62 protein-coding genes, 1 tRNA gene and 1 riboswitch (2 of these 64 cut by a window edge) are annotated in these 57,671 nt (G+C 51.7%); of the genes, 48 read left to right on the top strand and 15 right to left on the bottom strand.

The window, feature by feature from the left end:
- The 38 genes from PUR_RS04610 to PUR_RS04795 all read left to right on the top strand — a co-directional run.
- A protein-coding gene (locus PUR_RS04610; protein ID WP_179034217.1) for a DUF2800 domain-containing protein crosses the window boundary here: on the top strand, positions 1-570 show its end. It extends 615 nt beyond the left edge of the window; 570 of the gene's 1,185 nt are visible here — the last part of the coding sequence; the start codon falls outside the window, past its left edge; its stop codon occupies positions 568-570.
- Positions 571-739: 169 nt separating this feature from the next.
- Positions 740-1,303, top strand: a complete 564-nt coding sequence (locus PUR_RS04615; protein WP_179034218.1) for a DUF2815 family protein — start codon at positions 740-742, stop codon at positions 1,301-1,303.
- 79 nt (positions 1,304-1,382) lie between these two features.
- Positions 1,383-1,760: a nucleoside triphosphate pyrophosphohydrolase family protein gene (locus PUR_RS04620; RefSeq protein WP_179034219.1), complete on the top strand. Its 378-nt coding sequence runs from the start codon at positions 1,383-1,385 to the stop codon at positions 1,758-1,760.
- Complete coding sequence (locus PUR_RS04625) at positions 1,757-3,700, top strand: DNA polymerase (RefSeq protein WP_179034220.1); 1,944 nt, start codon at positions 1,757-1,759, stop codon at positions 3,698-3,700. Before PUR_RS04620 ends, PUR_RS04625 begins: the two co-directional genes overlap by 4 nt.
- A 13-nt stretch (positions 3,701-3,713) precedes the next feature.
- A complete protein-coding gene (locus PUR_RS04630) occupies positions 3,714-4,316 on the top strand; it encodes a hypothetical protein (RefSeq protein ID WP_179034221.1) in 603 nt (200 codons plus the stop codon).
- Positions 4,317-4,442: 126 nt separating this feature from the next.
- The gene (locus PUR_RS04635) at positions 4,443-4,961 is read left to right on the top strand and encodes a hypothetical protein (protein ID WP_179034222.1); all 519 of its coding nucleotides are present in this window, start codon (positions 4,443-4,445) and stop codon (positions 4,959-4,961) included.
- A 3-nt stretch (positions 4,962-4,964) separates the two neighbouring features.
- Positions 4,965-6,335 (top strand): DEAD/DEAH box helicase, encoded by a 1,371-nt coding sequence (locus PUR_RS04640; RefSeq protein ID WP_179034223.1) that lies wholly within the window; start codon positions 4,965-4,967, stop codon positions 6,333-6,335.
- Complete coding sequence (locus PUR_RS04645) at positions 6,325-7,245, top strand: DNA-methyltransferase (protein WP_179034224.1); 921 nt, start codon at positions 6,325-6,327, stop codon at positions 7,243-7,245. The genes PUR_RS04640 and PUR_RS04645 overlap by 11 nt, the downstream gene beginning before the upstream one ends.
- A gap of 14 nt (positions 7,246-7,259) precedes the next feature.
- A complete protein-coding gene (locus tag PUR_RS04650) occupies positions 7,260-9,632 on the top strand; it encodes a virulence-associated E family protein (protein WP_179034225.1) in 2,373 nt (790 codons plus the stop codon).
- 259 nt (positions 9,633-9,891) lie between these two features.
- Positions 9,892-10,152 (top strand): VRR-NUC domain-containing protein, encoded by a 261-nt coding sequence (locus PUR_RS04655; RefSeq protein WP_179034226.1) that lies wholly within the window; start codon positions 9,892-9,894, stop codon positions 10,150-10,152.
- Positions 10,142-11,521: an SNF2-related protein gene (locus PUR_RS04660; RefSeq protein WP_179034227.1), complete on the top strand. Its 1,380-nt coding sequence runs from the start codon at positions 10,142-10,144 to the stop codon at positions 11,519-11,521. The genes PUR_RS04655 and PUR_RS04660 overlap by 11 nt, the downstream gene beginning before the upstream one ends.
- Positions 11,518-11,757, top strand: a complete 240-nt coding sequence (locus PUR_RS04665) for a DUF3310 domain-containing protein (RefSeq protein WP_179034228.1) — start codon at positions 11,518-11,520, stop codon at positions 11,755-11,757. Before PUR_RS04660 ends, PUR_RS04665 begins: the two co-directional genes overlap by 4 nt.
- Positions 11,735-12,187, top strand: coding sequence for a sigma-70 family RNA polymerase sigma factor (locus PUR_RS04670; RefSeq protein WP_179034229.1), 453 nt, complete (start codon positions 11,735-11,737; stop codon positions 12,185-12,187). The genes PUR_RS04665 and PUR_RS04670 overlap by 23 nt, the downstream gene beginning before the upstream one ends.
- Before the next feature lie 131 nt (positions 12,188-12,318).
- Positions 12,319-12,534: an Acb2/Tad1 domain-containing protein gene (locus tag PUR_RS04675; protein WP_232101716.1), complete on the top strand. Its 216-nt coding sequence runs from the start codon at positions 12,319-12,321 to the stop codon at positions 12,532-12,534.
- A gap of 73 nt (positions 12,535-12,607) precedes the next feature.
- A complete protein-coding gene (gene terS, locus PUR_RS04680) occupies positions 12,608-13,327 on the top strand; it encodes a phage terminase small subunit (protein WP_179034230.1) in 720 nt (239 codons plus the stop codon).
- A complete protein-coding gene (locus PUR_RS04685; protein WP_179034231.1) occupies positions 13,320-14,639 on the top strand; it encodes a phage terminase large subunit in 1,320 nt (439 codons plus the stop codon). Before terS ends, PUR_RS04685 begins: the two co-directional genes overlap by 8 nt.
- A gap of 21 nt (positions 14,640-14,660) precedes the next feature.
- Positions 14,661-16,130, top strand: a complete 1,470-nt coding sequence (locus PUR_RS04690; protein ID WP_232101717.1) for a capsid protein — start codon at positions 14,661-14,663, stop codon at positions 16,128-16,130.
- Positions 16,127-17,236, top strand: coding sequence for a phage minor capsid protein (locus tag PUR_RS04695; protein ID WP_179034233.1), 1,110 nt, complete (start codon positions 16,127-16,129; stop codon positions 17,234-17,236). Before PUR_RS04690 ends, PUR_RS04695 begins: the two co-directional genes overlap by 4 nt.
- 110 nt (positions 17,237-17,346) lie before the next feature.
- Positions 17,347-17,928: a phage scaffolding protein gene (locus PUR_RS04700; RefSeq protein WP_179034234.1), complete on the top strand. Its 582-nt coding sequence runs from the start codon at positions 17,347-17,349 to the stop codon at positions 17,926-17,928.
- Between the two features lie 13 nt (positions 17,929-17,941).
- On the top strand, positions 17,942-18,817 hold the full coding sequence (locus PUR_RS04705; protein ID WP_179034235.1) for a capsid protein: 876 nt from the start codon (positions 17,942-17,944) through the stop codon (positions 18,815-18,817).
- 39 nt (positions 18,818-18,856) lie between these two features.
- Complete coding sequence (locus tag PUR_RS04710) at positions 18,857-19,186, top strand: hypothetical protein (protein ID WP_179034236.1); 330 nt, start codon at positions 18,857-18,859, stop codon at positions 19,184-19,186.
- An 8-nt stretch (positions 19,187-19,194) separates the two neighbouring features.
- Positions 19,195-19,560 (top strand): head-tail connector protein, encoded by a 366-nt coding sequence (locus PUR_RS04715; RefSeq protein ID WP_179034237.1) that lies wholly within the window; start codon positions 19,195-19,197, stop codon positions 19,558-19,560.
- Entirely contained in the window at positions 19,560-19,886 is a 327-nt protein-coding gene (locus PUR_RS04720; RefSeq protein WP_179034238.1) for a hypothetical protein, read from the top strand. The genes PUR_RS04715 and PUR_RS04720 overlap by 1 nt, the downstream gene beginning before the upstream one ends.
- Positions 19,887-20,279 carry a hypothetical protein gene (locus PUR_RS04725; RefSeq protein WP_179034239.1) on the top strand — a complete coding sequence of 131 codons (393 nt, stop codon included), beginning with the start codon at positions 19,887-19,889 and terminating at the stop codon, positions 20,277-20,279.
- Entirely contained in the window at positions 20,276-20,665 is a 390-nt protein-coding gene (locus tag PUR_RS04730) for a minor capsid protein (protein ID WP_197970126.1), read from the top strand. Before PUR_RS04725 ends, PUR_RS04730 begins: the two co-directional genes overlap by 4 nt.
- Before the next feature lie 9 nt (positions 20,666-20,674).
- Positions 20,675-21,124 (top strand): phage tail tube protein, encoded by a 450-nt coding sequence (locus tag PUR_RS04735; protein WP_232101718.1) that lies wholly within the window; start codon positions 20,675-20,677, stop codon positions 21,122-21,124.
- A 13-nt stretch (positions 21,125-21,137) separates the two neighbouring features.
- A complete protein-coding gene (locus PUR_RS04740) occupies positions 21,138-21,455 on the top strand; it encodes a hypothetical protein (RefSeq protein ID WP_179034240.1) in 318 nt (105 codons plus the stop codon).
- The gene (locus PUR_RS04745) at positions 21,409-21,822 is read left to right on the top strand and encodes a Gp15 family bacteriophage protein (protein ID WP_179034241.1); all 414 of its coding nucleotides are present in this window, start codon (positions 21,409-21,411) and stop codon (positions 21,820-21,822) included. Before PUR_RS04740 ends, PUR_RS04745 begins: the two co-directional genes overlap by 47 nt.
- The gene (locus tag PUR_RS04750) at positions 21,795-24,644 is read left to right on the top strand and encodes a tape measure protein (protein ID WP_179034242.1); all 2,850 of its coding nucleotides are present in this window, start codon (positions 21,795-21,797) and stop codon (positions 24,642-24,644) included. The genes PUR_RS04745 and PUR_RS04750 overlap by 28 nt, the downstream gene beginning before the upstream one ends.
- A 12-nt stretch (positions 24,645-24,656) precedes the next feature.
- A complete protein-coding gene (locus PUR_RS04755; protein WP_179034243.1) occupies positions 24,657-25,016 on the top strand; it encodes a DUF6711 family protein in 360 nt (119 codons plus the stop codon).
- Position 25,017: 1 nt separating this feature from the next.
- Entirely contained in the window at positions 25,018-27,114 is a 2,097-nt protein-coding gene (locus tag PUR_RS04760; protein ID WP_179034244.1) for a hypothetical protein, read from the top strand.
- A gap of 72 nt (positions 27,115-27,186) precedes the next feature.
- A complete protein-coding gene (locus PUR_RS04765) occupies positions 27,187-27,726 on the top strand; it encodes a hypothetical protein (protein WP_179034245.1) in 540 nt (179 codons plus the stop codon).
- A 74-nt stretch (positions 27,727-27,800) separates the two neighbouring features.
- A complete protein-coding gene (locus tag PUR_RS04770) occupies positions 27,801-28,055 on the top strand; it encodes a hypothetical protein (RefSeq protein WP_179034246.1) in 255 nt (84 codons plus the stop codon).
- Positions 27,985-29,883, top strand: coding sequence for a glycoside hydrolase family protein (locus PUR_RS04775; RefSeq protein WP_232101719.1), 1,899 nt, complete (start codon positions 27,985-27,987; stop codon positions 29,881-29,883). The genes PUR_RS04770 and PUR_RS04775 overlap by 71 nt, the downstream gene beginning before the upstream one ends.
- A 152-nt stretch (positions 29,884-30,035) precedes the next feature.
- Positions 30,036-31,148: an acyltransferase family protein gene (locus PUR_RS04780; RefSeq protein ID WP_179034248.1), complete on the top strand. Its 1,113-nt coding sequence runs from the start codon at positions 30,036-30,038 to the stop codon at positions 31,146-31,148.
- Between the two features lie 139 nt (positions 31,149-31,287).
- Positions 31,288-31,809, top strand: coding sequence for a phage holin family protein (locus tag PUR_RS04785; protein WP_179034249.1), 522 nt, complete (start codon positions 31,288-31,290; stop codon positions 31,807-31,809).
- A gap of 11 nt (positions 31,810-31,820) precedes the next feature.
- A complete protein-coding gene (locus tag PUR_RS04790) occupies positions 31,821-32,660 on the top strand; it encodes a M15 family metallopeptidase (RefSeq protein WP_179034250.1) in 840 nt (279 codons plus the stop codon).
- Between the two features lie 3 nt (positions 32,661-32,663).
- The gene (locus PUR_RS04795) at positions 32,664-32,942 is read left to right on the top strand and encodes a holin (protein WP_179034251.1); all 279 of its coding nucleotides are present in this window, start codon (positions 32,664-32,666) and stop codon (positions 32,940-32,942) included.
- 183 nt (positions 32,943-33,125) lie between these two features.
- Here PUR_RS04795 and PUR_RS04800 read toward each other — a convergent pair whose 3' ends face one another.
- Positions 33,126-33,344, bottom strand: a complete 219-nt coding sequence (locus tag PUR_RS04800) for a helix-turn-helix domain-containing protein (protein ID WP_179034252.1) — start codon at positions 33,342-33,344, stop codon at positions 33,126-33,128.
- Positions 33,345-33,474: 130 nt separating this feature from the next.
- On the opposite strand from PUR_RS04800, the gene PUR_RS04805 reads away from it, so the two are divergent.
- The gene (locus tag PUR_RS04805) at positions 33,475-33,627 is read left to right on the top strand and encodes a hypothetical protein (protein WP_179034253.1); all 153 of its coding nucleotides are present in this window, start codon (positions 33,475-33,477) and stop codon (positions 33,625-33,627) included.
- A gap of 44 nt (positions 33,628-33,671) precedes the next feature.
- Here PUR_RS04805 and PUR_RS04810 read toward each other — a convergent pair whose 3' ends face one another.
- Positions 33,672-33,887, bottom strand: a complete 216-nt coding sequence (locus PUR_RS04810; RefSeq protein WP_179034254.1) for a hypothetical protein — start codon at positions 33,885-33,887, stop codon at positions 33,672-33,674.
- A gap of 108 nt (positions 33,888-33,995) precedes the next feature.
- Here PUR_RS04810 and PUR_RS04815 point away from each other — a divergent pair.
- Positions 33,996-34,082, top strand: a tRNA-Gly gene (locus tag PUR_RS04815).
- A gap of 69 nt (positions 34,083-34,151) precedes the next feature.
- On the opposite strand, the gene PUR_RS04820 is transcribed toward PUR_RS04815, so the two are convergent.
- Positions 34,152-34,352, bottom strand: coding sequence for a hypothetical protein (locus tag PUR_RS04820; protein ID WP_179034255.1), 201 nt, complete (start codon positions 34,350-34,352; stop codon positions 34,152-34,154).
- 132 nt (positions 34,353-34,484) lie between these two features.
- Between PUR_RS04820 and PUR_RS04825 the strand changes: the two genes are divergently transcribed.
- Complete coding sequence (locus PUR_RS04825; RefSeq protein ID WP_179034256.1) at positions 34,485-35,384, top strand: LysR family transcriptional regulator; 900 nt, start codon at positions 34,485-34,487, stop codon at positions 35,382-35,384.
- A 259-nt stretch (positions 35,385-35,643) separates the two neighbouring features.
- Here PUR_RS04825 and PUR_RS04830 read toward each other — a convergent pair whose 3' ends face one another.
- The 3 genes from PUR_RS04830 to glgP form a co-directional block, all read right to left on the bottom strand.
- Positions 35,644-37,431, bottom strand: a complete 1,788-nt coding sequence (locus PUR_RS04830; RefSeq protein ID WP_179034257.1) for a stalk domain-containing protein — start codon at positions 37,429-37,431, stop codon at positions 35,644-35,646.
- A 205-nt stretch (positions 37,432-37,636) separates the two neighbouring features.
- Positions 37,637-39,094, bottom strand: a complete 1,458-nt coding sequence (gene katA, locus PUR_RS04835; protein ID WP_179034258.1) for a catalase KatA — start codon at positions 39,092-39,094, stop codon at positions 37,637-37,639.
- Between the two features lie 214 nt (positions 39,095-39,308).
- Complete coding sequence (gene glgP / locus PUR_RS04840; RefSeq protein WP_179034259.1) at positions 39,309-40,925, bottom strand: alpha-glucan family phosphorylase; 1,617 nt, start codon at positions 40,923-40,925, stop codon at positions 39,309-39,311.
- 270 nt (positions 40,926-41,195) lie between these two features.
- On the opposite strand from glgP, the gene rbsK reads away from it, so the two are divergent.
- A complete protein-coding gene (rbsK, locus tag PUR_RS04845) occupies positions 41,196-42,128 on the top strand; it encodes a ribokinase (RefSeq protein WP_179034260.1) in 933 nt (310 codons plus the stop codon).
- 232 nt (positions 42,129-42,360) lie between these two features.
- Positions 42,361-43,125 carry a type I 3-dehydroquinate dehydratase gene (gene aroD, locus PUR_RS04850; RefSeq protein ID WP_179034261.1) on the top strand — a complete coding sequence of 255 codons (765 nt, stop codon included), beginning with the start codon at positions 42,361-42,363 and terminating at the stop codon, positions 43,123-43,125.
- 146 nt (positions 43,126-43,271) lie between these two features.
- Here aroD and PUR_RS04855 read toward each other — a convergent pair whose 3' ends face one another.
- The 6 genes from PUR_RS04855 to PUR_RS04885 all read right to left on the bottom strand — a co-directional run bounded on the left by PUR_RS04855 (position 43,272) and on the right by PUR_RS04885 (position 49,487).
- Positions 43,272-43,664, bottom strand: coding sequence for a carboxymuconolactone decarboxylase family protein (locus tag PUR_RS04855; RefSeq protein ID WP_179034262.1), 393 nt, complete (start codon positions 43,662-43,664; stop codon positions 43,272-43,274).
- 469 nt (positions 43,665-44,133) lie between these two features.
- Positions 44,134-45,645 (bottom strand): fibronectin type III domain-containing protein, encoded by a 1,512-nt coding sequence (locus PUR_RS04860; RefSeq protein ID WP_179034263.1) that lies wholly within the window; start codon positions 45,643-45,645, stop codon positions 44,134-44,136.
- Positions 45,579-46,892 carry an S-layer homology domain-containing protein gene (locus PUR_RS04865; RefSeq protein WP_232101720.1) on the bottom strand — a complete coding sequence of 438 codons (1,314 nt, stop codon included), beginning with the start codon at positions 46,890-46,892 and terminating at the stop codon, positions 45,579-45,581. The genes PUR_RS04860 and PUR_RS04865 overlap by 67 nt, the downstream gene beginning before the upstream one ends.
- A 267-nt stretch (positions 46,893-47,159) precedes the next feature.
- Entirely contained in the window at positions 47,160-47,375 is a 216-nt protein-coding gene (locus PUR_RS26485) for an S-layer homology domain-containing protein (RefSeq protein ID WP_442953759.1), read from the bottom strand.
- A gap of 60 nt (positions 47,376-47,435) precedes the next feature.
- A riboswitch (cyclic di-GMP riboswitch) is annotated at positions 47,436-47,526 on the bottom strand.
- A gap of 264 nt (positions 47,527-47,790) precedes the next feature.
- Positions 47,791-48,543, bottom strand: a complete 753-nt coding sequence (locus PUR_RS04880) for a MerR family transcriptional regulator (RefSeq protein ID WP_179034266.1) — start codon at positions 48,541-48,543, stop codon at positions 47,791-47,793.
- A 134-nt stretch (positions 48,544-48,677) separates the two neighbouring features.
- Positions 48,678-49,487: a 3'-5' exonuclease gene (locus PUR_RS04885; protein WP_179034267.1), complete on the bottom strand. Its 810-nt coding sequence runs from the start codon at positions 49,485-49,487 to the stop codon at positions 48,678-48,680.
- A 142-nt stretch (positions 49,488-49,629) separates the two neighbouring features.
- Between PUR_RS04885 and PUR_RS04890 the strand changes: the two genes are divergently transcribed.
- The 4 genes from PUR_RS04890 to PUR_RS04905 all read left to right on the top strand — a co-directional run bounded on the left by PUR_RS04890 (position 49,630) and on the right by PUR_RS04905 (position 53,591).
- Positions 49,630-50,130: a CYTH domain-containing protein gene (locus PUR_RS04890; RefSeq protein ID WP_179034268.1), complete on the top strand. Its 501-nt coding sequence runs from the start codon at positions 49,630-49,632 to the stop codon at positions 50,128-50,130.
- 126 nt (positions 50,131-50,256) lie between these two features.
- A complete protein-coding gene (gene thrC / locus PUR_RS04895; RefSeq protein WP_179034269.1) occupies positions 50,257-51,666 on the top strand; it encodes a threonine synthase in 1,410 nt (469 codons plus the stop codon).
- A 41-nt stretch (positions 51,667-51,707) separates the two neighbouring features.
- The gene (locus PUR_RS04900; protein WP_179034270.1) at positions 51,708-52,697 is read left to right on the top strand and encodes a Gfo/Idh/MocA family protein; all 990 of its coding nucleotides are present in this window, start codon (positions 51,708-51,710) and stop codon (positions 52,695-52,697) included.
- A gap of 21 nt (positions 52,698-52,718) precedes the next feature.
- The gene (locus PUR_RS04905; RefSeq protein WP_179034271.1) at positions 52,719-53,591 is read left to right on the top strand and encodes a radical SAM/SPASM domain-containing protein; all 873 of its coding nucleotides are present in this window, start codon (positions 52,719-52,721) and stop codon (positions 53,589-53,591) included.
- A 942-nt stretch (positions 53,592-54,533) separates the two neighbouring features.
- Here PUR_RS04905 and PUR_RS04915 read toward each other — a convergent pair.
- The 3 genes from PUR_RS04915 to PUR_RS04925 all read right to left on the bottom strand — a co-directional run bounded on the left by PUR_RS04915 (position 54,534) and on the right by PUR_RS04925 (position 57,217).
- The gene (locus PUR_RS04915) at positions 54,534-54,902 is read right to left on the bottom strand and encodes an ArsR/SmtB family transcription factor (RefSeq protein ID WP_179034273.1); all 369 of its coding nucleotides are present in this window, start codon (positions 54,900-54,902) and stop codon (positions 54,534-54,536) included.
- Positions 54,903-54,920: 18 nt separating this feature from the next.
- Positions 54,921-55,844: an EamA family transporter RarD gene (gene rarD, locus PUR_RS04920; protein WP_179034274.1), complete on the bottom strand. Its 924-nt coding sequence runs from the start codon at positions 55,842-55,844 to the stop codon at positions 54,921-54,923.
- Between the two features lie 470 nt (positions 55,845-56,314).
- The gene (locus PUR_RS04925; RefSeq protein WP_179034275.1) at positions 56,315-57,217 is read right to left on the bottom strand and encodes a helix-turn-helix transcriptional regulator; all 903 of its coding nucleotides are present in this window, start codon (positions 57,215-57,217) and stop codon (positions 56,315-56,317) included.
- Between the two features lie 166 nt (positions 57,218-57,383).
- Between PUR_RS04925 and yicI the strand changes: the two genes are divergently transcribed.
- Positions 57,384-57,671 carry the beginning of an alpha-xylosidase gene (yicI, locus tag PUR_RS04930; protein WP_179034276.1) on the top strand. The gene runs 2,034 nt beyond the window's last position, so only the first 288 of its 2,322 coding nucleotides appear in the window; it begins with the start codon at positions 57,384-57,386; the stop codon falls past the right edge of the window.

The following is a 57,671-nucleotide window of genomic DNA, read 5'->3' on the forward strand; positions in this document are numbered from 1 at the left end:
TCCTGGGGTGAGGATTACGTGAAGCCCCGGGCAGCTATGGCAGCAGCCGGAGAAGGAGAGTTTGCTGCTGGCGACCACTGCAGATTCTGCAAGGCCCGGGCAACATGCCGGACTCGTGCAGAAGATAATTTGAAGCTAGCAAAATATGAATTCCGTGACGGTTCTCTGCTTTCACTCGATGAAGTAGGGGACGTACTTGGTCGGATCGATCAGCTGCAGAAGTGGGCCGAGGACATCAAGAAACACGCCCTGGATCAAGCCGAGAAGCACGGAGTGCGTTACCCAGGCTGGAAGCTGGTCGAAGGACGCAGTAACCGAATCTATTCAGACCGTGATGCTGTTCAGGCCGCGCTGCTGGCTGTTGGGTTTGTAGAAGATAAGATCCTGACGCCTCGGGAGCTGCTTGGTATCACAGCGATGGAGAAGGCCGTAGGCAAGAAAAAGTTCGAAGAGTTACTGTCCGAACTTATTATCAAGCCTACGGGTAAGCCGACTTTGGCGCCGGAGAAAGACCCTCGGCCAGAACTATCATCGACTGCATCTGCCGCTGCGGATTTCACTGATGACTGAGCGTTATGGTATTTGGAGCACCTGGTCTAAGCAGTTCTGTTTTGGAATTGACCAACCAACAAAGAGAAAGGCTTGGAAGGCTCTTTTCAATAAAATCGGCAAGGACGCCTATAAATGGCGTTTTGAAGTAAGGAAAATCCCACAACCAACTCAAAGGAGAGATATACACATGGCGGTTACTAACAAAGATACAAAGGTAGTTACAGGAAAGGTACGTTTCAGCTACTGCCACATTTTCAAGCCGCAGGCAATGGAAGCCGGTCAGGACCCGAAATACAGCCTGTGCCTCTTAATCCCCAAATCGGACAAGGAGACGCTGAAAAAGATCCAAGCCGCGATCAACGCCGCCATTGAAGCCGGGAAGAGCAAATGGGGCGGAAAGATCCCGCCAAATCTGAAGAAGCCGCTGCGCGACGGGGATTCGGAGAAAGATACGGACGATTACCCGGAATATGCCGGTCACTACTTTATCAACGCAACCAGCAAGCAGAAGCCGGGCGTGATTGATCGGGACAAGCAGGAAGTGCTTGATTCCACGGAGGTATATAGCGGCTGCTTTGGGCGCGTCAGCCTTAATTTCTATGCCTTCGATACGAAAGGCAACAAGGGAATTGCCGCAGGCCTGAACAATGTTCAGAAGCTGTCTGATGGCGATTACCTGGGTGGCCGCAGCTCAGCTGAGGATGATTTCGACGACGAATTTGCCAGCGACGATGAAGACTACATGAACTAAACGGATACAGGGGATGCCGCAAGGGTCCCCTTTTCTTAACCGATAAAAACGCAAAAACCTTGGAAACGGAGGAATCGGTATGCAAATTAACGATATGGTAAAAGCCGCTCATGACAATGCGGTCAGTAAAGGCTGGTGGGAAGAAGATCGCAGTTTCGTGGAGACCATCGCTCTGATTCACTCCGAGGCATCGGAGGCTCTGGAGGATTTCCGAAACGGGTATCAACCGGCAAAAATGTTATATACGAGACCGGACAGTACGGGATCTGTACTCACTTTAGACTATCAAGCAGACGAGAATTGGAAGCCCTGCGGCATACCGTCCGAGTTGGCTGATATTGTCATCCGCGTGTTTGATGCCTGCGGTCGTTACGGCATCGATCTGGAACAGGCGATCACAGAGAAGATGGCCTTCAATGCTACGTGGCCGCAACGGCATGGTGGGAAAGTGCTATGACTGTTCTCCAAATTGACATCGAAACTTTTTCCAGCGTGGACATCACCAAATGTGGTGTTTACCCCTATGTCGAGGCGTCTGACTTTGAAGTTCTGCTGTTCGGCTACGCTTTTGACGATGAGCCGGTTCAGGTAATTGACCTGGTTGATTTTGAGGATATTCCGCAGCGCGTCCTGGATGCACTCTGGAATCCTGACGTGATCAAGACGGCATATAACGCTAATTTCGAACGAACGGCGCTGGCCCGACACTTCGAAAAGCCGATGCTGGCAGAACAATGGCGCTGCACATCTGTTTTGGCACTTACGATGGGTCTGCCTGGCACACTGGATCAGGTTGCTAAGGTGCTGAAGCTGGAGCAACAGAAGGACTCTTGGGGGAAAGCACTCATCAAATATTTCAGCGTTCCGTGCAAGCCGACAAAGACGAATGGACAACGGACGCGGAATTTCCCACATCATGATCCTGACAAATGGGCAGGGTTTAAGTCCTACTGCGGGCAGGACGTCGAGACTGAACGTGATGTGCGCAAGAAGCTCCTCAAATATGAACCTTCAGAATTTGAACACCGCCTATGGGTTCTCGATCAAAAAATTAACGATAGCGGAATCCGAATTGATCCTCTGCTGGTTGAGCGGGCTATTGAATGCGACGCCGACTTCCAGCGACGCCGGACGGAAGAGGCGCGGGAGCTGACGGGATTGGAGAATCCGAACAGTGTAACGCAGCTGAAGACCTGGCTGGAAGAGCAGGAGGGAATAACCGTTGAGGGGTTGACCAAAGATACGGTTCCCGTACTTTTGGAGCAGGTAAAAGGAGAGAACAGCCGGCGCATGCTGGAGCTGCGGCAAGAAATGTCCAAAACCTCCGTCAAAAAATACGAGGCCATGTCCCGGGCACTTTGCCAGGATAATCGGGTGCGGGGACTGCTCCAGTTCTACGGGGCGAACCGGACCGGACGCTGGGCGGGGCGGCTGGTCCAGGTACATAACTTGCCACAGAACAAGCTGAAGGATCTGGAGCTTGCCCGGGATCTTCTCTTAGCCGGTGAGTATGAACTGCTGGAATTGTTGTTCGATAGTGTGCCCGGTGTTCTGTCTCAGCTCATCCGGACAGCGTTCATTCCGCTGGATGGTAATCGATTCATTGTTTCCGACTTCTCGGCCATTGAGGCCCGGGTAATTGCTTGGCTGGCGGGAGAGCAGTGGCGGATTGATGTGTTTAACTCCCACGGCAAGATATATGAAGCCTCTGCTGCGCAGATGTTCCACCTGCCCATTGATGAGATTACGAAGGATCTACGCGGGAAGGGTAAGATCGCGGAATTGGCTTTAGGGTATGGCGGCAGCGTGGGTGCTTTGGAAGTGATGGGCGCTCTGAAAATGGGATTGTCAATTGAAGAACTGCTGCCGCTGGTGAAGTCCTGGCGAGCAGCTAATCCGAAGATTACAAAGCTCTGGTGGGATGTGGACGCTGCGGCAATGGCTGCTGTGCAGGACCGGAAGCGGGTAAAACTGCAATTCGGAATCTCCTTCCTCTATGAGTCCGGTTATCTCTTCCTTCAGCTTCCTTCGGGGCGCCGACTATCCTACGCCAATCCGCAGATCAAAGAAGGAAAATTCGGCAAGCCCGCGCTGACCTACGATGGAGTGGATCAGACGAAGAAGACCTGGGGCCGTATCGACACATATGGACCGAAGCTGGTGGAGAATATCGTCCAAGCCATCGCCCGGGATTGCCTGGCGGAGAGCATGCTTCAACTGGACGCGAGAGGATATCAGCTCCGTATGCACGTTCATGATGAGGTCATTATTGATGAGCCTGAGGAACAGGACTCACTGGAAGAAATCGCCGATATCATGGGCAAGCCTATTCCTTGGGCGCCAGGATTGCCCCTGCGGGCAGATGGCTTCGAAACAACCTTCTATAGAAAAGATTAAGGAGCGATTATTCATGGATCATAAAAAAGTGCTTAAGCAAACGCTGTATAACTTTGTGGAAAAAAAAGTTAAATTTCAAAAGGAAGAAGCGCGGAAGGAAATTGAAGCCTTAATTAGTGCAACCATTAACCCTATTTTGAATGAATGGATTCAGGTTAAACAGATCGAAACGGATGCAAGCAATTTAGCGGATCGGTTGACAGAACTGTCAGAGCTTTACCCTTGCGCGATTTCATGGGATGTCAAGAATGTAATTCGATCTTTAAACCGGACGATTTTCCCTCTTGGTACCGACATGCGGAATCGCATCTTGGATGACATTTGTGACTATGTGCACCATCCTACTCGGTCCGAGGTCAATCTTAATAATGAAGCCTTGGAAAATGCAACTCGTCAGCTCCAAAAGGACGTTCAGCCCCTTTCTAAAAAGCTCGCAGATTTATCAACTCTGGAAAATGAGCTGAACCGCGTTATTGGTGCAGAAGCTAATGGGGCGAGAGCTTACAAAGCTCTTGTAGCGCTCGGGGTGGACTTGTCGGAGGTTGAGGACGTATCTCCCAATTTACCGGCTATTGTAAAACTGTCGGTTGACCCTGCAATGCTTGCTCAGGCATAAGCCTATGAAGGAAGACCCTTATTTTCAAGACATACCATGGGACATTATTACAGATGACAGCGGCAAGGTGCTTGGAGAGGTCTTCATGACTCTCCCGGCAGCTCCACCAAGGAGGCGAAAAGGAAAATGCCTTATGAGTTCTACATTACACCCGAAGAATACGAACGGGCTGAAGCGAACGGAGTAAGCCGAATGCGTCTTGAATACCGTATCCGCTCGTGGGCTTGGGAAAAAGAACGTGCGATCACAACGCCGCCGCGTCCAATGCAAGACCGGTCCGAGTGGCGAAAGGTAGCCGAAGCCAACGACATTCCTCGTAAATTGTTCTATCAGCGCATTTTGAAATACGGATGGAGTGAGGAGCGGGCGGCCACTCAGCCGATTGCTACGGATGTAGATCGTGCAAGGCATGGCCGTTTGGGTATGGAGGCTGCTAGGGTTCATCCGGCTGAATACATCGATTTGGCCCGGAAGAACGGTGTACCATACAAGCGCTTCGCTTGGCGGGTGCGTCACGGATGGAGCTATGAGCGGGCAGCTACAGAGGGAAAGGTTCCGCCGCAGGAGGCAGGCCGGAGAGGAAAGCAGAGAACACAAGAGCTTCATGGCGACATTGGAGCACCTATCTTTCAGAAAAGAGGTTGACGGATGGAGTACGAATCATTCATTCAAAGCAAGAAAGTCATTGCGCTGCCGTCCGGTTTTGATATTGACCGTAACAGTCTGAATTCTGGTCTGTTCAACTTTCAGAAGGATATTGTCCGCTGGGCACTAAAGCGCGGTCGGGCAGCGATCTTCGCTGGAACAGGGCTAGGAAAGAGCCGGATGCAGGTTGAATGGGCACAGAAGGTTCATGAGCTGTCAGGCGGTGATGTGCTGCTGTTGGCTCCGCTGGCTGTGGCAGCCCAGACTATTCGAGAAGGCGCAGAGATCGGAATCACCATTCATTTCTGCCGGAGCCAAGATGACGTTCAGCCCGGGCTTAATATCACCAATTATGAAATGCTCCATAACTTCGAGCCTATTCTGTTCTCCGGCGTTGTGTTGGACGAGTCCTCCATTCTTAAATCATTTGCTGGCAAGGTCCGGACAGAGCTGATTGAGTCTTTCGCTTACACTCCCTACCGACTCGCTTGTACGGCGACTCCTGCGCCCAATGATTATATGGAGCTTGGCAATCATGCCGAATTCCTGGGCGTCATGAGCCGTTCCGAGATGCTGTCCATGTACTTCGTCCATGACGGCGGGGACACGGCAAAATGGCGGCTGAAAGGTCATGCAGAGGATGTTTTCTGGGAATGGGTATCTTCCTGGGGTATCGTTCTCGAAAAGCCGTCTGATCTCGGTTATGAGGACGGAGCTTATATTCTACCACCGCTTACGGTCGAGGATCTAGTGATTGAAGTCGATGGAGAACCGGCGAAGACGCTCTCTCAGCGGCAGAAGGCGCGACGCGAGACGGTGGAACAGCGTGTATCGGCCTGCGCAGAGATCGTCAACGCAACCGATGAGCCCTTTTTGGTCTGGTGTGACTTGAACATCGAGTCGGAGCTGCTGACAGCGGCAATCCCAGGAGCGGTGGAGGTTAAAGGATCAGACAAGCCTGGCCATAAAGAACGGGCGCTTCTTGACTTCGCAGAAGGTAAGATTCGCGTTCTAGTGACCAAGCCCAGTATTGCCGGGTTCGGAATGAACTGGCAGCATTGCGCGGACATGGCCTTCGTAGGATTGTCAGACAGCTTTGAACAGGTCTTCCAGGCGATCCGGCGTTGCTACCGCTTTGGACAGACGCGCCCTGTCACTGCCCGAATGATCACGACGAGCCGAGAAGGCGCCACGGCAGAGAATATCAAGCGCAAGGAGGCTGACTTCCGCCGGATGGTCGCCGAGATGGTTCAATATACACAGAAAATTACATCTGAGAATGTCCGGTCTACTGAGCGACAGGTTACGGCCTATGTTGCAAAGCGGGCTATGACAATCCCGAAATGGTTAAGAGGTGAGCAGTATGCAGGTTAATACATTAAACGAGACCGTGACCGACGACTTCGCTTTATATCACGGTGATTGTGTGGAGGTCACGCGCGGCATCCCCGATAACAGCATTCATTATTCTATTTTCAGTCCGCCGTTCTCTTCGCTCTACACCTACTCTAACAGTGAACGGGATATGGGCAACAGCGCCAGCGATGAGGAGTTTTATACACACTTCTGTTTTCTAGTTAAGGAATTGTTCCGTATCACGATGCCGGGACGATTGGTCAGCTTCCACTGCATGGATGTACCGGCCATGAAGTCCAGAGACGGGTTCATCGGAATCAAGGACTTCCCGGCACAGATCCGGCAGTTGTTCGAAGATGAGGGTTTTATCTATCACTCGAAGGTGACCATTTGGAAAGATCCGCTGGTCGAGGCGACCCGTACCAAGGCGCTCGGACTGCTACACAAGCAGCTCATGAAGGACTCGAATCTTAGTCGGCAAGGCCTGCCGGATTACGTGTTCACTATGCGAAAGCCTGGAGATAACCAGGAGCCTATCACTCACCCGGAGGGCCTGACTGAGTTTTATGGTGAAGATGAGCCGGCTGGAGAGGTCTATTCGCATCAAGTGTGGCGTCGATATGCAAGCCCTGTTTGGATGGATATCCGGCAAAGTAACACGCTTCAATATCGATCATCCCGGGAGGAAAAGGACGAGAAACATATTTGCCCGCTGCAGCTCGATGTGATTGCACGGTGCGTGGAGCTATGGAGCAATCCAGGCGACGTCATCTTCTCGCCTTTTGCTGGCATCGGCAGCGAAGGCTATCAGGCGATCAAAATGGGCCGGCGCTTCGTTGGCGTTGAGCTTAAGGAAAGTTACTACCGGTCAGCAGCTATGAATCTGGAAACCGCGGCACAAGAAGCATTTGACGACATGCTGCTTTAGGAAGGGCGACCGCCATGTTAGATATATCGTTTGGAAAAAATCGATCAGACACCAACTGGAAACCTGAATACCTATCTTGGGAAGAGTTCACTGAAAAGCTCAAAAAGGTGCGGCGGACCGGGGAGACGATGGCCGAGTATGATCGAATGACCAATGCCGAGAAAGGGAAGATCAAAGACGGCAAGGCTTTCGTCGGCGGGCTGGTTAAAAGCGGGCGCCGCAAGAAGGAGAACGTGGAGTCCCGCTGGCTTCTAACGCTAGATGCAGATAATGCGGACGACGACTTCTTGTTTAACGTAGAGCTGGCTTTCGGAGCGTCGGCATACGCCGTCTATTCCACGCACAGCAGCCGCCCGGATAACCGCAAATATCGGGTTGTCTCTCCTATGGATCGTGCCATGTCGCCGGACGAACATGCTGCCGTAAGCCGGCGTAGGGCGGACGAGATCGGGCTGCATTACTTTGACCGTACGACATTTGACGTTCACCGCTTGATGTATCTGCCCAGCTGCAGCCGGGATGCGGAGCCAGAGCTGCATATCGCGGATGGTCCGCCGACAACGGTGGACGAGTTATTAAGCGAGTATGAGGACTGGCGAGATCCGGCGCAATGGCCACGTCATCCGGATGACGTGAAGCATCTGGAGGCATTGCGGAATAAACTCGGAGATCCGACGGAAAAGCCGGGTGTCATCGGCGCATTCTGTCAGGTGTACAGTATGATCCAAGGACTGGAGAAATTCCTATCTGAAACTTATGAGCCGACTACCCATGAGGACCGATACACTTTTACAGGCGGTACGTCCGTCGGCGGGATGCGGGTATACGATGATTGGTGGGCGTATTCCGAACACCAAAGCGATCCGGCGAACGACGGCCATTGCCATAATATTTTTGATCTTATCCGCATTCATAAATTCGGTGATCTGGACGACGAGGTCAAACCCAATACACCGGGGACTAAACGGCCAAGTCATCAGGCCATGCTCGATTTTGCAGCCAATGATCCGGCCGTAAAAAAAGTGCGGCTAACGCAGGACTTCGGCGATTTTGAAGACGACGATCCGGATTGGATGGCTCAATTGGATGTTCACTCCAAGACCGGGAAGCCTCTCTCTACAGCCAAGAATGCAGAGCTTATTTTACGAAATGGCGTTTTTCAGGGTGTTCTGGCGTATGATGCGTTCGGTAATACAGAAGTGATCCGAAAAGCGTTGCCTTGGCGAGAAAGGGAACGGCCGCAGCGGGAATATGAGCCTTGGCTGGGGGCAGATGATAAGCGAATGCTGCACTATTTTGGAAAAATGTACGATTTCAAATCTGCGACAACGATTCAGAATGCTTTTACGGAAGTCGTTCATACCAATACGTTTCACCCTATCAAGGAGTATCTGGAAACGCAGCACTGGGACGGGGTTAAACGACTCGACCGCGTTTTTGTGACCTACCTGGGGGCGCCGGATGACCATTACACGCGTTCTGTAACGCGCAAGATGATGGTGGCTTCCGTCAAGCGGCTGTATGAACCTGGATGCAAATTCGACAATATGCTGGTGCTAGTCGGTCCACAAGGCGCGGGAAAGAGTAGTCTGCTGGCTAAGCTGGGGCGGAAATGGTTCTCTGACTCTTTGCGTACGTTTGAGAATAAAGAGGCTGGAGAACACCTTCAAGGGGCCTGGATATTCGAGATTGGCGAACTGTCAGCCATGAAGAAGGCGGAGGTTGAAGAGATCAAGGCGTTTCTGTCGAAGACGGATGACCGGTACCGGGTGGCGTATGATCGACAGGTATCCGAATTTCCACGTAAATGCGTCTTTTTCGGGACCACTAATAATCATAATTTTCTTCAGGACCCGACGGGGAACCGCCGTTTTTGGCCGGTTAATTGTGACCCGAGTATGCGGCAGGAGAGCCACTGGGACCATCTCACAGATGAGCTGGTAGGGTTAATCTGGGCGGAGGCACTACACCTATATAGGGGCGGGGAAGCCTTGGAGCTGGATAAGGAAGCCGCTGACGAAGCGGAGCGGATACAAGGCTTGCATCTGGAGGAGGACCCACGCGAAGGTCTGATAATGAAGTTCCTGGATACACCGCTACCAGAAGACTGGGAAAGCTTAAATACTTGGCAGCGCCGCGAGTATCTGGATGATCCGGACGGAAGCGTTCCGCGTACCCGTGTCTGCGCTGCGGAGATTTGGGCAGAAGCCTTGGGGCAGGACCCTGCCAAGTTTGGCCGATGGGAAGCTAGGGGGATTTATGACATCCTACGAAAGCTTCCGAATTGGTATGAAAGGGAGAAAGGCAGGGTTAATTTTAAGCTTTATGGTAAGCAGACTGCATTTGAAAATAGAGGACAAGAAGGCAGGACATTACCTGAAAAATGAGGACATTAAGGACAAGAAGAGATTTCCAGAAGGACAACAATGGACATTACATGACATTAAAAAAATGGTTTGTTGTCCTACCTGAAACCCTTGCGGCAGTAAGGAAAAATTAACTTTAGGACAACAAGGACATTAAAAACCTTCTATATAAGATAATTAGTATATTAACCCTATATATAGGAGGAAATATAACTTAAACGCGTTTTTGAACGCATACGCGCGTAATAATGTTCTTGTTGTCCAAAGGAGTGATCATAATTTGCGAGAGTCAAAATTGGAACGAGACTTGGTCAAAGCTATTCGTGAGCGTGGCGGAAAGTGCTGGAAGTGGGTGTCACCGGGAACGGCAGGCGTGCCGGACCGATTGTGCTTCTTGCCTGGCGGAAGACTGGTAATTGTCGAGATGAAAGCTCCAGGCGAGCAGCCACGACCGCTGCAACTCAAACGGCATAGAGAGCTTCAAGATTTGGGATTTGAGGTTCGGGTGATTGATTCGGAGGCGGGCATCCATGAAATTTAAACCTCACGGCTATCAGCAGTATGCCATACAGCATGTTATCGACGTCCCTGGGTCAGCGTTGTTTCTTGAAATGGGTCTCGGCAAAACAGTAATCACGTTGACGGCGCTGGAGGCTTTGAAGAATGACTATTTTGACGCTGACAAGATTCTGGTGATTGCCCCTTTACGGGTGGCCGATGACACATGGGCCCGGGAGTCGAAGAAGTGGGATCACCTGAAGCATTTACGGATCAGCAAGATTCTGGGAACCGCAAACCAGCGAAAAAAAGCCCTGACTACTGATGCTGACATATACGTGATCAATCGGGAGAATGTCCCATGGCTAGTAGCACAGACGGGAAGCAAATGGCCTTTTGATACGGTGGTGATTGATGAGCTCTCTAGCTTCAAAAACGGACAGTCGCAGCGTTTCCGGGCTCTCCGGCGGGTCCGCCCATTGATCAACCGGATTGTCGGGTTAACCGGGACGCCAGCTCCTAACGGATTGCAGGACCTGTGGGCGCAAATGTACCTGATCGACCAAGGAGAGCGTTTGGGTAAGACGGTTACCGGGTTCCGCGACCGATATTTGACCGCAGGGCAGCGGGATAAAGCCAATCCGCATGTTGTATACGACTGGAAGGCAAAGCCGGAAGCAGAGGATAACGTGTACTCCAAAATTTCGGATATCGCGGTGAGCATGAAGGCAGAGGATTGGCTGGACATGCCAGACCGGATTGACCGCACGGTTCCCGTGAAGTTGAACGATAAAGCCCGGGAGCAGTACAAGCAGCTAGAACGCGATCTGCTGCTGCCTTTCATGGATGCGGATGTTGTTGCGAATACGGCTGCCGTTCTGAGTAATAAACTTTTGCAGATGGCGAATGGAGCGGTATACGACGAGATCAAAGGCGTTCGTGAGATTCACGAATCCAAGCTAGATGCCTTAGAGGACGTGATCGAGGCAGCAAACGGGCATCCGGTTCTTGTATTCTACGCCTACAAGCATGATCTGGAACGTATCCAGAAACGTTTCCCGCAGGCTCACAGTCTTGGTAAAGGAGCTGAGGGCGTGAAGGATATCGAGAACTGGAATGCCGGGAAAATACGGCTTCTGGCGGCTCATCCGGCTTCTGCTGGACACGGGCTTAACCTTCAGGACGGGGGGAACATCATCGTCTGGTACGGGCTGACATGGAGCCTTGAACTTTACCAGCAGGCTAACGCCCGGCTGCACCGCCAGGGACAGCAGCGCAGTGTGATCATTCACCATCTGGTGACCGAGGGCACGATGGACGAGGATGTCATGGCAGCGCTGAAGGGAAAGGCAGTAGGACAGGACGCCTTGATGGTCGCAGTCAAGGCTCGAATAGAAAGGGTGAAATTATGAACGATCCAGTGAATCATCCGCAGCATTACACTGCGGGGAACATAGAGTGCATCGATGGTATCGAATCGGCGATTGAGGGGTTGCCGCCAGATGAAGCGTATTGCATAGGCACAGCGATTAAATATCTTTGGCGCTGGAAGCGTAAAGGTGGCGTCGAGGACTTACGTAAAGCTCAATGGTTTATAAATCGTGTAATTGCGAAGGAGGACAATCATGAGCAGCGTGACGTGGATTGAAGATCTGATCAGGCAATATGCTTCCGAGACGCATGTCCTGGAACGCTACCGCGATTCGCTGGACGTGGCCGATCCGGCAGCGGCAGAGGAGGCTGACGTTGTCTCTGGCATGCTGGCCGATATGCGATACGCCTTGTCTTGGATGAAACGGGGACGTCGCCCAGGGAGCCGTCGAGGGGCCGAGCGGACTGACGTGTATCGGCAGCGCGAGTTGTTCATAAAGCTATCCGGCACGAAGATGGGCAACGCCGAGCGCCTACAGATGGTTGAGGCACTTCTTGCATTGAGCGACCGGGAGCGAACATGTTTTCTGCTTCACATGGCGCAGGGCTTGACTTTGCAGGAGATTTCACATAAGCTTGGGATATCAAGAGCTTCGGTTCAGGACTATGTGAACCGGGCAAAATGCAAGATTAAGCAAGATTTTTAGCAGGCTTGCCCTACGTATTGCCCTACAACGAGCCATACAACATGCAGTGCTATAAGTCTGTCTATATACAAGAGTCGCTTTCGAGCGGCTCTTTTTTGCGTTCAAAATCAAATTCCAAGGAGACGATCCAGATGGCACATATGGCAAATCCGCAAATCGAGAACAATTTCAGTTACCATGCCCCGAAGGAAGGCCAGCCGGAAAAGTACGAAACGATCCGCAGTAAGGCGAAGGAACTGGCGTATTTGATCGATCAGGAGTGTCCGAAGAGCCGCGAGGCCTCAGTGGCCATGACAAAGCTGGAAGAGGCTGTGTTCTGGGCTAATGCTTCTGTAGCGAGGAATTAGAAAATCAAAGAATCCGGAGCTTTCACGGCTCCCATGCAAAACAACTTAACCCGCGGGGGTGGTGAACGTGTAAATGACTGAAACATCCAAGCTCGCCGAGCAGGATTACCAGGCCGGCATGAAATATAAGGCGATTGCTGAAAAATACGGCGTTTCCCTCAATACGGTCAAGAGCTGGAAGCAGCGTCACGGTTGGGATCGAAAAAAGGGCGCACACAAACCGAAAGGGGCGCACACCAATAAAGGCGGTGCGCCTCCGGGCAACCGGAATGCAGTCGGCAATAATGGCGGAGCCCCGAAGCGTAATAAGAATGCCGAGAAGCACGGCCTGTTCAGCAAGTATCTTCCGGCGGAATCGTTGGAGATCATGGAGCAGCTGCAGACCAAGTCGCCGATCGACATTGTTTGGGACAACATCATGTTCCAGTACGCGGCGATTATTCGGGCGCAGCAGATCATGTACGTCCATGATCGGGATGACAAGACCATTGAGCGTATCGAGTATAAGGACGGGAATGTTATCGGTGAGAAATGGGAAGTGCAGCAGGCCTGGGACAAGCAGGCGACCTTCCTCCAGGCACAGAGCCGCGCTATGGGCACACTGGAAAGTCTCATCCGTCGTTATGATGAGCTGTTGAAGTCCGATCTGGCCACGGAGGAGCAGCGGGCCCGCATTGAGCTGATTCGCTCCAAGATTCCGAATCAGGGCGGCACGGATCCTAATGAGCAGATCACCGCACTTGCCGATTTGATAAACAAGCCGGTTCCGGAACGGGTGATTGACGATGATTGAGTATGCGCCGCTAACGGGCAAGCAGGCTGACTACATCCGCCGCTGCACAGATTCTTGGCTGAACGTCGCAGAGGGCGGCAAGCGGGCAGGCAAGAACATTATCAACCTAATCGCCTATGCGATGATCTTGGAGGTTCACCCGGACAAGTTGCACCTGGTTGCTGGCGTTTCCCTAGCAGCCGCCAAGATGAACGTCATTGACTCCAACGGATACGGCCTACAATGGCTGTTTGCGGGCCGATGCCGTGAGGGAGAATACAAGAACCGGGACGCGCTGTTCATCCAGACCAAGACCGGCGAGAAGATCGTCATCATTGCCGGCGGCGGGAAGGCGAACGACGCGGCTCGGATCAAGGGTAACTCATACGGTACGGTATATATCACCGAGGTGAACGAGTGTCATCAATCCTTCGTACAGGAGGTATTCGACCGGACACTGGCAAGCTCGAAGCGGCAGCTGTTCTTCGACTTGAACCCGAAGCCGCCGGCGCACTGGTTCTATCGGGACGTGTTGGATTACCAGGACCTGCTGAAAGAGCGCGGGGAGAACCCGGGTTACAATTACGAGCACTTCACGCTGTTTGACAATATGAGCATTCCAGATGATCGGCTCAAGACCGTACTGGCCACGTACGACAAGACGAGCCTCTGGTACATGGCCGACATCAAGGGTAAGCGGACAGCGGCGACAGGGCGGATATATACCGGCTATACGGTCAAGGACGTGCTGATCAGCCGGAAGGACATTGAGGACGAGAAGTTCATTGAGTTCTCGGTTGGCATAGACGTCGGCGGCACGGACGCCACGGTGGCCACGCTGACGGGCTTCACGGTCCGCTACGGTAAAGTCATGCTGCTGGACGGCTATTATCATAAGCAAGGCAAGGAGACCGGATACACGCATGACCGGTATGCCAAGGAGATTGTCGATAAGATCGAGGAGTGGTCCAAAACGTACCGCTCCTTTTTGCTGTCCGCTCGCATCTTCGCCGAGTCAGCTGATAAGTTGTTCCGCCAGGCGCTGGCCAACGAGCTGAAGCGCCGCGGCTTCAACATCACGGTCACGCCGTCTTACAAGAAGGAAGGCATCATCGACCGGATACGGCTGACGAACATCCTGATCAACCAGGGCCGCTACAAGGTTATGGGCCATCTAAAGCCCTGGATCGAGGCGCTGGAGAATGCGACCTGGGACGAGGAGGAACGGCAGAAAGGTGAGTGGGCGCGGACCGATGACGGCAGCTACCCGGTAGACTGCCTGGACAGCTCCGAATATGCGGTGCAGCCGTTCAAGCCGAGACTGGAGGTGTAGAAAGTGGGGTGGTTCAAGAATATGGTTATAAAAATGCTGAGGATCACGCCGGCGCCGGTCAGCCAGGTCATCACGATCCAAGAGCCGTACAGCTACCAGGCGAACGTGCTGCGTAACCGGCTATGGTATCGCGGCGATCCGTCGGAGCTGGACCAGTTTTACAAGCAGACCAAATACGATGCCGTGAGCCGCTCCCGCTTCTGGGCGGCCGTTCCGACAGCGGGCCTCGGCATTCGGAAGATCCATTCTGGGTTGCCGGCCATGGTCGCGGACCGTCTGGCGGATATCGTTATTGCGGATATGGACAACATCTCGCTGAAGATGCAGAACGAGACGGACCTGTGGGAGGAGATCAGCGAGGACAACGACTTCCCGGAGCTTCTGGGCGGTTCCATCACGGAGACGCTGACGACCGGAGACGGGGCGTTTAAGGTAACAGTGGACCCGCTGGTGAGCGAATATCCGCTGATTGAGTTTTATAGCGGTGACCAGGTCGAATACAAGCGGATGCGGGGCCGACTTCAGGAAGTCCTTTTCTTTACGGATTACACCGTGAACAGCAAGGATTATCGGCTGGTGGAGACGTTCGGGCGAGGCTATATCCGCAATAAACTGCTGGACGCCTATGGCAAAGAGGTGCCGCTGTCTCTGGTGCCGGAGATTGCGGATCTTCAGGACGTGGAGTATGACGGCGACTTTCTGATGGCCGTTCCGCTGATGATCTTTAAGAGTAGCAAATGGCCCGGGCGCGGCAAGTCCATATTCGACAGCAAGGCAGATTCCTTCGACGCCCTAGACGAGGTTATCAGCCAGTGGGTGGATGCAATCCGAGCAGGAAGGGTTCAGAAGTACATTCCGGAGGATCTGATTCCGAAGAATCCGGAGACTGGAGAGCTGACAAGGCCCAATCCGTTTGATAATCAGTTTATCCAGATGGGTAGCAGCCTGGCCGAGGATGCGAAGGGTCAAATCGACATGGTACAGCCGCAGATAGCCTACGAGGCGTTTGTGGCCAGCTACAGTAGCACTTTGGATATGTGCCTTCAAGGCATCGTGTCACCCAGCACATTGGGAATCGATCTCAAAAAGACCGATAATGCCGAAGCGCAGCGCGAGAAGGAGAAGGCCACACTGTACACTCGCAGCAAGATCGTAGATCGGTTGAATGAGGTCATTCCGGAGTTAGTAGACACAGTTATGAAGGTCTATGACACGCTCCAAGGACGAAGACCCGCCGAGTACGAGGCTAGTGTGACCTTCGGGGAGTACGCCAGCCCATCTTTTGATGCCGTGGTGGAGACTGTCGGCAAGGCTCGAACCTTTGGTGTTATGTCCATTGAGCGTGCCGTGGAGGAGCTCTACGGTGATACCTGGACCGCGGAGGAAAAGGCGGAAGAGGTAGCGAGGCTGAAGGAGGAGCAGGTAGGGCCGACTATTGATGATCCTGAACTGCGACGGGACGCTGATCCGAACGAAGATGGTGCCGAATGAGGAAAAAATATGACATCCGCCGCATCTTTGCGCAGATGGAAATCGACCTGATAGCTTCCATGAAGCGTAACCTGACCAGGCATGAGAATGAGCAGAAGAAAGAGGGCTTTGAGTGGCCACAATGGCAGCAGAAGAAGCTGGAAGACTTGGCCAGGTATAAGAAAGAGGCCCGGAAGATCGTTCGTAAGGCTGAACCAGTGATCGAAGAGGCGGTAGAACAGGAAGTTAAAGGCGGATTTCTTGCGGGAATCAAGAATTTTGGCAAACGGCTGCTGGGCAAACTGATTCCGCGCATGCTGGACATAGACGGTATATCTGATGATAATTTCTTCCGACTCAACGAAGGCCGTGTAAATGCTCTAGTGAGTGCGGCTCAGGGTGAGCTGAGAGCTGCCAACGCTGCTGTACTTCGGCAGGCAGACGATGTGTTCCGGCAGACGATTTTCAAGTCTCAGCTCTACTTGAACAGCGGTGCAAGTTCACTTGGCCAAGCGATTGACATGGCTACGGGAGAGTTCCTGGATAAGGGATTCGATTCCATCCAGTTTGCCGGCGGCCGCCGAATGAACATTGCTTCTTATGCTGAAATGGCGCTGCGTACATCCTCACAGCGGGCTGTGTTCGAAGGAGAAGGAGCTAAACGCCGGGCAACTGGCATCCATACCGTTGTCATATCGGCACACAATAACTGCTCTGAGCTGTGTCTTCCCTGGCAAGGCAAGGTATACATTGATGATGTGTATAGTGGCGGCGTAGCCGGCGAAGGCCCCTATCCTCTGCTCAGTTCTGCAATGCGCGCAGGTTTGTTCCATCCAAACTGCCGGCACAACATGAGCACTTTCGTTCCTGGTCAGAGCCGTTTACCACAGCCGGTGGACGACGACGAGGCCTTGGCCAACTTCAAGGATGAACAGAAGCAGAGGTACATGGAGCGGCAGATCCGCAGGTATAAACGCCGCGCAGCGGGTAATGTGGATCCGATCAATCAGGCAAAGGCAGAGGCCAAGGTCAAAGAGTGGCAGAAGCGGCTTCGTGAGCACGTCAAGACCCATGAGAATCTGCGGCGAGATTACAGCCGTGAGAAAGTACAGATACCACCTAAATAACCTGGGCCCCTGCTGAGACTGCTGGGGCCTATTGCTCATGGGCTGGAGCATAACAGCCCCACTCCCAGAGCTGGAGAGCAGCTATATAAATCTATGGAGGATGATGATAAATGGAATGGTTGAAAGAGTTGTTGAAGAAAGCCGGATTTGATGAGTCCAAGATTGACGCGCTGGTGGGGGATGTGGGCAAAGAGCTGCCGAAGCACTTTGTGCCGAAGAGTCAGTATAACGATCTGACCGAAACCAAGAAGAAGCTGGAGAAGGATATCACGGATCGGGATGCGCAACTGGACACACTCAGCAAGGCTGCCGGTGCTTCCGAGGAATTGAAGAAGCAAATTGAGACGCTTCAGGGCGAGAACAAGACTGCCAAGGAACAATACGAGGCGAGCCTGAAGGACATGACGCTGACCAACGCTATTAAGGCTGCACTGAATGGCAAAGTCCACAATGAGGCGATAGTCACTGGACTGATCGACAAGACAAAGCTGGTTGTCGATGGGGATAAGGTTGTCGGTCTGGATGAGCAGCTTACTGGACTCAAGACATCTGACGCTTACCTGTTCAAACCAGAAGGTGGAGGGAATGGCGGTCAAGGCGGTTTCCGTGTTGGCGGAGGCGGCGGTGGCGGGCAAGGGACAGCAACAAATGAACAATTAGCAAGTATTTTCGGTAATACACCTCAAAAATAAGGAGAGATGATTCATGCCTTACAATTACGTAGACAGTTTCCTCACGGAACTGCAGCAAAAATATTTTCGGGAGCTTACATCTTCTGGACTGACTACCCAAAACGCCATTTTTATCGGCACAAAAACGATAAAAATTCCGCGCCTGGATGTTGGTGGCTATAAGGATCACAGCCGCGCAGGTGGATGGAATCGCCAGGCAATCAGCAACGACTTTGAAACCAAGGTGCTGACTTTTGACCGTGACGTAGAATTTTATGTTGATGCTATGGATGTGGACGAAACCAACCAGATTGTTTCGGCCGCCAATACCACCAACGTATTTGAGACAGAGCAGGCGATTCCGGAGCTCGATAAATATCGGTATAGCAAAATCTATTCCGATTATGTGGCGCTTGGTAAAGTTCCGAACACTACTGCGCTTACCATTGCCAATGCCCTGCAAATCTTTGACCAACTCATGCAGAATATGGATGAAGCTGAGATCCCTCAGGATGGTCGTATCTTGTATGTAACTCCTACGGTGCATACGCTGCTCAAACAGGCTGAGAATATGCAGCGCTATATTTCAGTTACAGCCAATAACGGCGAGATTAACCGCTCCGTCCGCAGCTTGGATGATGTTACCCTGGTCAAAGTGCCTTCTAGTCGTATGAAGACTGTTTTCGACTTCACAAATGGCGCGGTTCCAGGCGTAGGCGCGAAACAGATCAACATGATTCTGATTCATCCGCACTGCGTGCTGGCTCCGATCAAACACAGCGCAATTTATCTGTGGGAGCCAGGCAGCCACACCGGTGGAGACGGATATTTGTATCAAAACCGTCGATATACTGACTTGTTTGTGATTGAGCGCAAGGCGGATGCTATTCAGCTCAGCGTACAAGCCTAATATAAATGGCCATTGGCCAAATGAGAGGAGACCGACTATATGTTATTTGCAGTAAAAGGTAACAAACAATTGCGCATCGATGACGCGGAGCGTGATACGTACTTGAAGATGGGGTATGACATTGCTGAGCAAGAAGGTGACGATCTGAAGGTCGTGGATAACGCTCCGAGTAAGACGGTATCCTTCACCGAATATCAAAAGCTTGCCCAGGAGAATGCTGATCTGAAGAAGCAGATCGCGGCTTCCGGATCCGGTACTCCGGAGGCTTTGGCAGGGCTGCAGGACCAACTTGCCGATGCTCAGAAAGAGATTGAGACGCTGAAGGTTCAACTGGCCGACGCCAAGAAACCAGCTAAAGCTGACAAGTAGGTGATCCTATGTCGTATGCCACAGTAGCGGAATACCTCCAGTACGGAGCAGGGGGCATTCCAGAGGATAATCTGCCGGCGCTGCTCGAGCGGGCCAGCGATCAGATTGATCTGCTAACCTATAACCGGATTGCAGCGCACGGCATCACCAGACTTACACCATTTCAGAGGGACCGGGTAATTAAAGCAGTCTGCCAACAGGCGGACTTCCTTTTTACTTACGGGGACTACATCAACAGCCCGTTGACAGGCTATTCAGCAGGCAGTGTGTCGGTATCATTTAAGGCCGTTGCCGGTGCTGGCGGCATACAGACTACGGAGAGTGTTTCCAGTCTTCTGGCGCTTACAGGTCTGACGACAAGGAGGCTGATCTGATGTTTGGTAAACTGCCTTTCCCGAAGTGGATTTTAAACACGCCCATACAGGTTTTAAGAACGCAAACCAGCGAAGACGGTGAGCCCGTGGAAGAGTTAATCTTCTCCGGGCTTTGTTCTTATGAAGAGAAGATGAGGCAGAAGCTGGACAAGGAGAGGCGCCTGGTGACGCTATCCGGTAAGGTGATTATCCAGGGGGATATCCTTCCTGGACAGCTGATCGAGGGCCTTGTGCGAATTGGTGGGGCCGAGCGTTCTATATTCAGCGCTTCACGGCCGCAGAATCCGGATGGCAGCGTGTTTTCAACGGAACTGGAGCTGATGTAAATGGTCAAAGTGAGAACAACAATGAATTCAAGAGCCATGAACCGACTCCGTACGGCTCCTGAGAAAGCACTGATTCAAGTCGTAGAAGGCGCCAAGGACAGCATCTTGGCGGATATCATGTCAGCCGAGGTCGTCCCTAAACAGACCGGTGAGCTGGAGCGTAGTGCGACCATTGACGCTTCTAAGTCCAAACGGGGCAAGGTGACAATCACCTACGATACGCCTTATGCACGCCGTCTCTATTGGCATCCGGAATATACCTTCCGACGCGACAAGAACCGGCATGCGCAAGGAGAGTGGCTGCGAGCATGGGCTGAGGGAAAGAAGACCCGGGGAGTAACCCAGGCCTTTAAAACCTTGCTCAAGAAGCTGGCAGGAGGTTTCATACGATGATGACTCTGGCGCAAGTGCGTGACTGGCTCAAGACTCGAGTCGATTGCCCTGCCTGGTATATCGGTAAAGCCGACACCAGCAAAGAGCAGTGCATCAGCCTGTACAACCTGAATTCTGGATCACCGATTATTGCTATAGGAGGCTTGGCAAACACAAGCTATGCAGCCAAGGCGGTGTCCATCCTGGTGCATTGGACAAAGAATGCAGATACAGCGGAGCAGAAGGCCCAGGAGGTCTATGCTGCGCTATTTGGGCAGGCAGGGGTCATTGCAGGTAAGAGAGTGATCAATTTTCAGATGCGGATCACAGAGCCTGTCAGCGTGGGTACTGATGATGCCGGGATATTCGAATATGTGATTGAGACAACGATTTATTACGAAAGGTAGGGGATTGCTTTGGAAACAGGTGTTTTTCCGGTTCACAATAATATTTTTAAAGTCGGCTCCTTAGGCAGAGCTTCAACAGCTGCTGAAATGATCGAGATTAAGGATCTGGAGAACTTCTCTATCTCCATTGATGGCAATACGGAAGAGTGGTCTCCGATGGATCAGGGCGGCTGGACCCGCCGGGCAGTAACCGGTAAGGGGATGACGATTAGCTTCACGGGTAAGCGGCACTACGGGGATCCTGGTAATGATTATATCGCTGGCCTGATGATCGGTACTGGCCAGGAAGTCGAAACCAAATTCGAGTGGACGCTGCCGAGCGGTGCAAAGCTGACTATGGACTGTGTAATCAACTTGACAGCTCCTGCAGGCGGCGATTCTACAAATATTGATGCTTTGGAATTTGAACTTTTATCTGATGGCAAGCCGACTTTTACGCCGGCGCCAGTCACACCTTAAGGAGGGCTAATTAATGGCTGCACACAATATTAAACTCACGGGGAAATTTAGCACGGAGAAACCGACTATCGAGATCGGTGACAAGAAATACCCGATCGATGACAGCGTGGAGAGTGTCCTGGCATTCCAGGAGGCCGCGACCTCAGGTTTCGAGGGCATGCTGAACGCACTGAAAGGTGCGCTGGGCGATGAGGCTTACGAAGAGTTGAACATTCCTAAGATGGCCTTTGGTAACCTGCAGATTTTATCAACAGGGATCCTGGCCGCTCAGTCCAATATCAACTATGAAGAGGCAGCTGCCCGATTTCGCCGGTCAGCCGAACAAGGCTGATATCTGGTATGACCTGAATGATGATTGGCCGCTGATTGAAGCCAGCCTGGCGAAACAGTATAGCATCCGGATCCGGCAGCACGGTGATATGCCGTGGGAAGAGTTTTGCTCCCTTGTCGCCGGGCTTATGCCGGATACACCGCTGGGTAGCATTGTCGCGATAAGAGCTGAGAAGGACCGAAAGGTCATTAAAGGATTCAGCTCTGAACAACGGCGGATACACAGGGAGTGGCGACAACGGCAGGCAGACAGTAAGCTTGCTAGTCCGGAAACGCTGGAGCAGGCCGCGAAGAGCTTGGAAGCTGAATTAGCCCGCATGTTCGGAGGAGGTGGCGCTACGTGGCAGGAAGCAGTGCAGGACGAATAGATTTAGATCTTGAGCTTAATTACGGAGCCTTCCAGCGCCAACTCAACGGCATCGCGAATACGGCTAACGGCATGGTAGGGAGTGCATTCAAAGGTCTCGGAGGGATTATCGCCGGGGCCTTTGCTATTAAGGGACTGGTGGATTTTGGCCGTGAGGCGATTAACCTCGCGTCTGATCTGCAGGAAGTCCAGAATGTAGTGGACGTTACGTTCGGCGCGATGGCACAGGACATCAATAACTGGTCCAGCAGCCTGATAGAAAGTTTTGGACTATCCGAGTTGTCTGGAAAGAAGTATGCCTCCACCATGGGGGCGTTGCTTAAAAGTTCCGGCTTGACCGGGATACAAATGGAGGGCATGTCCAAAAGGCTCACGGAGCTGTCAGCGGACATGGCCTCTTTTTATAATTTAAGCAATCAAATGTCTTTTGAGAAGGTCTTTTCTGGAATGACCGGAGAGACAGAGCCACTGAAACAACTCGGTATTAACATGTCTGTAGCGAATATGGAAGCCTTTGCTCTCTCACAGGGTATCGATAAGGCCTGGCTATCCATGACACAGGCAGAGCAGACCATGCTTCGGTACAATTACCTGATGCAAGTCACGGCTGATGCTCAGGGCGACTTTGCCCGGACGTCGAACAGCTGGGCCAATCAGGTTAAGGTCATGGGTGAGCAGTGGAAGATATTCCAGGGTACGATGGGCGCGGGCTTCATAAATATTCTGACCCCGGTTGTGCGAGGGCTGAACTGGCTTATTGCGAAGCTGCAGATCGCGGCAGCTTATTTCAAAGCCTTCACGGAGCTGATCTTCGGTAATGCGATGGGCGGCGGGGCTACTGAAGCGACTGGGGCTATTAGCGGCGTAGGTGACGCAGCAGCCGGCGCTGGCGGCTCTCTGGGTGATATGGGAGAGGCGGCAACGGTTGCCGGGAAAAAGACCAAGAAGGCCGGCAAGGACGTCAAGGGAAGTTTAGCTGGTTTTGACCAGTTGAATACCTTGGCGAAGTCTGCAGCGGATGCAGCAAGTGACGCTGGAGACGCAGCTGGCGGACTCACTGGTCTCGGAGCAGGACTTGGCGGAGGCTTCGGAGATCTGGATCTTGGCACGCCGGATATCAACGTGGATCCAGTGAAAGAAAAGGTTCAGGGTTTCGTAGCAGACATGAAGCGGGCATTTGGTTCCTTGTCACAAATCAGCTTAGATCCCTTGCGGAAGTCCCTGAAGGGGCTGTGGGATGCAGTTAACCCCTTTGCCAAGAATGTCGGACAGGGACTCAAGTGGTTCTATATCAATGTCCTGGTCCCGTTGTCAAAGTGGACTGTAGAAAAGGCGCTGCCGGCATTCCTGGATGTTCTGGCAGGTGGTATTCGCGTAGTAAACAGTGTCGTTGATGCGTTTAAGCCTGCTGCGGTATGGCTATGGGATAACTTCCTGCAGCCGGTAGCCTCCTGGACAGGTGGCATAATCGTTGATGGCCTACGCTCACTCGCGGCAGGTCTGAATTCAATATCAAGCTGGATTGATCAGAACCAAGACACCTTCCTAAAGGGGGCCCTGCTGATCGGAGGCTTCTTTGCCGCGTTTCAGGTAGCCGGCATTATTGTAGAGTTAGTGCCGTTCTTGGTTTTGTTGGGGGAATTCATTTCTTCTGGAGCCCTGCTGGCCGTAACTTTAGAAGGATTAGCGGCAGCCTTCGGCGCCATATTCAGTCCGGTGAACCTTATCGCTGCTCTCATCGCTTTACTGGTCTATAGCTTTGTGGACCTCTACCAAGAGAGCGAGACGTTCCGTGCAGCCATTGCGGAGCTCGGTGATACGTGGAAACAGGCGCTGGAACCATTGGCGACTTTCGTTTCTACTGTGCTGACGGATGCTTGGAAGCAGATCCTGCAGCCGGCAATTAATTTCTTTCTGAAGACGCTCCTGCCGCAACTTATTTCTGTGTTCAAACAGCTCTGGCAGCAGGTGCTGGTACCTTTGGCAAATTATATCGGGATGGTATTGAAACCTGTAATTATGATCCTCACAGACGTGCTGACGTCTCTGTGGAAGAATGTTGTGCTGCCGCTGGCCAAAGCGATAGGCAGCGTTCTGGCAGAGGCCTGGAAGGCGATTTATGAAATCATGAGTAAGACGGTCATCCCGGTGGTCGGAAAGATCATCGATGTGCTGACCTGGTTGTGGAAGAATGTGCTCAATCCGGTTATTAACGTTCTCTGGGATAGCGTGAAGCCAGCGTTCGAAACGGTGTTCAATGGCATTAAAACCGTGATAGACGGCCTGAAAACGACACTGACAGGAATCCTTCGTTTTATCACAGGGGTTTTCACCGGTGATTGGCAGAAGGCCTGGGATGGCGTCAAGATGATCTTCAAGGGCGTCTTTGACTCGCTCTATGGCATCGTGAAAACGCCTCTGAATCTGATCATTGATGCGATCAACAAGGTCATTTCCGGCCTGAACAGCATCGACATTGATCTGCCGGATTGGATGGGAGGGCAATCCTTTGGAATCAGCATCCCGAAAATCCCGCGCCTGGCCAAAGGCGGCCTGGCTTATGGACCGACGCTGGCAATGGTCGGTGATAACCGGGGAGCTGCGGCCGATCCGGAAGTTATCTCGCCGCTGTCCAAGCTGCAGGACATCATGGGCGGAAGTAATCAGGCCGTGGTCGAGGTGCTGTTGCAGATTCTCGAAGCGCTGCGCAGCGGTAATCAGACGGCCATATTCAAGCTCGGAGAGACGGAGTTTGGCCGAGCAGCGATAAAGGCAATTAACAATACGCAGCGGCAGGCGGGGCGGACGCTGTTGGACGTATAGGAGGAATGATTCATGCAACTGAAAATTAACGGGAAAGAGATCGCCGCCTATCCGTCCAACTTCAGCGTTACGCCGCTGGATCTGGACGACGGAGACGCCACGGTCCGGACAGCAGACGGTACGCTGAATCGGGACCGGGTGGCTGTCAAACGGCAGATCGACATGACTTTTGGTGTACTGACCTGGGCGGAGATATCGTCGGTGCTTAAGGCAATGAGCGGCGTGTTCTTCGATTTCTACTATCCGGACCCGATGACTGGAAAATATGAAACAAAATCCATGTATGTCGGTAACCGACCGTCTCCCGCCGCGGTTAGCAAGAATGGCCAAATCCTATGGAACGGCCTTAAGGTCACACTGACGGAGCGCTGATATGCAAGCCATATCACCGATCTATGAAGAATACCTACGGCGCTTCGACCGGGAATTTGTTGTTAAGGCACTCATCGGGAGCGAGGAGCATGACCGCAGCAAAATCGTTGACCTGACCATTGAGAACAGTCTGACGCTCTCAGACGGCTTTGAGATTGGGAACGCAATCCCGGGGAAAATGACCATCCGGCTGCGGGGTCTCCCCGAGCTGCCGGCCAATGAGCGCATTGTCCCCTACATCGCTGTTTCCCTAGCTCGCATGACCTGGGCTGAGGCAACAATCGCCTGGCAGGACGATCCGCTGCCGTGGGAGGGCGGGAATTCGGAATGGCTGCCATTTGGCGAGTTTTTTGTCGATAGCCGGGAAAAGGTCAACAACGTATGGGTTTACACCTGCTACGATAAGCTGGTTATGGCCGATGTGCCATACGTATCTTCGCTGACCTACCCGGCAACCCAGCAGGCTGTTTTTGCAGAGATATGCGGCTTGCTGAGCTTCACAGTTGACTCCAGCGTCGTTATTAATCCGGCTTATACGGTGCCGATCGCACAGGCTGGCTTAAGCTGCCGTCAGGTGCTAGGGTACATCGCGGGGGCGAACTGCGGATCATTCTTCATCGGTAAAGACGGTTTACTCAAGATGAAGCGTTTCGTGCCGGATGATGAGCCTGTCTTTAATATGGGCTTGTCCGATTACATCCGGGCGAAGCAGACCAACCCGGTCAAGTCCTATAGCCGCGTCGTGGTCACCTATGATACCGAGGATGATATGGTCTACGAATCAGGCTCCGGCGACGAGAACCATACGCTGTATCTGGAGAACCCGTTGGCAACGCAGGCCATAGCAGACGCACTGTGCGTCTCGCTGAGCGGTATCTCCTACCTCCCCCATGAGATGGACGCTCGGGGCTTCCCACACTTGGAGACCGGTGACCGGATCGCCTTCGGGCTGTACGAGGGCAGTAGTTGGATGGAGGCTCTATTGCCGTGGATGGATGAGGACCTTCCATGGGACGGCGTCCGGCAGTATCGCTCTTATGTGCTGCACCAGACGCTGACATTCCGCGGCGGCCTGCAGCTGAAAGTCGAGGCACCGTCCGTGTCCGAGCAGCAGAGCGAGTTTGTCGTTGAAGGCACGCTATCTGCTCAGGTCAACAAGCTGGACAAGACAGCGGTCAAAGAGGCCAAGCGTTATTATGGCGTGACCGTAACCCGGACTGAGGGGCTGACCGTTCAGACGGACGCAGGGGCAAAGTCGGTGCTAAACGCCGATGAGCTCAGCTTCTATACGGACGACGGGGACCGGGCGCTGTGGTTTGACCTCATTAGCCGGCGGTTCAAGTTCAGCGGCACACTGGAGGCCGTGGACGGTATATTCTCCGGCGATCTGTCGGCGGCAGGAGGGACCTTCACTGGGGACGTAACGGGCGGCCGGTTCATCGGCGGCGAGATCGCCATTGGTAGCGGAGACGACATCTTCAAGGCCAACAGCTGGGGAATCTGGCTTGGGGATTCGACTTATGCTGATGCGCCGTTCAAGGTGGATATGGCAGGGCATATGGATGCCGTTGACGCGAAATTTCAAGGGGAAATCAACGCTTCAACGATCAACGGGGCGAATATTAACGGCGGGACAGTTACAGGTGCTCTCATACAAACGTCAGAAGCTGGTATTTATCCATGGGCGGCCATGAGCAGCACGGATAAAACATTCTCCGTTGCCGCTTCATCATCAAGTCGCGTCGAGATAACTTCCTTCGGCTATCCGAGCGCATCCCTTGGAATAAACTTTATCAACGGCAGCCAAACATCCGTAATTTCTGGAAACTCTGGACTGTATTTATACGGCGACGATACCATCACAATGGAGGCTATGAATATTTTCATTCGCGGCTATAACGGCGCCTATGTTTCTCGTTGGAGTGAGCTTCGAAGCGAAGAAACAGGAGTCTCCATGCAGGAAGAACTTAATAACTTGGATTCATCAATGGATTATCTTGCATCAAACCTAACGTTTGACCCATCGACCAGAAACTTGAAGCTTTGGAGCAGAGGCGGCTTTCTGTTGGCACAGGTGAATATACCAGACGCGACATAAATAGTTGAAACTTTCCCCGGATTATGACGATAATACTATTTAGTTAGGAATTATTGCCAAGGGGGCTTTGCAATGAAGAAGTTTATCATGGGTGTAATTGTCGGAGCGTTGCTATTCAGCGGCGTTACTGTATTCGCTGATTCTGCTAGTCTGGTGGGGAAAATGGTAAAAATACAAGGCTTGATGTCTATCGAAAAGAGTGGCAATAAGATCGCTGACGCTTATGTCATAAATGGGGCAGCTTACGCTCCTGTCCGGGCTGTTTCTCAGGCTTCAGGCTCATCTTTGAGTGTAGAGGGGAAGAAAATCATTATGAATGAATCCACCACTGATGATGAAAAGGCCGTTCAATTAAGTGCTGTGCAGTTTAAAAGGACGCAGTTACTTAAAAAAATCACAGCCGCTGAAGGCGGGGTAAAGGTGTACGAGACCAAGTACATTCCCAGCGCTCAAGAAAAATACGATACCGCCAAGGGAACCCAATATGAGCAGCAAGCTAAAGAATGGCTCGACGCCAGAAAGTCTGAATATGAACAGCGCAAAGCCGAGCTCGCCGATCTCCAACAGCAGCTCACGGACATCGACGCACAGATCGCCGCGCTTCAACAATAAATTAAATCTCGCATCCAAAGGTCTCGCCAATCTGGCGGGGCTTTTTGTGTTGCGCAGATATGGAGGTGTTACGATTGGCCAACATCCAGCCGAAAATCATTGCAGAGATTGACCCGCGGAATCCGGTTCCTGAGATATGTGCCGTTATCATGGCTGTGGTCCCGTACCATCCCGCGCAGGAAGAAGCTATCCTGCGCGGTGTGATCGAGGCGACGGAAAAGCGATTGAAGGCAATACAGCCAAAGAAAGGAGCTGAAGATGATGACAAACCGGTATCTGAACCTAGACGGAACACGACCGATTCGGGAGAATTGGGACGAGCTGAATGACGGATTCGACAATGTTCAGGTTGAAATAGACGCTGCAGTCACGGAGTCGGAGCGGATCGATACGGATCTGACTGGGCACAAAGGTTCGACGGCCGCTCATGCTGCCGAGCATATTACTTATGCCGGTTCGGTCGCCGGAGCCGCTAACATCGGGGCCGCTGTGGATAGCGTGCAGGAGCAGCTGAATACGGCCGTTGTGTCCGGCGACAGCAGCCCAGCAGCGGACCAGGCACGGGTCAGCTCGACTGGCACAACCTATGGCACTCTTAAGGATCGTCTGGACACGGAGCGCTCCGAGCTTGCTGCGCAGTTGGCGGATATTACGAATAACGCATATGTTTATATGAGCAATTACGCAGACGGTGATAACATAGAGGAAACTGCGTCCATCCAACAGGCTTTAAATGACGCGGTGGGTAGAACCTTGTATTGGAACAAACAAAAAGGTTCTAATTATTTAACTGGACAATTGACGCTTCCATCCAACATCAAAATCATTTTTGAACCAGGAACTAAAGTCAAAGCGGTTGACACACTTACGCAAGGTTTAAACGCTCAAGTTTTATTCCTCAGTACGGACACATCAAATATATTCATTGATGGTAACATGGCTGAATTGTATATGAATAAGTCCGTTTATACCACAGAGTGGAACCATGTCATTAAATTAAATGGGTGCACCAATGTTGAGATAAAAAATATCGTGGCTAAAGACAGTGGCGGCGATGGACTTTATGTTGGGAATGTAGGGTGCACGAAATCGTATTGTGAAAACATTCGGTTAGTTAATTGCATTTTCGATAACAACAGGAGAAATAACCTTTCCCTTATTTCAGTCGATAGTTTCTACGCTGAAAATTGCACCTTTTCCAACGCTAGTGGAACTTCGCCTCAATGCGGGGTAGATTTGGAACCCAACTTCGCAACGGATCGTCTGAAAAACGTAAGATTCAAAAATTGTAGAAGTATTAACAATGTAAAAGATGGGTTTCGCGCTCTGTTGTGGGCGCAGGATTCGACCAGTGAGTTTATTGATGTTTTGTTCGAAGGGTGCCGTTCCCTAGGCGACAACATCGGATTTTTCGTTACAAATGTAAAAGACAATACGAAAGGTATTGTCAAATTTAAAGATTGTATCGGAGAGTTAAATGAATACAACGCATTCAATTTGACTAATTGCAGCGCTACCGGCGTGAGGATTGAATCGGAGGGTTGTACCGGAGTTGATTCGAATGTTAGTAACAATAGCACGTTTAAATACTGTTCGTTTTTAATAACAGACGGACCAACAAACGCACCGTCCAGTATCGGAAATGCTAAGTTTACAAACTGCAAATCGATCGACAGGCGGGCAATACCAATGGTAAGTAAAGGGTTCGCCATCAATCCGAGTACATTAACGCCGTACGATATTGATTTTAATAACTGTGAATCAATCAATCATTACTCGTATCCTTTTGATTTTAGTAATACAGCGATTAGGTGTAGAGTGGTTAATGACAGAAAGTACACATTTGCCAAAACTGCAACAGGAACAGCGAGTCAACTTCAACACAACGGGCAAGTCATAACGAATGAGGGGGCGACAACTTCAATAAGACTAACCTTAACGGCCGCCAAGGAAGATACTGAAATCACCTTCAAAGTAAGAGCGGCATTTGATTTAAAAGTATACCCTATACCAACTGAACAATTATTAGTATTAACGAATGGGGTAGGAAAAGGTTTATCCAGCAATCAAATCGGCGCTTCGATAACATTCAGGGCAACAAAGTATTCCTCTTGGGAAATTATCAATATGATTGGCACCTGGGTAGAAGTTGTTTAATGAACGGCATAACTTAGGTATTTGGACGCCCTCGGAAAAGTATAAAAAGTCGTATAATTAATTTCCCCTTTTTGGTATTATTGTCCATGTTGGGTTAAAGGGGGATGTGGGATTGTTTGATTTTTTAATACTTTTCTTTGGAGGGGCTTTAAGTGAGAGTAAACCTGGTAAAGCATGAGAGTAGAGCTTCAACTTTATTTGATTTGATTAGATTTATGGTGGCCCTAATGGTTGTGGTATTTCATGGAGGGGTTGAATTAGTGCCTGGATACGAAGCGGTAATGGTTTTTTTTGTTTTAAGTGGTCTTTTTATATCCTCAAGTGTCGTTAAACAAATATCGGAAAACCGTTGGTCATGGAAGGTTTACCTTGTTAACAGGCTTTCACGACTTTGGGTTGTGCTAATACCTGCATTATTTTTAGCACTATTTTGGGCTAAATTGAGAATAGGTATATTCGGGAATGAAGAGAAATTTGTACGAGGATTAGGGTCAGATATCTTTTTAGGAAATATGTTTTTCTTACAGGGAATATTTACCCCTGTGTTCGCTCTAAATGGACCCTTATGGAGTTTAGCTTATGAGTTTTGGTATTATATTTTATTTCCTTGTATTGTTCATATTTTTTATGCTCCAAAAAAATCAACTAAGGCATTATATTTGGCTTTTGTTGTGCTACTTTTATTTTTTCTTGGTAAAGAAATTTTGATATATTTTCCAGTATGGCTGTTAGGCTCACTAGTAGTACTAATAAAACCTTTATTGATACTAAAAAAGCTTCATAGGAAACTGATTATTTTTGCAGCTGCTTTATTCACTTTCTTGTCAATAAACTTGTTATATATAATCTTTCAAACAAATCACGCATTGGACTCAGAGGTTCAGTTGTTCATTGATTATTTAGTAGCATTTTCATTTTCCGTTTTATGTTATGTTATTATGTCCTTGTATAACGATAACAGGGAGGATAAATCACTAAAAATTCCTCAGTTATGTAAGTACCTTGCGGGTTTTTCTTATACACTATACCTTACTCACTACCCTATTTTGCATTTTGTTCGAGACTATACTTTGTCACCCGACTTTGACCTTAATTTGAGTTCTTTGGTAAGTATGCTTGTGATAAATCCATTAATACTATTGACGGTAATACTTTACGCTTTATTGATTTCTCGATACACCGAAAAACATACAAATAAGGTAAGACAATTTGTACTAAAAAATTTAAAAAGAGAAAAATATCTTAAACAAGATGCTACTTTGTAGGACCATACTGCGCAGCAGAGGAGGTGATACTCCCGGTATGATCAAATTTAATAGCACATAGCTGACACGTCTCATGCAGGCGTGTTTTTATTTTGCCCTCGGATTGCCGGGGGCTAATTTTTAGACAGGGAGGATCATCATGGTCAATCAACTGCGTCATTTCTTTACTACAATTTTTACAGCAGCGGTAGGATCGGGGCCGCGGGAGATCGCCGTAGGCGGCAGCAGCGTGATAGCGGGCTTGCTGGCGATGGCCGCAGGCTGGCTTGGCGGATACGACAAGCCATTGCAGTTCCTCGTCGTGCTCATGCTGGCTGACTACGCAAGCGGGTTGGCCGGAGCGTTCAAGACCAAGACGGTATCATCGGACATTATGTTCTGGGGCGGCGTCCGCAAGGCGACCGTCCTTTTTGTTGTCGGCCTCGCCGCGCTGGTTGATGATTGGGTGCAGCCGGGCGCGCCAGTGTTCAGGGCGGCGGCGATCATGTTTTATATTGGACGCGAGGGGTTAAGCGTAGTCGAAAATTTTGGCGTGATCGGCGTGCCGCTGCCGGACAAGCTGCGGGATTACCTCCTGCAACTCAACCAGGACAAGGCCCGCAATAACCCGGCCAAGCCGGAACATCCGGACAACAAACCTGGCAATGACCAAAGCGCATAGGAGGTAATGAGGTGACATTAACACTTGAACAAGTAAAGAGTAAATCAGCCAAGCGGCTGTTGGGACTCGCGCCCGTCGTGCTGGCGGCGGCTTTGCTCTGGATAGAGCGGTGCTATACGCGGCGTGGTGTCGCGGTGATTATTACGCAAGGCTTGCGTACCTGCGCCGAGCAGGACGCGCTCTACGCCCTGGGGCGGACCGTGCCAGGTGACATTGTCACGAACGCCAGAGGCGGGGAGAGCAATCACAACTTTGGGTACGCTATCGACTTTGCACTACTGCTGGAGGATGGCCGAACCGTGTCCTGGGATACGCTCCGGGACGCGGATATAGACAGCCTGCCGGACTGGTCTGAAGCGATTGACGAAGCGGAGATTTGCGGATTCAAGTCCGGGGCCAAGTGGCGGACATTCAAGGACATGCCGCATCTTGAAATGACGTTCGGATTATCAACGGCAGATTTTCGAGCAGGCAAGCGGCCGATAGCGCCCCAGGTTAACGCCGTATTTTCGCAACTCACTAAACTTAAGGAGGCGGACGAATTGAGTGCAGAGGATAAGAAGCGTCTGGACACACTGGAGGCGGCCATAGCTGAGCTTGGCGAGAGCCGGGACGTGCTGAAGAAGTCGGTCCTGGAGCAAGGCAACACAATCGACAAGGTGGTGGACCGGGTGGCCGGGTTGGAGCGCCGCGCAGCGCTACCTACAGTTCCAGTGTGGGCAGACAAGGCCGTGAAAGCCGCGCATGACGCTGGGCTGATCGACATGCCAAACGGCGGCAGCGTGGACCTGTACCGGATTCTGACTGTGTTGTACCGTGCGGGGCTACTGGCCATAGACGAGGAGGATTAATTCATGGAAAACCAAAACCTGACTGACGTTCTGGCCTTTGCCAGTCTCATCGCCGTATTTGTGCTAGCCGCCGTACAGTTGGTCAAGAACACCGTCAACATCCCGAAGAACATCATCCCGCTGATCGGCGTTGTGATCGGCCTGGTGATCGGTTGGGCAGCTGCTCCGTTTACGGACCTTGGCCTGACGCTGCGGCTCTGGTCCGGAGCATTAGCCGGCCTGTCGGCTACGGGCCTGTTTGAGCTGGCGTTCAGCAAGCGGGACGGAACGACGAAAGAATAATCATTTACACTTATCAAAAAATGGTTTTTATATGTTAATTATTAGTTAAAATTACAAGTCATTCGTTCGACAGATATCGACAGATTATTTAAGAGGTAAATATTACAATACACATTAACGAACACGCTACTCCAATATTTGTATAGTCATAGCTATACAATCTTCCGGGGAGAGCCGACTGGCTCAGTGGAGTACCATTAATTCGTATAAGTCCTCCATTTGGCAATTTAGTGCATAGGCAACTGTAGCGGCTGCATCGTATGACATCATTTCTCGGTTATTCACCCAGTTAGATATCTGTTGCCGGGAATACCCTGTCCTACGAGACAATTCCGCTTGCGAGGTCTTTGCCCTTGCTAGTAAGTATCTCAGTCGGCATCTCCCACGGGAGATTTTAGCCACTTAGCGTTAGCTCCTTATGGAATGGAGATGGTAATAGACATTCAACTAAATTATAGCACGCTACAAGTTGATGAGACATAGCAATGGTTCGTCCTGGTCGACGAATCAAGACACCTGGAGGGGGAGAGCTGTGGATACACACGAAATAATATTTGATGTAACACCCGATAGAACCTATTTAGATATATTGGTGAAGGCTACTCTCGTTACTAAGGGGGCTGTGCTGCCAGCGAAAGCTAAAGTAATTACTCCAGAGCGAGTATTTGATTTAACAATAGTATAATAGTAAGAAGCCCGTTGAGCATTAAGTCAACGGGCTTCTTACTATTATACGTCTACTTCTTCCCATCCAGGCGGAAGTGGATCGTCCGGAGCCGGCTCCAAGTACTCCGGCTCGATACTGGCCAGAAGTGGTTCGCCGATGTCGATTAAGACAGTTCTGGTTCCTTTGGCCAAGACTCTGCCGGTGCGGCCGCCGTAACCGCTTGGGTGATTCTCTGCGATCAGGACGCGTTGGCCTGGCGTAATGTCGTTAATGTTCATTTATAACATCCCCTTTAATGGGGCAAAAATGGGGCAATAAAATCGTTTCGCCGTGGCAAAGATAGTCCGTTTTGGCCGCTCATATATTCTTTTTATTCTATATAATATGCGGTTTTTCAGCGATTCGGACTTACTGTCATATGCCAGAATCAGCCTTCCAAGCTGATAGCGTGGGTTCGATTCCCATCACCCGCTTACTGCGTCATAAAGACTTCTGCGCTGCAGAGGTCTTTTTTGTTATATCTATCCGCATCACTGTTGTTCTTATACGGCTTTAGATTTGCCGGGGGATTCTTGATTCGTTTCCTGGCGGGGAGCCGTTGTTACTTCAAGGGGAACTGCTTCTTCCGCGCTTCTCAGCTTCTTCAGAACGTCATACACACTCGTGATTTCCGTGGTGTCGATAATGATCTCTTTGCTGTCCGATGCTCCGGACACTTTAAAACGCCAACGTTTATTTTCCATGGGTTTTTGCTCCTCTTCAATGGATTTCTTTTGTAATTCCATCATAATGGGAGATACGAATCATGTATAATGAAGGGAAATGATGGAGGACATCACTGTGGCTGATAGCTAAAAAGAGGGGAGCGTGCTGGGATGGATATTGGCCTTCTGAAGGTTTTTATGGCGGTCGCCGAGGAAGGGAGCATTTCAAAAGCGGCTCAAACTCTTAACTATGTACAATCGAATGTAACGGCAAGAATTCAGCAGCTGGAGCAGGAGCTGAAGACTCCACTCTTTTACCGGCACAGCCGGGGGATCACGCTGACTTCGGCGGGTCAGACCCTTATGACGTATACCGAGAAGATTTTAAACCTGCTGGAGGAAGCGGAGAAAGCAGTTCTGGATTCGCCAATTCCCAAGGGCTCCATTACGATTGGCTCCGATACGACGGCGGCCATACGCTTGCCCTCTATTTTATCCGCCTATCGCGGAAAATTTCCTGAGGTCGAAGTCCATCTGGAAATCGGATTAACCGATCATCTCATCAATGCCGTCCTGCAGTATTCCGTTAACGGAGCCTTTGTGGATGGGCCGGTCGAGCATCCGGACATTATTCAGGAGCTTATCATTAACGAACGTTTGGGTCTGATCATACCGGAAACGATGGATTTTCGCGGGCTCCGAACCATTCAGGACAGGACACTTCTGATCTTAAACCCAGACTGCATGTATCGGCTGCAGTTAGAAGAGTGGCTCCGGGACGAAGGCTTCCGTCTAGCCAAAATCATGCAGTTCGGAACGATGGAAGGGCTGCTGGGCTGTGTAAAAGCGGGGATCGGCTTTGCAGTGCTGCCTGTATCTTATTTTAATAAGCTGAATGTCAAGGACGGCATCCGGTGCTATCCCTTTCCGGAGAGGTACCGGGAAGTTCCGACGGTTTTTATTCGGCGGCGCGATCTGTACATGACGAGCGCCTTTCATAAATTTATCGAGGAGCTAAAGGAGCATCTGCCGGAGGGGCTGGCGTGCGGAGTCGAGGCTTCGGAATCTTAGGAATAAATCCGAAATCAACCGGGTCGAAACCAACCGGGTCGAAACCAACCGGTCTCATATAGCAAGAGGCTGTCCAAAAAGTGTTCGGAGTAGATGGAAGCAACCCAAAAATGACCTCAAAATCCGCAGTCATGTGGAAGGTGAGGTCATTTTTTGTAGCCGAAATTAGTTTAAAGCGGGGGGCCGTTTACGGACCTGCATGTACGATGGTGTGAGAGGACGGGGACATGCCGCCCCCTCCTATTCGATCGTTTACTGCTTATTTTACGACAATGGTGAAGCTGACAATGGCGGCCAGGTCGGCCAAAGGAACGCTCCGCGGCGGATTATACAGCGTAACGGTGTAGCTCCCTTTCCCCTTGTCCGGCTTGATTCGGTAAGAGAATTGGCCATCCTTGGCCACCGGAAAGCTAACGGCCTTGCTTTCTCTGCCGTTAACCGGACGAAGAGTGAGCCTCAAGGAAGAGAAGCTGTTGCCTCCGGCTTGTATAACACCGCTTAAATCGACATAGGAGGAAGTCTCGGCGTAGCCCGCCGGCCAGTCGGTTCCGTCGCTTGAGGTCAGCTTCAGATTAAGGGTCAAGGAGTCATAGGCCGGGTTGCCGCTGTAGCGGAAAGGAATGTCGGCCGCGGTTAATGCGGAATTGACTGGAATCGTGTTGATGATGCGTCCGGTTATAGAGTCACGGTATACGAATTCATTTTCCCCGGGTAGAAGAGGAATGCTGACCTGGTACATGCTATATTTTCGCCCGTTATAGCCTTGAGGAGGCTTGCTCTGTTGATAGCTGTATGAACCAAATGAGCCAATCCGGCTGCTTTCATAGAAAAAGTTCCCGGTTCCTAAAACGGACACGGAGAGAGTGGCGCTGGATGCCTTAAGGGGCCGGTTGTTCGTGAACCAAGTGCTGTATTGGATTTTGCCCGTCTTAGCTGCAGAAGTATAGCTGAACGTAAGCCCCAAATGCTCATGCAAAAAATTGAGCGGCACCAGCGTAATGCCGTTTTGCCTGCGGACTTTGATCGTGGCGATTTTTTGGCTTCCTTTATAAACTTGGCCGGTTTTTAAATTAAGCTTAAGCTGATTGTAATATCCGCTCTCCGAGAAATACACGGCATTCTCTGACGGGACGGTCTGTATATGCCCTTGAATAAATGCAATAGCATCTTTTAAAGGGAAATAAGGATTTCCATTCACAAGGATGGGGGCGCTGCTTAGGACAATTCGCTTATTTTCCCGGGGCAGAAAAGCGGATGTACGTCCAAGCTGCCAGTTCAGTTCCATGCCGAGGGGGAGCAGCACCACATCCGCCTGATTCAGCAGATTAATGACCGGCCGGAAGCTGTAGAGTACCGACACAAAATCAGTCAGGGTGGTATGGCTTACCAACGTGTAGCCCGACTTGCCGCCATAAGACCAATACGCGGAGTAAACGGCGCTGCTGCCGGTGCCCGATACGTTAATGATGCCTTTTGAATCAGCGGACAAAGGCGTCGCGAACTTCGCCGCTTGGGAGAAAGCCTGAACAAGCTGACGCTTGCGGTTCTCCGTTCCTGCTGCGGCGGAATCGGCATACATCGCCCAACCGTTCTTTGCAAGCAGAAGGGTATCTCCATGCGGAAATGACGATTGGGCCGCTCCGGCCGAAGCTTCCATCAAGACGTCGCCCGGTTTCCTGGCAGGCGATGCCGTACCGGGCAGGCTGCTGGCGGCGGCAGGAACCTTGTCTGTTGTGTAAAGCTGGATGGCATAGCCCTCCTGTGTCAGGCGGCTTGAAATGCCGTAGTACAACTGGCCGGAATCCGGTAAGCGGGTAGGGAGATAGGCGGTCACGGGACTGGATTTGTACAGTTCATTTGCTAACGTTTCCCAGATGCTGCGGTACCCGAAGCCGGGGTCCAGCACGACTTGTTCGACGGTTGAGCTAGACGCTTCTTCTGCGGCTGCGCTTCTCCCTGCGTAAGGAATCAGGCCGGCGACAAGAAACACAAGAAGGAACGCGGCGGTCCATTTGAAAGCGGGTTTGCTCCCATAAACGCTGTTCACTATTTGGTACCTCCTTAGGCGGTTATTTGTCTTTTAATAAGCAGAGGCTCAATAAATAGACGCAATGAATTTCCAAAAGTTTCAAATTATTTGGGGTTCGACGTCTTTGGAAAAACGCATAAAGCCCCGAACCGTTTGGTTCGGGGCTTTCCTAAAGAGATATGAACGTCTGGAGGCAGCTTCCTATTCGAGACCGTGGCGGGGCTTATACCTCATCCGCTACCGACAATCCAAGTCCTTCGGCGATCCGGGTGCCGAATTCGGGATCGGCTTTATAGAAATGGCCGATTTGTCGCAGCTTGATGTCGTCTCTCTCCACCGGCTTCATGGCGTCAACAATATTGCGCACAAGGCGGGCGCGCTCATCTTCACTCAGCAGGCGGTACAGATCGCCCGGCTGGGTGTAGTGGTCGCTATGGTCATAAGCGACACTGGCGGCTTGCCCGGAAACCTCGAACGGGGAAATCCTATGCTCCGGCGACTCTTTCGGTCCGCCGAAGCTGTTTGGCTCGTAGTACACAGAGGAGCCGCCGTTGTCGCCGTAGGCCATCGCGCCGTCGCGCTGATGGTTGTGCACCGGGCATTGCGGACGATTGATCGGGAGCTGATTATGGTTCGGGCCTACGCGGTATCGGTGGGCGTCGGCATAGGCGAATAGACGGCCCTGAAGCATTTTGTCGGGAGAAGCCTCGACGCCCGGAACGAAGGAGCCTGGGGAGAAGGTGGCCTGCTCCACTTCGGCAAAATAATTGTCCGGATTGCGATCCAGGACCATGCGTCCGACTTCGATCAGCGGATAATCTTGTTGCGACCAGACTTTGGTGACGTCGAACGGATCGAACCGGTACGTATCCGCATCTTCGATCGGCATAATCTGCACGTACAGCTTCCATGCCGGAAAATCGCCGTTTGCGATTGCGTTGAACAAGTCCTCCGTATGGTAATCCGGATGTTCGCCGGCGATTCTGGCCGCCACATCCACGTCCATGTTCTGAACGCCCTGCTCGGTTTTGAAATGGTATTTTACCCAAACGGCCTGGCCTTCCGCATTGACCCATTTAAAGGTATGGCTGCCGAAGCCGTGCATGTGGCGCAGCGTCGCCGGAATACCGCGGTCGGACATCAGAATGCTAACTTGATGCAATGACTCGGGAGAAAGGGACCAGAAATCCCAGACGGCGGTCGGATTTTTCAGATGGGTCTGCGGGTGGCGTTTCTGCGTATGGATAAAGTCCGGGAACTTGATGGCGTCGCGTATGAAGAAGACGGGGGTATTATTGCCGACGAGATCATAGTTGCCTTCGTCGGTATAGAACTTGACGGCAAAGCCGCGCGGATCGCGGACCGTATCTGCAGAGCCCAGCTCGCCGGCAACGGTGGAGAAACGGATGAACATGGGCGTGCGCTTGCCGACATGCGACAAGAAGGCCGCTTTCGTATATGGGGAAATATCCCGGGTGACTTCAAAATAACCGTGAGCTCCGGCGCCTTTGGCATGAACGACGCGTTCGGGGATGCGCTCCCTGTTGAAGTGGGCCAGCTTTTCAAGCAGGTGGACGTCTTGGATCAAGGTTGGGCCTCGCGAGCCGGCGGTCAGCGAATTTTGGTTGTCTCCTACCGGAGCGCCCCAGCTGGTCGTTAGGTGCTTAGGATTTGAACTCATGCAAACATCACCTCATAGAATTTAGATTTAGTATAAGTATATAATAACTTTAATTTTATAAAAATCAATCTTTATTTATAATAATTTTAATTAAAGGACGAGATCGGGAAAGAAAGAGATAAAGGCTGTGACAAGAAGACACAGCAAAAACCGCCCGCTGACGCGGACGGTGGGGAAAGTAAAGGATAGGATGAATCGGGATTAACCCGGACGGTCAGGAGGGGATGTACATTTTGCCGTAGTATTCCTCCAGCATGCGCTTGGTCGCGAATTCGTTGCGAGTCGTCTCAATGCTTCGGCGCATCATCTGCGTCCATTTCTCGCGGTTCTCGTAATACGTCGGCAGGACGCGGTTCAGAAGCGTATCATACAGCGCCTCGCTGTCATGACTGTCCAGCAGCTCGAAATCGGTCGTCTCGAAGCCGTCGCCGATCTGCCAGCCGTTCTCACCATCGATGCAGGCTTCGGGCCACCAGCCATCGAGAATGGAGCAGTTGAGTACGCCGTTCATGGCGGCCTTCATGCCGGAGGTGCCGCTCGCTTCCAGCGGTCTGCGCGGATTGTTGAGCCACACGTCGGAACCGCGCGTCAGCATCGCCCCGATCGTCATATCGTAGTTCTCCAGGAATACGACGCTTTTCGGATACTTTTTCATCATGGAGACCAGGTTGCTGACGATTTTTTTGCCGTTGTCGTCAAGCGGATGCGCCTTGCCGGAGAAGACGATCTGCACTTTGCCCGATTCGAGATAGGACTCGATAATGTCGGGACGCGAGAAGATGAGATCGCTTCGCTTGTAAGGGGCGGCCCTGCGCGAGAAGCCGATCAGCAGATTATCCTCATTCAGCCGGATGCCTGAGCGCTCCTCGATAAACTCGATCAACTCGCTCTTAATCTCCGCATGAACGCTCCAAAGATCCCCGTCCTCTTCGTAGGCTCTGGTGATGCGTTCATCCACCCAAGTGGGTGTATGAATGGCATTGGTGATTGCAATGATCGGTGAGCGGCCGGGGACTTCCTTCCACATTTTATTCGCAGTCTCTGCATGGAGCTTGGCTACCCCGTTGGAAATGCGTGAGAGGCGCAGACCGGCGACAGTCATGTTGAACGGCTCTCCGCCGATGCGCTCCATCTGGCTGCGGGTCAGCCCGTTGAAGGCGCCCATATACTCCAGACGGCTGAGCGGATGCGACTCGTTGCCTTCTTTGATTGGGGTATGCGTGGTGAATACAACCTCCTGCCGGGTCGCTTTCCAGGCTTCTTCGAAGGTATCGCCGCCGGCCATTTTTTCGCGGATCAGTTCTACCGCCGCCAGCGCGGCATGCCCTTCGTTAAAATGATACACATCCACCGGGATTTCCAGCGCACGCAGGGCCTTTACCCCGCCGATGCCGAGTACGATTTCCTGGGCGATCCGTTCTTCCCCGAACCAGCCGTACAGCTGGCCTGTAATCCAGGCGTCGGCGTTCTCTGGAATGTCCGTATCCAGCAGATAGAGCGGATTGTTGCCGAAATGCTCCGTCTTCCATACTTTGCATACTACGTCTAGGCCGCGGATTTTGACGGTTACTTTAACGCCGGTATCTTCGAGAAAATCGTAAACATAGTTGTGATAGGAATCATACGGATTGCCGTTCGCGTCGATTCTCTGGTCGGTGTAGCCCTGCTTCCATTTCAGGCCTATGGGAATGATTGGGGCATTGATGTCCTTGGCACCTTTAATGTAATCGCCGGCCAGAATGCCGAGCCCTCCGGCGTACATTTTGAAATCGGAATGCAGACCGTACTCCATGCTGAAATAAGCGACTGACGGTAAGTTCTTCTCACTCAAGCGGATAAGCCTCCCTAATCTTCGGATTAGATTGAATTGCAACGAATTCTCTTGGCTTTATCGTAGATGCAAACGTTTGTGCCGAAAGATACGGATCGCCTTTTGAAAACGATTGCGAAACTATTCTAGCATAAATCGGCCGCATGCGTAACTACGTTTTTGTTAACGTTTTCCGGATTTGTCCGCCCTGGAAAAGCTTTGTTTGATAAAAGGTGCTGCAGGCTCTAATATGTAGAGTAAAGACCTAATAGAATGGGCGGAGGATCGGGTATGATCGTAGTGGTTGGAAGCTTGAATATGGATATGACAGTTCGAACCGGACGTGCTCCGGGTCCCGGCGAAACCCTGCTTGGCAAGAGCTTTGCGCTATCCCCCGGGGGAAAAGGGGGTAATCAGGCCGTAGCGGCGGCCCGGCTGGGAGGGGAAGTCACGATGATCGGCTGCGTGGGACAGGATGCCTTCGGCCGCGAGATGTTGGAGGTTCTGCGAGGGGAACACATAAATACCCGGCACATCGCTGAACTTGCCGAACAGTCGACGGGGGTCGCCTCCATCGTCGTAGAGGAAGACGGGGAGAACCGGATCATTGTTGTGCCTGGGGCGAATCTTGCTCTCTCAGCGGAGGATATCGCTGGCCTGGAGTCCGTGATCGGCGAAGCCGAAGTGCTGGTGCTGCAGCTGGAGATGGATCTGAACATGGTGGAACATGCCGCAGGCATCGCGCGCAAGCACGGGGTTCCGGTCATCCTAAATCCGGCACCGGCCCGGGAGCTTGGTGACGGGCTACTGTCGCTCGTTACCTATCTCACGCCCAATGAGACGGAAGCGGAGATACTGTCAGGGATCACTGTGGACAGTATCGACAGCGCCCGGGAAGCCGCGGGGATTCTGCTGCATAAAGGCGTTCAGCATGTGATTATGACGCTCGGTTCGAAAGGGGCACTGGTTGTGAACAAGAACGGTTCGGTCCATATTCCCGGATTTCCCGTTCAGCCGGTGGACACCGTTGCGGCGGGGGATTCTTTCAACGGCGCGCTTGCCCTTCAATTGGCAAAGGGCAGAATGCTGGAAGAAGCCGTCGTCTTCGCAAACGCCGTCGGCGCGCTCGCCGTAGGCAAAGTTGGCGCGATTGCGTCTTTGCCGTACATAGAAGAAGTCGAACGTTTCCTGGAGGAGACGGTGCAGAGCGGCAAGGAGCAATAGCCGGCAATAGCCGCAGCCGGATGCGGACCGAAGCAGCCAAGGACGGTTCTACCCGAAAGGACTTCGGGTATGTTTTCCGTAACTGATGGCGAAATTTCGGAATTGCGCAGATGCTCCGTTTCGGCGTCCTGCTGGCTATAATCGTAAATATGCGTTACCTTAAGGAGTAAATGTGCCGAACGCCCGAAGAACGTTCAGGCCGGATTACCGAAAGACTAAGGAGTTGAAAGGAATGAGCGGCACAGTCACCGTAAAACAAGTCGTCATCGGCGAAGGCGAGCCGAAAATTTGCGTTCCCATGGTCGGCGTAACAGCCGCCCAACTGAAGGAAGAGGCCGAAGCGCTGAAGCCGCTGGATCTTGATGTGGTGGAATGGCGGGTGGATTTCTTTGAGCAGGTGGAGGACATCGAAGCGGTTAAAACGGCGCTCGTCGGCATCCGTTCCGTTCTTCCCGATCTTCCGCTGTTGTTCACGTTCCGCAGCGCCAAAGAAGGCGGGGAGAAGGAAATCGGCACGGAGTATTACGCAGCGCTTAATCAAGCGATTGCCGAGACAGGACTGGTCGATATGATTGATGTTGAATTGTTTACGGGCGATGAGACGGTTAAGACACTTATCGATGGAGCGCACAAGCAAGGAGTCTTTGTCATTATTTCCAACCATGATTTCCATAAGACGCCGGACAAAGAGGAAATCATCTCCCGCTTGCGGAAAGCACAGGAGCTTGGCGGTGATATCCCCAAGATTGCGGTGATGCCGAACAGTCCGGCTGACGTGCTGACCTTGCTTGAAGCAACCCATATAATGAAAGAAAAATATGCCGACCGCCCGATTATAACGATGTCCATGTCGGGAATCGGCGTCGTCAGCCGTCTAAGCGGAGAAGTGTTCGGGTCCGCCCTGACGTTCGGCGCGGCGAAGAAGGCGTCTGCGCCAGGGCAGGTTGCGGTAAGCGAGCTTCGAAACGTACTGTCCCTGCTGCACCGCAGCCTTTAAAAAAAGAACGAACCCGTTGACCAGCTTACGTTGGACAACGGGTTCGTTTGGCAAGAAACGGGTATCTGGAGAAGCTTCCATTTCCAGAAGGCAACGTTAAAGGCAATGCCATAGGCCGGACGGGGAACAGGCTCTTTTTCCACCACTCAGTTTTCCGCCGCGAGAACTCCCCGTTCTTGAAATACGGACTTTGCGGTCAGCATCGCGTTAAGCACACGCGGAAATCCGGTGTAAGGGATGCAGTGCAAGATTCCTTCGACAATTTCTCCGGGAGTGAGGCCGACGTTCAGCGCGGCATTAAGATGCACGGTGAGCTGGGGCTCGCAGCCGCCCTGCGTAAGCAGGGAGGAAATTGTAATCAACTGCCGCTCCTTCAGGCTCAGTCCTTCACGGGAATAAATGTCGCCGAAGGCGAACTCGACAACATAGCGGGCGAGATCGGGGGCGATATTTTTCAGCGATTCGACCACTCTTGCGCCGCCTTCCCCGTCCACTTCCAGCAGCTTCTCCCATCCCCGTTCAAAACGTTCATTCGTCATCATAGATCCCTCCGATTAATTTGAGTAGGTTGCTTACGGAATTCAGATTACACTTTAGAGTGCGCTATAAGGCAACCCTCGGAATCTGTGATATGGGAAAAGTAAGGGACAAGATCAAGCTCTACAAGCAAATGGAGAAGGAAGGCGAGGCGGGGAGAACGGAATAAGCGGCTTGGCTTGTGCAGGAAAAGCAATGCCGGCTGCGTGGTTGAAAGTCGCACGAAAAAAAGGCACAGGGATGCTTCCCTGTGTCTTTTTGGCAGTACGCCTAACATGAGCATCATCTTTAGGGTTTGAGTCATGAACGGGGGTTGGTGCGCCTACCGTTAGCCAAGGGCAAGGGGGCCGTCGTGACGCAGAATCTGAAGGAAGCCGGTGGAAAAATGACCCGTAAAAAGTCTGCCTTATTCCAGGCGACCTCTTACGGGTCATACTCCGTTTTACTTCTGTATGGACTTTAACTCGTTATTTACATGCCATCCAGTTGAACACCGGATACCCCGACAGGAGCGGGCACTTCAATCGCATCCTTCTCGACGATTTCTAGTATGTTCTTTCCTGACAAAGCAGATATAACAAACAACTGATCAGTATAGTTAAACACGTATTTTGCGTTACCGTCCAAGTGATAGAAGCCGGTTTGCGTAAAGTTGTTGTAATCATACACTTGTACTGCATTGTTTTTCGCCGTATAAAACTTGTTGTTTGGCAGATCAAAGGCGATATCAGTGAACGCTTGTCCAAGTCCGTATACATATTTCATATCGTCGTACTTATTGCTTGTTGCCATAAATACGCTGCCGACTCCGTTAAAGATATAGGCTCCGTCCGGAGATATCGTAAAGTTCGGCGCCATATTGTATTCGCCATGATACGGTGAATCATACCCGCCGGGATAGGAGGGCTCAACGTATTGTCCGTTCGTTAAATTATAGGCACTTAGGTCTCTCGGCGACGTGTCCGTTGTAATCGTATAGAGCTTATTCAATACAGGATGCATCTGGATATAGCTCGCTTGCCTAATACTACTGGACGCTATCTCCGCAAAGGTGTTTAAAGCGTACGATTTGATCTTGGTCCACTGTCCTGAACCCGAGGCCACGTAGAGATGGCCGGAACGATCGACAGCGATATCGTACGGGTCAATTGCAATATCGTGTGTACCCGCAAGCGTAAAGGTGGCAGCGTCCACTACCGCAATAGCCCCTTGCTGCTGTTCGATAAATGTGTAGGAAGAATGCTCCGCTTTCAGCAAGGATACATAGATTTTACCGTCTGCATACGTAAGACTCTCCGGGGCAAGGGCAAGGGAAATGGTGTCTTTCTCGCCCGTTGTGTAATTAATGCGATACAGCTTCTTATTCGATTTATCCGTAATATAGAGGATCGGCTCCGACGGGTGTCTTACCACATCCGTTATCTCAAAATCCAAGCCTATGCGTGCATTATAATAGGTTGTGGCAAAAGCAACGTTGCTTGGTCCCGATTCCATGCCAATTCCGGCTTTCGCTGCAGTAACCACATAATATCTTGTCGTATGCGGAAGATTCGTGCTGTCAACATAAGTTGTTCCTGTTACGGTAACAGGTTGACCGTCCTGATCCTTTAAGGAAACAAAATCGCCTGTAGGTGTTGCGCTGTAATAAATGTGGTACTGATCCGCATTCGCAACCGGATTCCATTGCAAAGCGATCGCCTTATTCGATACCGTCGATGCCGTTAGATGGGTTGGCGTCTCTAATTGATCGTTAATCGCATCAAGCTCCCAGCCGCTCCCGTTCCATGTTGCAAAAATCTGAAATTGATCTCCATAAACCATCGCCAAGGAATCTCCTGCAGCGAGCGGAACCGCTTGTTTCGGCATCTGGTCGTCAAGATCATGGACGGCGTAGCTGTCATTGATTTGATAAGAGATTATTTCGCCGCCGCTATAATAATCTTTAGCATACACGCTGTCGTTAACCGTAACGCTGGATAACATAACCCCCGAATAATGCTGAGACGAGTTCGGATTGGTAACGTCATACGCCGCCGGAGGAAGCGCTCCGCCTGAAATGCTGTAGATTCCAACGTCTTGTACCGTTTCTGCGTATTCGGTCTGGTACGTGTTTCCTGTGTGACCGAATTTGCAACATTCCATTTTACGGCCGAATAATCATCGATTGTTGGAAAGAGGGTATATAGCTTGTCCTGTACGATAAAAGCAGCTCTAATATCCAGTACCTTACCCGGTTCGGGGGCAGGCTGCTCTACAGGCGGCTGTCCGGGAGAAACAGGAATTCCAGGGTTCACGACCGGAGGTACGGGTGCCGGAGATGCGGGCGCGGGAGAGACGGGTCCCGGAGAGTTAATCCCTGCTCCTGGCGAAGGAACCGTTGGAACCGGATTACTGCTCCCTACTTCCTTACCGCCAATTACCACGACCTTCACTGTCGCTGAGAGAATATACTCCTTTACGAGTTGCTCGAAGCTAACACCTTCCGCATTAATCTCAGCTTTAAGGATAGTTCCTTCTCCTGTGATCTTCGCGGCTGCCTGAAGAATGATCTCTTTCAATACGGCTTTGTCCAGCAGCTTGATTGCAGATCCTTCTGAACCAGTATAGGTTTCAAGCAAAGCTATGGTGGATTGTTCGGAAATTTCGAGTGTTACCGTCGATTTCACAGCGACTTTTACAAAAGTCCCCTCAAATTGCACGAGATCATTTACTGACGTACTTTCAACGGAAACCGATTTAAAGGCTTCGTTTCCTTGTTCTTCTTCCAGCTTCGCTCCCGATTTGATGACAGTATTGCTTATGCTGGTATCACCCTTCGTAAAAATTCTGACTCTGCCGAGATCTTTTTGAACCATCACCTGGTTCATCGTCGAGTCTTGAATGACGATGCTGTTTTCCCCGCCGCCATTCACAATGGTTCTTCCTTCAACGGTTACGTGATCAAGCAACACCTCGCCCTCGCCAATCCCCGCTGCCAGGATGAGGTCGCCTTTAATCACAGCATTCTTTAGGGTGACGCCGCCGCTGTTGATCGTCAAGTTCCCGCCAACCGTATTTTTCGGTTCATAAGTTCCAGGCTGGTGTATCAATTGACCTACAGCTTGATCTAGCACCACTACAGCTTCAGCTCTTGTGATGGGTTTCTGAGGACGGAAGCTTTTATCCAGATATCCCTTCAGATAACCCTTGGAAGCAACCGCTTTTATGTATGGTTTACTCCAGGCAGACATTTGCTGTTCATCCTGAAAGGCTTCAGTATCTCTCGTTACTGTCCCCTCTTCCAACTGCATAAGCTGGTAAATGATTTTGGCAGACTCTTCTCACGTTATCGGTTTATCAGGCCTGAAAGTGCCGTCTCCGAACCCCGAAATGTAGCCGGTAAATTTGGCTTTGGATACATCGTTGTAGAACCATTTTCCCTGCGGGACATCTTTAAAGGTCTGGTCAGACTTATGGGAAAAACCAAACGCTTTGTTCGCCAGCGATATGAATTCTGCTCAGGTGATGACTTTATCAGGTTGAAAGGTTCGATCGGCGTAGCCCGAGATCAATCCATTGCCTATCCATTCTTTTATTTCTTCCTCGGCCCAATGACGATTAATGTCATTTAATGAAGTTTGGCTTTCTGCATACGAGAGCCCTGAGAAAGATAAGACTTGCACTACAAAAAACATAACGATGAATGCGACTCTACCTAATAACCTTCCCAACATACAATCTCCCTTTCATAACTTTAATAATGGCAACAAAAAAAAGCCAACCCGTGAAGAGATATAGGCAACCCGGCTGTCGTACAAGGAGCGACCTTGCTTAGACCCGTGGCTTTGCGTCTCCGACTTTCGTACGGATTTGCCGTTTCTTATTCTACAGATTGACTTAAGACCAACCTACCAGGGTTTAATTACCCAGGAATAATTATACAATCCCACCCATCATACAACAAAAGTCCCATTTATTCGATCTAAATTTTTTGTCCTGCCTGACCGAAGAAAAAACTGCCGTAATGAGGGGGCTGGTGTAGCGGCTCGAAACCGCGACTGGCTAACCATACATATGAATATGAAGCTTAAAAAGCCAGGGCAAAAAACATTTTGCCCTGGCTTAGCCTAGCGAAACTCGATAAACCCTTTAGTTTGATTTCCCCGTGTAGGCCAGTACGGCGTCTCTAAGGAAAAGGGCAAGCCCTGCTCCGCGCTTATCATAGTAAGCGGTAAAGCGTTCGTCGTCCACGTACATCTGCGCGACTCCCGCATGGGCCTCCGGGGAGTAGCTGCCCCAGTAGAACGTCAGCCACTGCCGGTGAAGATCGGCGGCGTGCTGCGCAGGTTCGCCGGCGGGATCGCCGGTCTTCATGCCTTCTGCGAGCGAAGCGAACATCTCCTCTTCAATCTTTTGAATGGCTGTATATTGTTCCTCGGTCATGTTCTTCAGCTGTTTATTGGACCGCTCGACGGCTTCATCGCCGTATTTCCCGCGCACTTCCTTGCCATAGGTCTGCTCGTTGTCATCGATCATTTTTTGCTTGAAGCCTTCAAATTTCTCGGTGTCGCTCATTGAAATCCTTCCTTCCCTTTCGGCCAGCGTCTTCTCCACATTCGAGATCAGCCGGTCGAGTTGCTCTCTTTTGGCCAGCAGCTTGCCGTGATGCGTCCTCAGCGCTTTCGTCCCGTCGAACGAGGGTGAGGTTACGATAGCCTTAATGTTCTCCAGACTTAGACCGAGCTCGCGGTAAAATAAAATCTGCTGCAGCAGATCGACCTCGGGCCGGCCATAAATGCGGTAGCCGGAGGAGCTCTTACGGTCCGGTTTCAAAATCCCGAATTCATCGTAATAACGCAGCGTGCGCGCGCTGATTCCCGCGAGCTTCGCGAGCTTTTGCACTGTGTATTCCGTGTTGGCACCTCCTCACAAGTTCAATGTACACCTTTACGCAGCGTCAATGTCAAACATTTGTTGAAGCGAAAAAAACCCTTGCCGAAGCAAGGGCTGTACCCAAGAGGCTGGACTGCTAAACTTCAGCCTTCGCTCTGCGGATTTGGCGGAGACGGGGGAGTAGAAAAAGTGGAGCGGGCGGGTGTCTTTGCAAGCTCCGCATCAAAAAATCGCTGAAGTTCCTCGACCTTGCGCGGGTCGTCAAGCGGAACTTTGCCGGCAAAATAATGCTCCACAATCAGCTCCCAGGTGGGGACGATTTTTTGCGACAGTATCGCTTTGATCGCGATCTTGACCGTCTTGCGCTCCCGGGCGTTGGAGAAGGTGTCTTTGTAATATTTCACCTGATCCAGATCAAGCTCGCTAAAGAGTGCGCGGAAAATATCTGCCGTCATGCGCGCGTCGCCCAGCGCCCGGTGAGCGGAGCCGGCGGATTCAAGGCCCAGAAGCTCCATAGCGCTTTCCACGCTGACATCGTTCTTCAGTCCGCGGGCGCGCAGGAGACCTTTGAGCAGATCGTAGTAAGGCGCCTTCATCCAGTAGGCGTCGTCCAGCTTATGCATGCGGGTATCCTGGATGATGCGCTTCATATCTTCCCCGCCCCAGGTCAGCAGCAGCACGCCGTCCGGGCTTAAGTCCAGCCAGCGCAGGAAGGCGGAAATCACTTTGGGAAAACGTGGGGCGATATCGATTTCTTCCTGCGGGATGCCCGTTTTTTTCTTAATGAAAGAATTCAGAGTAGCGAAATACACGGGTTTGATCAGCGAAGTAAACTCGTCGACGGGACGCAGCGAGGCATCCAGCCGCACGGCGCCGATCTCGATAACCTCCATCGGATGCTCGCTGGCAAACTTACGGCCGTTGAATTCAATGTCCAGAATAATATAATCCACAAAAGTTGCCTCCGTATATGTTGGACTGGTACGATTTCTCGCACCGATTCTTCTATTTTAGCAAATTGTTCCCGGATTGACTTCCTTTGAGCGCCATTTTACAATTTACTAACCTGACTACGTGAAAAGGGGAGAAATATAGATGGCAATAGAAATCGAACGAAAGTTCCTGCTTCCGGAGTTTCCGCAGCAGCTTGTTCAGGAGGGAAAGCTGAACATTCACAGCCGGCAGCGCATCGAGCAGACGTATTTGGCAATGGACGGACCGCAGGAGCTGCGCGTGCGCAAAATCGAAGATCTCGCTTCCGGCGAGGTGCATTACACACATACCTTCAAGAACGGGCTTGGCATCAGCCGCGAGGAAATCGAATACGATATCTCGCAGGGCTTGTACGAACAAATGATTCGGGCCGTCCGGGCCGTGCCGCTGATCAAGGAGCGAATTACCGGCGAATGGAACGGCGTAACGGTGGAAATCGATATCTACGATCAATTGAAGCTGTCCGTCGTCGAGGTCGAATTTCATTCCCTGGAGGAGGCTCAGAGCTTCGAAGCGCCGGATTGGTTCGGGCAGGACGTCAGCGAAGAGAAGAAATACAGCAACAAGACCGTCTGGAAAGAATTACAGAAACCGGTACTGTAGCGGCGGTGAAACGGAAAATGCGCGAAACTGGCGAAATCGTGCAATATACACCGGACTTTAACACATAAACGTGTTAATATATAAGGTAAATTCGAAAGCGCGAAATTCAGGGGGCTGAGTAGAAAAATGCAATATATTAGCACTAGAGGCAAGGTCGAACCGAAAGGTTTTATTGATACGGTCTTGATGGGCCTGGCTGATGACGGCGGATTGATGATTCCGGACGTGATTCCTGCCGTGTCTGCACAGACGCTGGAAGAGTGGCGGTCCTTAAGCTTTCAGGAGCTGTTCCTGAAGATCTTCTCCTATTATACAAACGGCGAAATTCCGGACGGAGACCTGAAGGAAATGGTCGAGCGGAGCTATGCTTCCTTCCGCCATCCAGAAGTGACGCCGCTTAAAGAAATCAATGATTCGCTGTATGTGCTGGAGCTGTTCCACGGGCCGACCTTTGCGTTCAAGGACGTCGCTCTGCAGTTCATGGGCGAACTGTACTCTTATATTTCCAGAGTGCGGGGCGAAATTATTCATATTCTCGGCGCAACCTCCGGCGATACCGGAGCGGCGGCCATCGCGGGCGTTCGCGGCAAGGAAGGCATCAAGATCTGCATTCTGCATCCGTGGGGCAAGGTCAGCAAGGTGCAGGAACTGCAAATGACGACGGTGGATGATGCCAATGTGCTGAACCTGTCGGTCAAAGGCAATTTTGACGACTGCCAGAAAATCATCAAAGAGCTGTTCGCCGATCTGGACTTCAAGAGCCGGTACCATCTTCGGGCGATCAACTCGATCAACTTTGTGCGGATTTTGGCGCAGACGGTCTATTACTTCTACGCTTATCTGCATCTGCCGCAAAGCGCGCAGGGCAAGACGGTCAACATCAGCGTGCCGTCCGGCAACTTCGGAAACATTTTCTCCGGCTATCTCGCCAAGAAGATGGGTCTGCCGATCGGCAAGCTGATCATCGCCACGAACGAGAACAACATTCTGGAGCGGTTCGTGAAGACAGGAGAGTACAAGCCCGGCGGTTTCAAAAGCACGCACAGCCCTTCGATGGACATCCAGGTGGCCAGCAACTTCGAACGCTATCTGTACTACCTGGCCGGTGAGGATTCCGCCAAGGTATCGGATTACATGGCGAAGCTTCAGCGCGATGGAGCCATTTCGGTTGAACCGGCGCTGCTTGAGCAGGTGCAGTCCGAATTTGCCGCGCTTGGCGTGAAGAATGAGGAGTGCCTGAACGTAATCGGCAAGTACCGGCAGGAATCCGGCTATTTGCTGGATCCGCATACCGCCTGCGGTATTGCCGCTTATGAAGAGTATAACGGGCCAGGGGAGATCGGCATTACGTTCGCGACCGCGCATCCCGCCAAGTTCGATGAAGCCATTTCCCTGCTGAAGATCAGCCAGGAATTCCCGGCACAGATCGCCGGTCTGTCGGCGCTGCCGCAGCATATGACCGTGGTGGAGCATGACAAGGCGGAGATCGCTAGACAGCTCGAGGCTTTCTATACGCTATCCGCCGAAATCGGATAAGGATGGAATAACAGAATGCCATTTAAGGGAGAGATAGCTGCATGACCATTCGTTTTGGCGTAGTCGGAACCAACTGGATTACGGACCGCTTTTTGGAGTCGGGATTGGAAAATGAAGATTTTCTGCTGACCGCCGTGTATTCCCGCAGTGAGGAGAAGGGGAAGGCGTTCGCCGCGAAATACGCCGGAGCCTCCGTCTACACCGATCTGGCGGCGATGGCGGCAAGCGACGAAATCGATGCTGTCTATATCGCCAGTCCCAATTCGCTGCATGCGGAGCATGCGATTACCTGCATTAATCACGGCAAGCATGTGCTGTGCGAGAAACCCGCCGCGTCGAACGCGGCGGAGCTCAGAAGTGTCATCGAAGCCGCGCGGCGCAATAATGTGCTGTTCATGGAAGCGATGAAATCGACACTGGTTCCCAACTTCAATATCATCAAGGAGAACCTGTATAAAATTGGCCGGATCCGGCGCTATTTCGCCAGCTACTGCCAGTATTCCTCGCGGTATGACGCTTTCCTTCAAGGGACGGTGCTGAACGCCTTCAATCCGGCATTCTCCAACGGCGCCCTGATGGACCTCGGCATTTATTGTCTTTATCCCATGGTTGTGCTGTTCGGAAAGCCGGATACGGTGAAGGCCACCGGCGTTATGCTGTCCTCCGGCGTTGACGGCGAGGGCAGCATCGTTTTGGGCTACGGAGATATGGATGCTGTCGTGATGTACTCCAAAATTACCGAATCCTATCTGCCGGCGGAAATTCAGGGCGAGAACGGCACGATGATCATTGACAAGATCAGTCAGCCTTACGAAGTCAAGATTCGCTACAGAGACGGAATTGTCGAGGAACTGACCTTGCCGCAGACCTATGAGTCGATGTACTACGAAGCTCAGGAATTTATCCGCCTGCTGCAAACGGGGGAACGCGAGAGCTCCGTCAATTCGCATGCCAGCTCGCTGGCGACTGCGGAAATTATGGAGGATGCGCGGAGGCAGATCGGACTAAGGTACGCCGCGGATCAATGGTAAGGGAAACGGAGAGAGCGGAGCTTGAAGACATTTAAAAAGGTATACATCGAGATTACAAGCGTCTGCAATCTGGCCTGCAGCTTTTGCCCGCAAACGGCAAGGCAAGCAAGGTTTATGAATACGGAAACGTTCATCTCCATTTTGGACGAGATCAAGCCGCACACTTCGCATATCTATCTTCATGTCAAAGGCGAGCCGCTGCTGCATCCGAGAATTCACGAGCTGCTCGATGCCGCGCATGACAAAGGTTTCAAGGTCAACATTACGACCAATGGCACGCTGATCCGCAAGGCGGGGCACAAGCTGCTGGGGAAGCCGGCGCTGCGGCAGATGAACTTCTCGCTGCACAGCTTTGACGGGCATGAGGGCTCCGAGGACCGCGAAGGGTATCTTTCGCAAATTCTTGAATTTGCCAAGGAGGCTGCGGCGCAGGGCGTCTTCATCTCCTTCCGGCTGTGGAATCTCAAGCCGGACAATCTGACGAATCTGCAAAGAAACCGCAACAGGGAGACACTGTCCGTGCTGGAATCGGCATTCGGCCTGGACTACCGGATCGAGGAAAAGATTGTTCCCGGCAGCAGCGTGAAGATTGCCGAGAGGGTCTTCCTGAACCAGGACCATGAGTTTCAGTGGCCCAGTCTTAGCGCGCCCGAAGACGAAGGCAAAGGATTCTGCCACGCCCTTCGCAGCCAGGCCGCAATATTGGTCGACGGGACGGTGGTGCCCTGCTGTCTGGACGGGGAGGGCGTCATTAACCTCGGCAACGTCCACCAGAAGCCGTTCTCCGAGATCGTGGAGGGAGAGCGGGCGAACAATCTGTTCTACGGCTTCTCCCGCAGGGAAGCGGTAGAGGAGCTGTGCCGCAGATGCGGGTACCGGCAGCGGTTCGGGTGAACCGGGCGGGGCGGTGACATAGCGGGCATGGCTACGACATAGAGAGTCATACAGGTGAAGGTGGCGACATAGAGAGCATGATCCGGCCAGCGGCTTGCTGAGGCGCGTACCTTATGAAGGTGGCGATTCGCCGGGGCTGGCTGCCGCTAAATCCAACGGCTGGTCAAGGTGCTCGTTAGTGGGCCCCACCGTAATATTGAATGTACAAAGAAACCTCTCCGTTAGGTTGGAAAGGGTTGGTGAATCAACCCTTTTAACCAAGAGAGGTTTTTTGGCGTGAACTGCTGAACGGGGAAGAAGAGTGCGGCGTCCGACAGCGGAGGATAGAACGGAATGCCGCTTGGAGAAGCGGCGGCTCTCTCCATTGCCTCCGATTTACACCGCTGAATAATATAGGGGCAGCGGGGGAGCGCAGTTGCTTGAAAGCGGTCGGTTCGGAACAGCGTATCACCGGAACTCTGAAACTCCGGAACCCCGTAACTCCGTAACATTGGAACCTCGAAACTCCGTAACTTTGGAACACCGTAACCCCGTAACCCCGGAACATTGGAACCCCGCAACTCCGTAGCTTTGGAACACCGTAATCCTGGAGGGGAATTCCTCCCGTTTATTTTTACAAAAAGCACCCTACACCAAGCTTGAGCGGGAATTTCTCCATCTTAATCTGGCACTTTTTCTGAGAATCAACAAAAACGGGCAAATAGACTGGAGCTTTTCCCGTTCATGGTCCGGATAAGGTGCTAATTGCGGTAATAAAAGGGAGCTTTTCCTGTTCAATTGAAGAAAGTCTGCCGTCCTTCCCTCGCTCGAGCAGGAAACAGTCACTTGAATAGGAAACAGTCACTTGAATAGGAAACAGCAGCTTGAGCAGGAAACACCTTGCTGGTTTAGTGATTTCGATAGCCTCTAACTTTAACTTTAACCGGTTAACCGCGGTACGTTTCAGCTCTGCGTTGCTTCTCTGCCGGAGGCTTCGATCGACGCCATTAGCCGTTCCGCCTCCCCCGAGGCGTGATAGGCGTTCAATACCGAGGCTAACAGTCCAGGGAAGCGGGCTTCCAAATCGTCCGTACGGATGCTGGAGAAGCGCTGGGTGCCCTGCACGCGAACGCGGACGATGCCGGCTTCCCGGAGTGTCCGGTAATGGTGGGAAAGCGTCGATTTAACGACGGGAACCACGATGTCGCCGCATCTCCGCTCGCCCGATTTATAGATCACATCCACAAGATATAACCGGATAGGATCGCTGAGCGCGTACAGCACCGAAGACAATTGAATATCCTGGCGGTCGGGATGATTCAGCACTTTCATGGCAAAAGCCTCCCATCATTATTTGTTGCTTGCGATTGCGTTCTTTTGTACGTCTACCTGCCTGATGGGGATAACCCCCGCTTTCGATTTCCTGAACGTAACGAAGGAATAAATGATCAAAGCCAGCCAAATGAAGGAAAAGCTGACCAATTCGATCTGTGAGAACGGTTCGTTGAACAGGAAAATGGCAAGCAGCAGGCTTGTCGTCGGAGCGATATACTGGATAAACCCGACGAGTGAATACGGGAGCAGCTGCATGGCTTTGGCGAACCAGAATAAAGGCATTGCTGTCGCTACGCCCGCGAGCAGGAGCAGCACGATCGAGAAAGGCGGCAAGGAAGCGAAGATTCCCACTCCGTGGGACTGAACGTAGATCAGGTAGACAAGAGCGGCGGGAAGCGCGACAATCGTCTCTCCGGATAGGCCCAGCAGGACGTCGAGATTCGCTATTTTTTTGGCAAGTCCGTATAAGGCAAAAGAAACAGCCAAAGAAATGGCCACCCACGGAATATGTCCGTACTGAAGGGCCATAATCAGAACGCCGGCGCCGGCCAGAACGATGGACAGCCACTGTCCCGGCGACAGCCGTTCTTTCAGGAAAACCACCGCGAACAAAACGCTGATCAGGGGATTCATATAATACCCCAGGCTCGTTTCGATCACATGATTATTGTTGACGGCCCAAATGAACAGAAACCAATTCGAGCTGATCAGAATGGAGCAGAGAACTACGGCAGCGAGACTTCTTCGGCTGGAAGCTACGCTCTTTAGCCGCTGCCACTGCTTCGACACGGTAATGAGAATGGCCACAAAGACAAAAGACCAGACAATACGATGCGCCAATATTTCCCACGCGGGTATCGCGGTAAACAGGCGCCAGTATAAAGGTAAAAACCCCCATGCCAGATAGGACAGGACCGCATAAAGGATCCCCTTGTTCATCAATTGTACCCCCAGTACAGATAAATCAAAAATGTCTTCCTAAGTTTGATTAAAATCGAACTACCGAATAAGTGAAATATAGCATACAGCCGGGGGATAGGCAACATAGACTTACCGGAGGCTCATCCAGGCTTATTAAAGGCCTATCAAAAGCCCATCTAGGCTCATCAAAAGCTCACCTAGGCCATCTAAAGCTCATCCAGGCTCCATCAAGGCTCATATTATGCTCATCTAGACTCATCCCAGTTATGCTCATCTAGGCTCAACAAGGCCCATCAATAGCTCAACAAGCTCAACAAGGCCCATCAATAGCTCAACAAGCTCAACAAGGCCCATCAATAGCTCAACAAGCTCAACAAGGCCCTTCAAAAGCTCATCAAAGCTCATTAAGGCTTGTCAAACGCTCTATCGGGATTTCATTACCGGCTCTATTCGAGGTTTAATCAATGGCGGACACGCCGCCATCCATTTTAGCCCAAGCCGTGCGGCGGTCCTCCGCCTGCTCTGAACTCTGTGGGGGTGCAGTTCATCGTTCGGCGGAACACTTTTATAAAATAGCTGACATTATCAAAACCGACGTCGAGCGCGATGTCGGATATTTGGCGCTTGGTTGATTGAAGCAGGCCGGCTGCTCTTGAAATCCGGTAGGAGTTGATATAGTCGACAGGCGTCTTTCGTGTCATGGCCTTGAAGAACCGGCAAAATTGCCCTTCGCTCATATGGGTCAGCTCCGCCAACCGCCGGATGCGGATCTGTTCGCGGTAGCTGTCCTGAATATGCTCGATCGCTATTTTCAACCGGTTCACCTTGTCGGCTTCGGCATTGTCCGTGCTGCGGACCGCACCGCGTCCTTCCGGCGCGATCAGAGACAGCATCAGCAGGAGGGAGGCCTTGACGAAGCACTCCAGGCCGGGCATTTCTCCGCTCCAGGCGTCCGTCATGCGCCGCAATTGAGCAAGCAGCTCCCGGTGCCAATCGATACCCGGCGTCAGCTTGCGCGGAAACGTCAGGCGCTTCTCCCGGAAAGGTGAGACGGCAAGCTGCTGAACGGTGTCATACTGCGCGCTGGCGAGAAACTCCGGATGGAATACGAGCGCGCAGAACCGGCAGGGCTCCCCGCCGAGCGGATAGGCAGCATGAATCTCGCCGGGATCGATAAAGATAGCCTCGCCGGCGTTCACCGTAAAGCGTTCTGCTCCGGTCTGGAACAGAATCTCTCCTTCAAGCAGCATGAAAAATTCCGCCTCTTCATGCCAATGGGCATCGAGCACACGGGCGCCGCCCGGAAGCTCCATCCAGTAAACCGCAACCGGAAACAGGGGGCTGCCGTGAACCCGGTCTTCTTTTAGCATCCGCTGGGAGGTTCGATCCATAACCATTCTCCTTGTCTGCTCAATATCAAAATCATGCTATAAATCAGCAGTATATTATAAGTATAGCGCTTTCATTATCAGTATAATGCAATTGTTGATAATAGCAAGGCTTCGGTCCACACGGCCTGCCATTTTTGCAACGATAAGGAGAGGCGGCGCTTCATTCATGAAATTTACCAACGGAAACTGGCTCATTCGCGAAGGCATTACTTTGGACAGCGCGGTGTATACCTACGATGTAGAGCGGGCGGGAGACGAGCTGACCGCTTATATTTCCACTGTGCCTATCAGCGGACGCGGCAATATGATCGATGCGGCGCTGCTCACCGTCAAGATCCATTCTCCCCTGCCCGGCGTTATCGGCGTCAAGCTGGTTCATTACGACGGTGCTCCGGAGAGGGGGCCGGCATTCGCCCTTAACGAAGGAGCGGGCGGACATGTGACGATAGAGGAG

The sequence above is a fragment of the Paenibacillus sp. URB8-2 genome, from assembly GCF_013393385.1.
Classification (GTDB): Bacteria; Bacillota; Bacilli; order Paenibacillales; family Paenibacillaceae; genus Paenibacillus_AQ.

Bases quoted from the DNA above. Each gene is read 5' to 3' on its own strand.
- PUR_RS04710 (WP_179034236.1), top strand. From the start codon at position 18,857: ATGTTATTTGCAGTAAAAGGTAACAAACAATTGCGCATCGATGACGCG.
- PUR_RS04925 (WP_179034275.1), bottom strand. From the start codon at position 57,217: ATGGATCGAACCTCCCAGCGGATGCTAAAAGAAGACCGGGTTCACGGC.
- PUR_RS04915 (WP_179034273.1), bottom strand. From the start codon at position 54,902: ATGAAAGTGCTGAATCATCCCGACCGCCAGGATATTCAATTGTCTTCG.
- PUR_RS04635 (WP_179034222.1), top strand. From the start codon at position 4,443: ATGCCTTATGAGTTCTACATTACACCCGAAGAATACGAACGGGCTGAA.
- PUR_RS04760 (WP_179034244.1), top strand. From the start codon at position 25,018: ATGCAAGCCATATCACCGATCTATGAAGAATACCTACGGCGCTTCGAC.
- PUR_RS04745 (WP_179034241.1), top strand. From the start codon at position 21,409: ATGAAGAGGCAGCTGCCCGATTTCGCCGGTCAGCCGAACAAGGCTGAT.
- PUR_RS04645 (WP_179034224.1), top strand. From the start codon at position 6,325: ATGCAGGTTAATACATTAAACGAGACCGTGACCGACGACTTCGCTTTA.
- PUR_RS04715 (WP_179034237.1), top strand. From the start codon at position 19,195: ATGTCGTATGCCACAGTAGCGGAATACCTCCAGTACGGAGCAGGGGGC.
- PUR_RS04660 (WP_179034227.1), top strand. From the start codon at position 10,142: ATGAAATTTAAACCTCACGGCTATCAGCAGTATGCCATACAGCATGTT.
- PUR_RS04775 (WP_232101719.1), top strand. From the start codon at position 27,985: ATGATGACAAACCGGTATCTGAACCTAGACGGAACACGACCGATTCGG.
- PUR_RS04650 (WP_179034225.1), top strand. From the start codon at position 7,260: ATGTTAGATATATCGTTTGGAAAAAATCGATCAGACACCAACTGGAAA.
- PUR_RS04785 (WP_179034249.1), top strand. From the start codon at position 31,288: ATGGTCAATCAACTGCGTCATTTCTTTACTACAATTTTTACAGCAGCG.
- PUR_RS04810 (WP_179034254.1), bottom strand. From the start codon at position 33,887: ATGAACATTAACGACATTACGCCAGGCCAACGCGTCCTGATCGCAGAG.
- PUR_RS04765 (WP_179034245.1), top strand. From the start codon at position 27,187: ATGAAGAAGTTTATCATGGGTGTAATTGTCGGAGCGTTGCTATTCAGC.
- PUR_RS04855 (WP_179034262.1), bottom strand. From the start codon at position 43,664: ATGACGAATGAACGTTTTGAACGGGGATGGGAGAAGCTGCTGGAAGTG.
- PUR_RS04695 (WP_179034233.1), top strand. From the start codon at position 16,127: ATGAGGAAAAAATATGACATCCGCCGCATCTTTGCGCAGATGGAAATC.
- aroD (WP_179034261.1), top strand. From the start codon at position 42,361: ATGAGCGGCACAGTCACCGTAAAACAAGTCGTCATCGGCGAAGGCGAG.
- PUR_RS26485 (WP_442953759.1), bottom strand. From the start codon at position 47,375: ATGTTGGGAAGGTTATTAGGTAGAGTCGCATTCATCGTTATGTTTTTT.
- PUR_RS04865 (WP_232101720.1), bottom strand. From the start codon at position 46,892: ATGTCTGCCTGGAGTAAACCATACATAAAAGCGGTTGCTTCCAAGGGT.
- rarD (WP_179034274.1), bottom strand. From the start codon at position 55,844: ATGAACAAGGGGATCCTTTATGCGGTCCTGTCCTATCTGGCATGGGGG.
- PUR_RS04640 (WP_179034223.1), top strand. From the start codon at position 4,965: ATGGAGTACGAATCATTCATTCAAAGCAAGAAAGTCATTGCGCTGCCG.
- rbsK (WP_179034260.1), top strand. From the start codon at position 41,196: ATGATCGTAGTGGTTGGAAGCTTGAATATGGATATGACAGTTCGAACC.
- PUR_RS04620 (WP_179034219.1), top strand. From the start codon at position 1,383: ATGCAAATTAACGATATGGTAAAAGCCGCTCATGACAATGCGGTCAGT.
- PUR_RS04675 (WP_232101716.1), top strand. From the start codon at position 12,319: ATGGCACATATGGCAAATCCGCAAATCGAGAACAATTTCAGTTACCAT.
- PUR_RS04725 (WP_179034239.1), top strand. From the start codon at position 19,887: ATGGTCAAAGTGAGAACAACAATGAATTCAAGAGCCATGAACCGACTC.
- PUR_RS04900 (WP_179034270.1), top strand. From the start codon at position 51,708: ATGACCATTCGTTTTGGCGTAGTCGGAACCAACTGGATTACGGACCGC.
- PUR_RS04820 (WP_179034255.1), bottom strand. From the start codon at position 34,352: ATGGAAAATAAACGTTGGCGTTTTAAAGTGTCCGGAGCATCGGACAGC.
- PUR_RS04705 (WP_179034235.1), top strand. From the start codon at position 17,942: ATGCCTTACAATTACGTAGACAGTTTCCTCACGGAACTGCAGCAAAAA.
- thrC (WP_179034269.1), top strand. From the start codon at position 50,257: ATGCAATATATTAGCACTAGAGGCAAGGTCGAACCGAAAGGTTTTATT.
- PUR_RS04615 (WP_179034218.1), top strand. From the start codon at position 740: ATGGCGGTTACTAACAAAGATACAAAGGTAGTTACAGGAAAGGTACGT.
- PUR_RS04685 (WP_179034231.1), top strand. From the start codon at position 13,320: ATGATTGAGTATGCGCCGCTAACGGGCAAGCAGGCTGACTACATCCGC.
- PUR_RS04630 (WP_179034221.1), top strand. From the start codon at position 3,714: ATGGATCATAAAAAAGTGCTTAAGCAAACGCTGTATAACTTTGTGGAA.
- PUR_RS04625 (WP_179034220.1), top strand. From the start codon at position 1,757: ATGACTGTTCTCCAAATTGACATCGAAACTTTTTCCAGCGTGGACATC.
- katA (WP_179034258.1), bottom strand. From the start codon at position 39,094: ATGAGTTCAAATCCTAAGCACCTAACGACCAGCTGGGGCGCTCCGGTA.
- PUR_RS04740 (WP_179034240.1), top strand. From the start codon at position 21,138: ATGGCTGCACACAATATTAAACTCACGGGGAAATTTAGCACGGAGAAA.
- terS (WP_179034230.1), top strand. From the start codon at position 12,608: ATGACTGAAACATCCAAGCTCGCCGAGCAGGATTACCAGGCCGGCATG.
- PUR_RS04860 (WP_179034263.1), bottom strand. From the start codon at position 45,645: ATGTTATCCAGCGTTACGGTTAACGACAGCGTGTATGCTAAAGATTAT.
- PUR_RS04755 (WP_179034243.1), top strand. From the start codon at position 24,657: ATGCAACTGAAAATTAACGGGAAAGAGATCGCCGCCTATCCGTCCAAC.
- PUR_RS04720 (WP_179034238.1), top strand. From the start codon at position 19,560: ATGTTTGGTAAACTGCCTTTCCCGAAGTGGATTTTAAACACGCCCATA.
- PUR_RS04670 (WP_179034229.1), top strand. From the start codon at position 11,735: ATGAGCAGCGTGACGTGGATTGAAGATCTGATCAGGCAATATGCTTCC.
- PUR_RS04700 (WP_179034234.1), top strand. From the start codon at position 17,347: ATGGAATGGTTGAAAGAGTTGTTGAAGAAAGCCGGATTTGATGAGTCC.
- PUR_RS04825 (WP_179034256.1), top strand. From the start codon at position 34,485: ATGGATATTGGCCTTCTGAAGGTTTTTATGGCGGTCGCCGAGGAAGGG.
- PUR_RS04890 (WP_179034268.1), top strand. From the start codon at position 49,630: ATGGCAATAGAAATCGAACGAAAGTTCCTGCTTCCGGAGTTTCCGCAG.
- PUR_RS04690 (WP_232101717.1), top strand. From the start codon at position 14,661: ATGGTTATAAAAATGCTGAGGATCACGCCGGCGCCGGTCAGCCAGGTC.
- PUR_RS04795 (WP_179034251.1), top strand. From the start codon at position 32,664: ATGGAAAACCAAAACCTGACTGACGTTCTGGCCTTTGCCAGTCTCATC.
- PUR_RS04730 (WP_197970126.1), top strand. From the start codon at position 20,276: ATGATGACTCTGGCGCAAGTGCGTGACTGGCTCAAGACTCGAGTCGAT.
- PUR_RS04665 (WP_179034228.1), top strand. From the start codon at position 11,518: ATGAACGATCCAGTGAATCATCCGCAGCATTACACTGCGGGGAACATA.